The 57,671-nt window shown below is 41.8% G+C and carries 45 protein-coding genes and 1 tRNA gene (2 of these 46 running past the window's edge); 27 read left to right on the top strand and 19 right to left on the bottom strand.

Going from position 1 to position 57,671, the window contains the following annotated elements; all coding sequences use genetic code 11:
- Positions 1-1,264: the 3' portion of a tetratricopeptide repeat-containing sensor histidine kinase gene (locus ACEN82_RS07250; RefSeq protein ID WP_413322822.1), read on the top strand. It extends 509 nt beyond the left edge of the window; 1,264 of the gene's 1,773 nt are visible here — the last part of the coding sequence; the start codon falls outside the window, past its left edge; its stop codon occupies positions 1,262-1,264.
- Here ACEN82_RS07250 and ACEN82_RS07245 read toward each other — a convergent pair.
- On the bottom strand, positions 1,259-1,900 hold the full coding sequence (locus ACEN82_RS07245; RefSeq protein ID WP_413322821.1) for a response regulator: 642 nt from the start codon (positions 1,898-1,900) through the stop codon (positions 1,259-1,261). The genes ACEN82_RS07250 and ACEN82_RS07245 overlap by 6 nt on opposite strands.
- 208 nt (positions 1,901-2,108) lie before the next feature.
- Between ACEN82_RS07245 and ACEN82_RS07240 the strand changes: the two genes are divergently transcribed.
- The 4 genes from ACEN82_RS07240 to ACEN82_RS07225 all read left to right on the top strand — a co-directional run bounded on the left by ACEN82_RS07240 (position 2,109) and on the right by ACEN82_RS07225 (position 8,892).
- Positions 2,109-2,474, top strand: coding sequence for a hypothetical protein (locus ACEN82_RS07240; RefSeq protein WP_413322820.1), 366 nt, complete (start codon positions 2,109-2,111; stop codon positions 2,472-2,474).
- A gap of 789 nt (positions 2,475-3,263) precedes the next feature.
- Positions 3,264-6,503: a SusC/RagA family TonB-linked outer membrane protein gene (locus ACEN82_RS07235; RefSeq protein ID WP_413322675.1), complete on the top strand. Its 3,240-nt coding sequence runs from the start codon at positions 3,264-3,266 to the stop codon at positions 6,501-6,503.
- Positions 6,504-6,532: 29 nt separating this feature from the next.
- A complete protein-coding gene (locus ACEN82_RS07230) occupies positions 6,533-7,975 on the top strand; it encodes a SusD/RagB family nutrient-binding outer membrane lipoprotein (protein ID WP_413322676.1) in 1,443 nt (480 codons plus the stop codon).
- A 23-nt stretch (positions 7,976-7,998) separates the two neighbouring features.
- Positions 7,999-8,892, top strand: coding sequence for a BT_3987 domain-containing protein (locus ACEN82_RS07225; protein ID WP_413322677.1), 894 nt, complete (start codon positions 7,999-8,001; stop codon positions 8,890-8,892).
- A gap of 323 nt (positions 8,893-9,215) precedes the next feature.
- On the opposite strand, the gene ACEN82_RS07220 is transcribed toward ACEN82_RS07225, so the two are convergent.
- Complete coding sequence (locus tag ACEN82_RS07220; RefSeq protein ID WP_413322678.1) at positions 9,216-9,542, bottom strand: hypothetical protein; 327 nt, start codon at positions 9,540-9,542, stop codon at positions 9,216-9,218.
- A 126-nt stretch (positions 9,543-9,668) separates the two neighbouring features.
- Complete coding sequence (locus ACEN82_RS07215) at positions 9,669-10,439, bottom strand: CehA/McbA family metallohydrolase (RefSeq protein WP_413322679.1); 771 nt, start codon at positions 10,437-10,439, stop codon at positions 9,669-9,671.
- Positions 10,440-10,660: 221 nt separating this feature from the next.
- Here ACEN82_RS07215 and ACEN82_RS07210 point away from each other — a divergent pair, with 221 nt between their 5' ends.
- The 3 genes from ACEN82_RS07210 to ACEN82_RS07200 all read left to right on the top strand — a co-directional run bounded on the left by ACEN82_RS07210 (position 10,661) and on the right by ACEN82_RS07200 (position 13,001).
- Complete coding sequence (locus ACEN82_RS07210; protein WP_413322680.1) at positions 10,661-11,596, top strand: DUF5996 family protein; 936 nt, start codon at positions 10,661-10,663, stop codon at positions 11,594-11,596.
- A gap of 169 nt (positions 11,597-11,765) precedes the next feature.
- Positions 11,766-12,500, top strand: a complete 735-nt coding sequence (locus ACEN82_RS07205) for a hypothetical protein (RefSeq protein ID WP_188832681.1) — start codon at positions 11,766-11,768, stop codon at positions 12,498-12,500.
- A 252-nt stretch (positions 12,501-12,752) separates the two neighbouring features.
- Positions 12,753-13,001 carry a hypothetical protein gene (locus tag ACEN82_RS07200; protein ID WP_354483939.1) on the top strand — a complete coding sequence of 83 codons (249 nt, stop codon included), beginning with the start codon at positions 12,753-12,755 and terminating at the stop codon, positions 12,999-13,001.
- Here the strand turns inward: ACEN82_RS07200 and ACEN82_RS07195 are convergent, their stop codons facing one another.
- From ACEN82_RS07195 to ACEN82_RS07180, 4 genes are all read right to left on the bottom strand, one after another.
- Positions 13,002-13,556 carry a hypothetical protein gene (locus ACEN82_RS07195; protein ID WP_413322681.1) on the bottom strand — a complete coding sequence of 185 codons (555 nt, stop codon included), beginning with the start codon at positions 13,554-13,556 and terminating at the stop codon, positions 13,002-13,004.
- Positions 13,557-13,887: 331 nt separating this feature from the next.
- A complete protein-coding gene (locus ACEN82_RS07190) occupies positions 13,888-14,250 on the bottom strand; it encodes a VOC family protein (RefSeq protein WP_413322682.1) in 363 nt (120 codons plus the stop codon).
- Between the two features lie 122 nt (positions 14,251-14,372).
- The gene (locus tag ACEN82_RS07185) at positions 14,373-16,937 is read right to left on the bottom strand and encodes a DUF7133 domain-containing protein (RefSeq protein WP_413322683.1); all 2,565 of its coding nucleotides are present in this window, start codon (positions 16,935-16,937) and stop codon (positions 14,373-14,375) included.
- 162 nt (positions 16,938-17,099) lie between these two features.
- Positions 17,100-17,957 (bottom strand): 3-keto-disaccharide hydrolase, encoded by an 858-nt coding sequence (locus ACEN82_RS07180; RefSeq protein ID WP_413322684.1) that lies wholly within the window; start codon positions 17,955-17,957, stop codon positions 17,100-17,102.
- Positions 17,958-18,304: 347 nt separating this feature from the next.
- On the opposite strand from ACEN82_RS07180, the gene ACEN82_RS07175 reads away from it, so the two are divergent.
- From ACEN82_RS07175 to ACEN82_RS07155, 5 genes are all read left to right on the top strand, one after another.
- Positions 18,305-22,390, top strand: a complete 4,086-nt coding sequence (locus tag ACEN82_RS07175; protein ID WP_413322685.1) for a two-component regulator propeller domain-containing protein — start codon at positions 18,305-18,307, stop codon at positions 22,388-22,390.
- 169 nt (positions 22,391-22,559) lie between these two features.
- Positions 22,560-23,393 carry a glycoside hydrolase family 16 protein gene (locus ACEN82_RS07170; protein WP_413322686.1) on the top strand — a complete coding sequence of 278 codons (834 nt, stop codon included), beginning with the start codon at positions 22,560-22,562 and terminating at the stop codon, positions 23,391-23,393.
- 576 nt (positions 23,394-23,969) lie between these two features.
- A complete protein-coding gene (locus tag ACEN82_RS07165; protein WP_413322687.1) occupies positions 23,970-27,137 on the top strand; it encodes a SusC/RagA family TonB-linked outer membrane protein in 3,168 nt (1,055 codons plus the stop codon).
- Between the two features lie 17 nt (positions 27,138-27,154).
- The gene (locus tag ACEN82_RS07160; protein ID WP_413322688.1) at positions 27,155-28,843 is read left to right on the top strand and encodes a RagB/SusD family nutrient uptake outer membrane protein; all 1,689 of its coding nucleotides are present in this window, start codon (positions 27,155-27,157) and stop codon (positions 28,841-28,843) included.
- 150 nt (positions 28,844-28,993) lie between these two features.
- Positions 28,994-30,607 (top strand): FG-GAP repeat domain-containing protein, encoded by a 1,614-nt coding sequence (locus tag ACEN82_RS07155; protein ID WP_413322689.1) that lies wholly within the window; start codon positions 28,994-28,996, stop codon positions 30,605-30,607.
- Between the two features lie 50 nt (positions 30,608-30,657).
- Here ACEN82_RS07155 and ACEN82_RS07150 read toward each other — a convergent pair whose 3' ends face one another.
- The 5 genes from ACEN82_RS07150 to ACEN82_RS07130 all read right to left on the bottom strand — a co-directional run bounded on the left by ACEN82_RS07150 (position 30,658) and on the right by ACEN82_RS07130 (position 35,246).
- Positions 30,658-31,086 (bottom strand): GNAT family N-acetyltransferase, encoded by a 429-nt coding sequence (locus ACEN82_RS07150; protein ID WP_413322690.1) that lies wholly within the window; start codon positions 31,084-31,086, stop codon positions 30,658-30,660.
- Between the two features lie 421 nt (positions 31,087-31,507).
- Positions 31,508-32,491 (bottom strand): ISAon1 family transposase, encoded by a 984-nt coding sequence (locus ACEN82_RS07145; protein WP_495644010.1) that lies wholly within the window; start codon positions 32,489-32,491, stop codon positions 31,508-31,510.
- On the bottom strand, positions 32,484-32,840 hold the full coding sequence (locus ACEN82_RS07140) for an ISAon1 family transposase N-terminal region protein (protein WP_090533812.1): 357 nt from the start codon (positions 32,838-32,840) through the stop codon (positions 32,484-32,486). Before ACEN82_RS07140 ends, ACEN82_RS07145 begins: the two co-directional genes overlap by 8 nt.
- 164 nt (positions 32,841-33,004) lie before the next feature.
- Positions 33,005-33,091, bottom strand: a tRNA-Ser gene (locus tag ACEN82_RS07135).
- An 85-nt stretch (positions 33,092-33,176) separates the two neighbouring features.
- On the bottom strand, positions 33,177-35,246 hold the full coding sequence (locus ACEN82_RS07130; protein ID WP_413322211.1) for an HD family phosphohydrolase: 2,070 nt from the start codon (positions 35,244-35,246) through the stop codon (positions 33,177-33,179).
- A 114-nt stretch (positions 35,247-35,360) separates the two neighbouring features.
- Between ACEN82_RS07130 and ACEN82_RS07125 the strand changes: the two genes are divergently transcribed.
- The 11 genes from ACEN82_RS07125 to ACEN82_RS07075 all read left to right on the top strand — a co-directional run bounded on the left by ACEN82_RS07125 (position 35,361) and on the right by ACEN82_RS07075 (position 46,301).
- On the top strand, positions 35,361-36,218 hold the full coding sequence (locus ACEN82_RS07125) for an SPFH domain-containing protein (protein ID WP_090526686.1): 858 nt from the start codon (positions 35,361-35,363) through the stop codon (positions 36,216-36,218).
- Positions 36,219-36,222: 4 nt separating this feature from the next.
- Entirely contained in the window at positions 36,223-36,750 is a 528-nt protein-coding gene (locus tag ACEN82_RS07120) for a hypothetical protein (protein ID WP_413322210.1), read from the top strand.
- 1 nt (position 36,751) lies between these two features.
- Complete coding sequence (locus ACEN82_RS07115; RefSeq protein ID WP_091162415.1) at positions 36,752-36,922, top strand: type II toxin-antitoxin system antitoxin; 171 nt, start codon at positions 36,752-36,754, stop codon at positions 36,920-36,922.
- Between the two features lie 222 nt (positions 36,923-37,144).
- On the top strand, positions 37,145-38,323 hold the full coding sequence (locus tag ACEN82_RS07110; protein WP_413322209.1) for an acetyl-CoA C-acyltransferase: 1,179 nt from the start codon (positions 37,145-37,147) through the stop codon (positions 38,321-38,323).
- Between the two features lie 307 nt (positions 38,324-38,630).
- Positions 38,631-39,554 carry a hypothetical protein gene (locus ACEN82_RS07105; RefSeq protein ID WP_413322208.1) on the top strand — a complete coding sequence of 308 codons (924 nt, stop codon included), beginning with the start codon at positions 38,631-38,633 and terminating at the stop codon, positions 39,552-39,554.
- Between the two features lie 121 nt (positions 39,555-39,675).
- The gene (locus ACEN82_RS07100) at positions 39,676-41,154 is read left to right on the top strand and encodes a POT-type proton-dependent oligopeptide transporter (protein WP_413322207.1); all 1,479 of its coding nucleotides are present in this window, start codon (positions 39,676-39,678) and stop codon (positions 41,152-41,154) included.
- Positions 41,155-41,270: 116 nt separating this feature from the next.
- Positions 41,271-42,002: a polyprenol monophosphomannose synthase gene (locus ACEN82_RS07095; RefSeq protein ID WP_090526674.1), complete on the top strand. Its 732-nt coding sequence runs from the start codon at positions 41,271-41,273 to the stop codon at positions 42,000-42,002.
- Positions 42,003-42,156: 154 nt separating this feature from the next.
- A complete protein-coding gene (gene ruvB / locus ACEN82_RS07090) occupies positions 42,157-43,179 on the top strand; it encodes a Holliday junction branch migration DNA helicase RuvB (RefSeq protein ID WP_090526672.1) in 1,023 nt (340 codons plus the stop codon).
- Positions 43,180-43,205: 26 nt separating this feature from the next.
- Entirely contained in the window at positions 43,206-44,402 is a 1,197-nt protein-coding gene (locus tag ACEN82_RS07085; RefSeq protein ID WP_413322206.1) for a Gfo/Idh/MocA family protein, read from the top strand.
- A 17-nt stretch (positions 44,403-44,419) separates the two neighbouring features.
- On the top strand, positions 44,420-45,298 hold the full coding sequence (locus tag ACEN82_RS07080) for a hypothetical protein (protein WP_413322205.1): 879 nt from the start codon (positions 44,420-44,422) through the stop codon (positions 45,296-45,298).
- Between the two features lie 115 nt (positions 45,299-45,413).
- A complete protein-coding gene (locus tag ACEN82_RS07075; RefSeq protein ID WP_413322204.1) occupies positions 45,414-46,301 on the top strand; it encodes a polysaccharide deacetylase family protein in 888 nt (295 codons plus the stop codon).
- A gap of 161 nt (positions 46,302-46,462) precedes the next feature.
- Here the strand turns inward: ACEN82_RS07075 and ACEN82_RS07070 are convergent, their stop codons facing one another.
- Both ACEN82_RS07070 and ACEN82_RS07065 read right to left on the bottom strand, forming a co-directional pair.
- Positions 46,463-46,651 carry a hypothetical protein gene (locus ACEN82_RS07070; protein ID WP_090526666.1) on the bottom strand — a complete coding sequence of 63 codons (189 nt, stop codon included), beginning with the start codon at positions 46,649-46,651 and terminating at the stop codon, positions 46,463-46,465.
- A gap of 8 nt (positions 46,652-46,659) precedes the next feature.
- Positions 46,660-47,028, bottom strand: a complete 369-nt coding sequence (locus ACEN82_RS07065) for a SpoIIAA family protein (RefSeq protein WP_090526664.1) — start codon at positions 47,026-47,028, stop codon at positions 46,660-46,662.
- 169 nt (positions 47,029-47,197) lie between these two features.
- Here ACEN82_RS07065 and queG point away from each other — a divergent pair, with 169 nt between their 5' ends.
- Positions 47,198-48,136 carry a tRNA epoxyqueuosine(34) reductase QueG gene (queG, locus tag ACEN82_RS07060; RefSeq protein WP_413322203.1) on the top strand — a complete coding sequence of 313 codons (939 nt, stop codon included), beginning with the start codon at positions 47,198-47,200 and terminating at the stop codon, positions 48,134-48,136.
- Positions 48,137-48,314: 178 nt separating this feature from the next.
- On the opposite strand, the gene ACEN82_RS07055 is transcribed toward queG, so the two are convergent.
- Positions 48,315-49,340 (bottom strand): 3'-5' exonuclease, encoded by a 1,026-nt coding sequence (locus ACEN82_RS07055; RefSeq protein WP_176627595.1) that lies wholly within the window; start codon positions 49,338-49,340, stop codon positions 48,315-48,317.
- A gap of 125 nt (positions 49,341-49,465) precedes the next feature.
- Here ACEN82_RS07055 and ACEN82_RS07050 point away from each other — a divergent pair, with 125 nt between their 5' ends.
- Together ACEN82_RS07050 and ACEN82_RS07045 are read left to right on the top strand one after the other, a co-directional pair.
- Positions 49,466-51,439: a DUF3858 domain-containing protein gene (locus tag ACEN82_RS07050; protein ID WP_413322202.1), complete on the top strand. Its 1,974-nt coding sequence runs from the start codon at positions 49,466-49,468 to the stop codon at positions 51,437-51,439.
- Complete coding sequence (locus ACEN82_RS07045) at positions 51,439-53,349, top strand: DUF3858 domain-containing protein (RefSeq protein WP_413322201.1); 1,911 nt, start codon at positions 51,439-51,441, stop codon at positions 53,347-53,349. Before ACEN82_RS07050 ends, ACEN82_RS07045 begins: the two co-directional genes overlap by 1 nt.
- Here ACEN82_RS07045 and ACEN82_RS07040 read toward each other — a convergent pair.
- From ACEN82_RS07040 to ACEN82_RS07025, 4 genes are all read right to left on the bottom strand, one after another.
- Complete coding sequence (locus tag ACEN82_RS07040) at positions 53,336-53,464, bottom strand: hypothetical protein (protein WP_255485375.1); 129 nt, start codon at positions 53,462-53,464, stop codon at positions 53,336-53,338. The two genes, ACEN82_RS07045 and ACEN82_RS07040, sit on opposite strands and share 14 nt — an antisense overlap.
- A 121-nt stretch (positions 53,465-53,585) precedes the next feature.
- Positions 53,586-54,152 (bottom strand): C40 family peptidase, encoded by a 567-nt coding sequence (locus tag ACEN82_RS07035; RefSeq protein ID WP_413322200.1) that lies wholly within the window; start codon positions 54,150-54,152, stop codon positions 53,586-53,588.
- A gap of 188 nt (positions 54,153-54,340) precedes the next feature.
- Complete coding sequence (gene mutS, locus ACEN82_RS07030; RefSeq protein ID WP_413322199.1) at positions 54,341-56,950, bottom strand: DNA mismatch repair protein MutS; 2,610 nt, start codon at positions 56,948-56,950, stop codon at positions 54,341-54,343.
- A 333-nt stretch (positions 56,951-57,283) separates the two neighbouring features.
- A protein-coding gene (locus ACEN82_RS07025) for an LTA synthase family protein (RefSeq protein ID WP_413322198.1) crosses the window boundary here: on the bottom strand, positions 57,284-57,671 show its 3' end. 1,547 nt of this gene lie beyond the right edge of the window; 388 of the gene's 1,935 nt are visible here — the last part of the coding sequence; its start codon lies off the right edge, out of view — the gene reads right to left on this strand; the stop codon is at positions 57,284-57,286.

Below are 57,671 nucleotides of genomic sequence, written 5' to 3'. Positions count from 1 at the left end.
AAACAATTACCGGGAGGCCTTAAATTACTCCAGGCAGGCTTTCGACATAAACGACTCTTTAAACCTTGCCCGGCAAACAAATGAAAACACCTCTGAAGCCTACAGCCATAAATTTATGGGGGATGTTATGGGAAGTATTAAACCAAACGACTCAGAACAGGAAATTTTAAAAACCATCGATGTCAAAAAATCATTAAATGATACCCTTGCGCTTTCAATTAACTATTTTAACCTTGGCGTATTGTATAAAAACAAACGGTTATATCTACAATCTCTCGATGCATTAAAAAACAGCCTTCAGTTTGCCACACAAATAAATTATGCAGATATGCAAAGAAGCGCCACAAATGAAATAGCTGATTTGTATGAGCAATTGGGTGACTATAAGCAATCGCTGATTTACTTAAAAAGGCATGCAGCAATTAAAACCTCAGGCAACAGCACCATTGATGAACTACAGGCAAAATACGAAATAAAACAACGTGAAGATCAGGTACTGCAACAGCAATTTGAAATAACAAAGCGTAATTACTGGATGGCGGGTATCTGTGTTTTTATACTTTTAATGTTCTTTACAGGCTTTTTTTATTATAAACAAAACAAGCTAAAACAGCGCAATATGGCAATGCAGGCTATAATTGCGGCTGAGGAAAGTGAAAGACAAAGAATTGCCAGGGATTTACATGATAGTGTGAGCCAAATAATATCGGCGGCAAAAATAAACCTGTCAGTTATAGGCAGTGAATTACCTTTCATAAATGAAGAGCAAAGAACCCGTTTTGAAAAAGCAATTAACCTTGTTGATTATGGATTTAAAGAGGTAAGAACGATATCACACAATATGATGCCCTGGGCACTTCATAAAACAGGGTTAGCACAAGTAATTAAACAATTTATTGAGAATATCAAGAACAATAATATTGCAATAAACTTTTTTTGCCAGGGGTTTGATTCGCCGTTTGACGATACCATCGAGATCATTTTATACCGGGTATTACAGGAAAGTCTAAACAATGTAATGAAGCACGCTCATGCCGACAGGGTTGACATTTCACTTATAAGAAGCGATGAAAACATCAGCCTTACTATTGAAGATAATGGCATAGGCTTTGACGCAACCAATCCTGATATTTTTAAAGGCATGGGGTTAAACAATCTAATGTCGCGGATAAATTTTTTAAAAGGCAGGGTTGAATTTGATTCGCATCCTAACAGGGGCACACTTGTTTCTATTTATATCCCACTCACCAATAAACCTTTATAAGTTATATTGCATTATAAACCGGTTAAGCTCAACCGGATTTTTCAGATTAAGCTTTTGCATAATATTTTTACGATGTGTTTCAACAGTATAAATACTTAAGTGAAGATGATCGGCCATTTGCTGGTTGGTAAAATTCTGTTTTATAAATTGTAAAAGTTCAGTTTCCCGCTTAGTAAGCTGGAACTGCTTTAAAAAAGGATCTGGTTCATTAGGCATGGAATTAACAACCGGCTGTTTGCAGGGAAAACACAGATGCCCTTGCGCTACGGAGCGCATTACCTGTAATAGTTCAGCCTTCCCGACGTTTTTGAATAAGTAGCCGCTGGCACCTTCAGCCTTTGCTTTTTCAATCAGGTGCTCCTCGTTATATGTAGAAAGCATGATTACCTTAATTTTAGGATAGTAATCCTTGATACGCTTAAGTACGTCGAACCCGTTCATACCCGGCATATTGATATCAAGCAATATGAGGTTGGGTGTTTGGGTGTGTAACAAATGCAATAATTCCTTACCGTTTGCTGCAACGCTCATTACCTCTATATCTGGCTCTCCCTGCAACAACATGTATAAGCCGTTTATAAATAAAGTATGGTCATCTGCTATTATTACTGATAGTTTTTCCACGGTGCTTTCCATATAATAAATTCACTGTAAATCTATATTTTATCTTTATTTCATAAAATACCAACTGATTTGTATTGTGCATCCCAGCCTCTGTTCATAAAATTGTTCTACCGAAACAAACTTAAATAAATGAAAAGCCATCGCACATCTTATTTATATGAATTACGCTTACCCGGTTACTGTACCCAATATATACCGAAATCTATTAACAGAAAAAGTGATGGAATACTTTATTAGCACATTTATAATAATGCTGATTTGTATAATCGCATTATTACAGGATAAATCTTATGACAACGGGATAGTTTTACCAAGGCCTCAGAGCAAACTTCCAGACCGAAGAGATTACCGGCTACTTAAATATAACAAAGCCCCTCACTTTGTTTCGGGGATATCCCCTCAATTACCTGTTAGTGAATATGAACCTCAAACAGATGCATTAGCGACATCATCAACAGCCAGGCTCGTCTATTCTTCAAATTTTAACAGGACAACAGTATTACAACCAAAGCCTAACCCAACTATGCAATCAAATACTGAAAAAGATACAAATGTCGCAAACGCTTTTGCTCACAATGCAATTTAAGCTTCTTTGCTCCTGCCCGCAACTATTACAAACAATCCTTTAAGGTTGCATAACCGGCAGATGACAACTTCATGGCAACGGATATTTGCTACCTGACAATTAATGAAGTAATTAAGCTGCATTGAAGTGCTAAGTGCCGCCCCCATTTTTAGTAAACCACAAAAATTCGATTAATTGGGGTACAATCAAAATACCTTGCTATCACAGTTTGACAATTAAACTCCTTTTAAAACATTTTATTTAAAAACAGAATCCGACAAAAAATAATAATATATACAGAATACAAAATCACTAAAAACCTAACAGTCAATTAATTAAATATTCACAAAGGCAATTCGGGTATTACAAGCAAAAAGCTTTCACCAATTATTTTTTTAATATTCAGCCATTTGTCACTTTCTTTTTACAAAAAATATTATTATTTTTAAAAAGTAAACTAAAACATTTTTCTCAAATGTATATTTAGTTTTTAAATTAAAAAAAAGAGCACGCTTTTTCAATTATTACTTACATATCTCATTAATATTGACTTTATAAGTAATATTTCACGTCATTTTCCATAAACATCGTGGCAACCGCCTCAAAAATTAAAATTCATATAGATTTTATATGAATTTCATATGAAGAATTCAAAAAAAACCACATTTCACTTATTTTGCATTAACGTTTTATCATTTTTTTTATAAATATTTTAATATATGCAAAAAACTTTAAAATTTTTTTAACTTTTTTTTCATTTTATTACAAAAATTGTAGTTTTGGATATTAACTAAAACTGATTTTTTAACAATGAAAAAACTCCTACTCGCAAGCTGGTGTTTGTTCATGCTATTTATTAGTGTGGTACATGCACAAAACAAAACGGTTACCGGCCGGGTAACTTCAAAAGACGATGGACTACCGCTGCCAGGCGTGTCCATAAGAGTTACAGGTACAACCATCGGTACCCAAACCAACGCAAATGGCCAGTTTGTGTTGAATGTTCCTTCTTCGGCAAAAACATTAGGCTTTAGTTTTATTGGTTACGCATCTAAAAGCGTTGAAATTGGAAACGGCCCCTTAACTGTAGTCCTCGAAAGCACGGCCAACAAACTATCTGAAGTGGTTATCTCGGGGGCTTACGGAACCAAGCAAACGTCACGGTCAGCTTCCTATGCTGCCCAGGTTGTTAAGTCTGACGAGTTGAACACTATCCGCCAGCCAAACATTAACAATGCCTTAGCCGGTAAAGTTGCTGGTATCCAGGTGCGTAGCCAATCGGCAGCGGCCTTGGGTCGCGGTACAAATATCAGGCTGCGCGGTGCTGTAGGCTTTGGTAGCGGCAACAACCCGCTTTACGTTGTTGACGGCACTATTTTGCCAAACTCAGACGATCTTAACCCTGACGATATGGAATCTGTATCGGTATTGGAAGGCCCGGCTGCTTCGGCACAATTTGGTTCGCAAGGTGCATTTGGTGCAATTGTTATGACTACCAAAAAAGGTAAAAAAGGCCGCGGTACAGGTATTGAGCTTAATGTTGGTGCCAACTTTGATCGTGCTTATATCCTGCCTAACTATCAAAACACTTATGGAGGTGGTGCATCTGCCGATTTTATACAGTATCATTGGAAACAAGGTGACCCTGAGGGTTGGAAAGCGCTCGATGGTAAATACTATCCTGATTATACCGACGACAGCAGCTGGGGTCCGCGTATGGTTGGCCAGGAGTATATTCCATGGTATGCATGGGCGGCAGGGACAAAATATTCATTCAAAACCGCTAAATGGACTCCTCAGCCAGATAATGCAAAAGACTTTTTCCAAACAGGTGTCGCGCTTAACAATGGTATCGCTTTTACAAAAGCCGGCGATGATTACAACGTAAGGATGAGCTACAACAACCAAAATACCCGTGGTATTGTTCCTGAAACGAAGTTGAATAAAAACATCTTTAACTTAAACGTTAACCTTGATTTAAACAAACACTTCAGCGCCGGTGCCAACATCAATTTTGTCGGTACACAGCTTAACGGTCAAATCAGCGACGCTTATGCAAGCGCTACCAGCGGCTCATTCAACTCATGGTTTCACCGCGATCTTGATATGGGTATCATGAAGGAGTTACAGGATTTGAAATCCCCAGATGGTACTTATGTAAGCTGGAACCACCAAAATCCAAACTCTTATGATCCTGCACATCCTGATCAATTTTACGCAGGTAACTACTGGTATAACCCTTACTTGTGGCAAAAACAATGGAGAAACCTTAACCAGAGAGACCGCTTGTATGGTTCGGTTTACTTCCAGTACAATATCAATAAGGATTTAAACTTTAAAGTAACTTATCGCCGTAATCAAACCAACACCTGGAACGAAGGTAAAATCTCGTCTGAAATTCAGGCCAGTGGTACACAAACCGGTCAGAAAGCTGCTTACGGTACTTCAAACAGCTACTCGAACCGCGAGAACTACGAAACCTTGTTAAGCTATAACAAGCAAATTAAAGATTTTCACGTAAATGCTAACGTTGGCACTGATATTTACAACTGGAGTTACAAAGATAACTCTGCAAGTACTGTAAACGGCTTAAGCGTACCAAACCTCTATTCTTTATCAAACTCGGTAGACCCTATATCCTTTGGCAATGGCCGTACACAGGAGCAATACCGCGCCGTGTTTGGCAAGGCTTCTATTGGTTACAAATCGATAGTTTATGTTGATGGTACGCTACGTAATGATTGGTACTCAACATTACCAAAAGCAAATGGGGCTAACTCGGTACTATCAAAGTCATTTGGTGGATCATTCATCTTCAGCGAACTGCTTCCAGGCTTCAGAGACTGGCTGAGCTTTGGTAAAGTAAGGGCTTCATGGGGTCAAATCCCGCGCGCTTTGAGTACCGGTACCGAAACTTTTGGTGCCTACGTAAACAACGTGGTATACGGCGTTGCGGCAAACAAATTTAACGGCTACTTGCTACAAGGCGGTCCGAACAACTTTGTTGATCCTAACCTGCATGGCAGTACTACCGAAACTGTAGAGCTTGGCTTTAATCTTGGTTTCCTTAATGACCGGGCTACCTTCGGCGCAACTTATTACTCGGCAAAAGATAAAGATTTCCCACAATCGTTAAGCGTTAACCGCGCAAGTGGGGTATCATTTATCCAAACCAACGTAGGTGCCATTAAAAGAAAAGGCTTAGAGTTAATGGCAGGCGGTACTCCAATTAAACTTCCAAACTTTAGCTGGACCATTAACGCAAACTTTTCTCAGTTAATTGACAATACTGTAACCGAAATCAGCGACAAATACGGTGTTGACCGTGTGCAGGTAGCAGGTGTTTGGGGTACAGATATGCCATACCTCATTAACCAAAAAGGCAAATGGTGGGGGCAGATTTACGGTAACGGTATAAAACGGAACGCTAATGGCGTGCCAATTCTTACCTCATCGGGTATGTATCAAAACGATCCAAACGTTTATTTTGGCAGCGCGTTACCTAGATACACCGGTGGTTTACAAAACTCGTTTACTGTTTTCAAAGACTTTATCCTGAATGTAAACGTAGACTACCAATTTGGCGGCAAATTCGTATCGTTATCAAACAGATGGGGCCAGTTTAGCGGTTTAACAGCCAATACTGCCGCACTTAACGATAAAGGTTTATCGGTACGTGACCCTGTTGCTGATGGCGGTGGTGTTAAAGTTACTGGTGTTGATGCCAATAACAATGCAGTTACTTATTATGTGGATGCAAAAGCATACTACCAGGGCTTAACCAATAACAAAACTTACGATCCTTATATCTACGATCTTACCTTTATCAAACTACGTGAGGTGGCTTTGGGTTATAACCTGCCAATTAAAAAATGGGGCTTAGGTAAAACTTTGCAGTCGGCAAGGTTTGAACTTACGGGCCGCAACTTATTGTTAATCTATGCGAAATCAAAAGATTTCGATCCTTCGGAAATTACTGCAACAGAAGGTGAAACTGCACAATATCCTGGCACAAGGGGTATAGGCTTTAACCTGCGAGTAACATTCTAACGATTTAGGGATACCAGAAAGATAAAAAAATGAAAAAGATATATTTATACACCATAGCAAGCGCACTCACACTGTTCGGTGCAGGCTGTAATAAAGTTAAAGACTTCGGTGATGTTAACAACAATCCCGGAGCAACCGTAACGCCAATTCCGTCGGCGTTACTTTCAAACGTTGAAGCGGGTTTGGGCGGTTACGCTTCTACCGGCACCGAGGCTATAAGCGGCGGCCAGTATGCTCAGTATTTTACAGAAACACAGTATTCAGGAACATCTTTATATAACCTGCCTCAAAATTCATTTGCAGGCAACTACGGTGGCAACCTGAATAACCTGCAAATTATCATCAGGTTAAATCCAAACAAAAATATGGTTAATGTTGCCAAAATCCTGCAACAGTACATTTTTTGGATCATGACCGATTCATGGGGTGATATTCCATACAGCGAGGCGCTGCAAGGTTCATCAAACATTTTGCCTAAATATGATGCACAGCAGGATATTTATAAAGGCATGCTGAGCACACTTACCACCACTATCAACTCGTTCGACTCATCGCCAATAAGCGGCGACCTCATTTATGGTGGCGACGTTGCTTCGTGGAAAAGAATGGCAAACTCGTTAAAATTGCTTATAGCCGTGCAAATGTCGAAAGTGGCAAGCGTTTCGGCGTTAGGTTCAACATCTGTTAAAGAAGCAATTGCATCAGGTGTTATCGAAAATAACGACCAAAACTTTACCCTGAAATATCCGGGCGGCCCATACAAAAGCCCATGGTGGAACCTATACAATGGTCGTAAAGATTTTGCCGAGGCGAAAACCCTTACCGACTATACTGCTTCAACAAGCGATCCGCGCCAGGTATATTTTGGCGGAGAAAGCGAGCAAGCCGGCAATCTTAACACTTCAAACATTGGTGTACCTTATGGTTTAGCCCGCCTTGCTGTTACTGCATTTACTGATGCCAATCCGAAATGGGCCCGTGTACTACGTGGGGATAAAAGACTTGAAAACGGCTCTGTGACACTAATTACCGCTGCAGAAATATGGCTTGCCAGAACAGAAGCTGTACAATTAGGCTGGGCTCCTGTTGGCGAAACGGGGGGGGCTGATTTTACGAAAGGCACAGGCTGGTCATTTGATCAGTGGGGGTTAACCTATGCTGCCGGTGTTGCTTTTGCAAAAGGCTTAAATGGCGGCAGCGATACTGTTACGCCAGGCATCGAATTGATCTCAACCCAGCGTTGGGTTGCCAGCTACCCTGATGGCCACATGGCGTGGGATATCTGGAGAAAATCGGGCTTCCCTCATCTAACCCCCGCTCCGGATCACACCAACTCTTCCGGTCAGATTGTACGCCGCTTTGTATATGTACCTGATGAGTACAGCACTAACGGCAAAAATGTAACTGCTGCAGCGGCACGTATGGGCGGCGACAGTCAGGATACCAAAGTATGGTGGGATGGTGGTAATTGATCATTATTAAAACAGACAGAAACATGAAAAAGAATATATCATTTAAATACTTACTTATTGCCGGTATTTGTTCTGCCGTTGCCTTTACTGGCTGCCGGAAAGAAACCGAAGCTGATAAAATAACTACAGAAGCGCTCAATAACGGTATTTCGTTTATAGGCTTTCCCGACGGTATGGAACAACCCCATTTCTTTGATCCCTTTACCAATATCAAAACTGTAGATGTGTTTGCATTAAAACGCGACGCCAAAAGCGCTGCCGATTTACAAAAAGATCAAACCATCACTTTAAAGTCATTGCCGGCCGCCATTGATAAGTACAACGACGATAACGATACCCAATACGAGTTGTTGCCAACAAGTCTTTACACCATCAGCAGTACTAAAGTTACTGCCGACGGTTCTGGTAACCTCACTGCTAAATTTGCTCCGGGCGATTTTCAAAACTACTTCACAATTAAGCTTAATGGCAGCAAGTTTGACCTGAGCAAAAAATACGCCCTTGCTTACATAATTACCAATGCAGGCGGCCTAACCATACATGCGGCAAGCAAAGACACTTTATTTACCTTCTTTGCTATCAAAAACAAGTATGATGGTGAATACCACTCAACTGGAACTTTCCACCACCCTACAGCGGGTGATCGCGCTATTGACAGAGATAAGACCCTTACCACAGCGGGCGCTATTTCCGTGAGTACAGAGATTGGTGATATTGGTGGATCAATGACCCTGACTGTAAATGAAGCTACGAACGAGGTAACTGTTTCTGGGAATGTTAGTGCAACTCAACCTTTACTTCCGGTTCCGGGCCTTACAAGTACTTATGATCCTGCCACCAAAAGTTTCATATTAAACTACCGGTACTTAGGTGGCGGTGGTTACCGCGTGGTTGAAGAAACAATCAAGCACAAATAATCGGTTAATGATCAAGGAGAGGCTATATTGTTCTCTCCTTGATTTTATCAGCGAAACCAATTATTAGGGTTTCCGGGCACAGGCGGTTCTTGCAGTAATCAGCTAAAGCCTGTAATCAGGTCCGTTAATGCATGCCATGCAGCACCACAGGGATCACAATGCTTTATTATTTTGTTTTTCCTCTAAGGTGTAATATGCCAATTCAGAACCTACACCATTAAACTACATAATTAACACTGCAGCTTCGTTCTTTTAGTTAATAGTTACAACAAGAAACCGTACACAGTAAGCTCGTGTACGGTTTTCCCTATTATATTCGGTTGTCAGAAATTCGGATCAAAATTAAAACAGATCGGGTTTGACAATCCTACCATATTACCGCTCAGTGCTGCTGATTGCGGCACCTGAGGGTAAGGCGTAGACGGCCCTTCAACCGTAACCCGGTAATAAGTACGGCCGGCTATTGCCGGTGTATCGGTAAATTCAATCATGGGCATTTTTCCTTCCATTTTAAAAGCACCAAACGGGTTGCCGTTTTTTACCACATTGATAGTGTAGGTAGTATCCTTTATACTGTTCCCGGTTAACTGAACTTTAAATTTAACCGGCTTACCTGTTGCCTTCACATTATCACCCATCATCATATCCATTTTATCGTCGCCATTTAAATCAGCATAAAACTCAACACGGGGAGCATATGGGTTTGAGCTTATGGATACCCGTCCGTTGGTTAAGGCGTCAATAACAGCTTGCTTAGTACGTGCAGTTGCAAATACCTAGGTAGTGGCCGTTCCTGCATAATTGGCTTTAGCCTGGTAAGTATTAGGGCCTGATTTTTCATCCCCTACAGGCACGCCGTGATGTGCATCGCTCCCTCCCCTGCCGGTTAGCTTTCGGCCCGATGACAGCATATCATCCCAGATCATGATCGCATTGGCATTTTTTGACCAGATGGCCGAATTCCATACTTCGATAGAATTAACCATATCATACGAATACCCAAAATGATCTTTACCGCTGGGATGGTTTGCCGACAGGTGAATACCAAGTTTATTTTTTATGCGCCCCACCACAGTATCGCGCTGATCGCGCACGTCAAATAACTGTTGATGATCATAAGGCCTGGCCGAAAAGGCGTTGCCATGGCCTCGGGTAGTTGTCCATTCGGCAGCGTAAAGCAGCAATACCGAGTCTGATTTAAACTCCGGATCAGCCCAGGTATTGTGGGCTACGTCGCCTTCTACATGATTATCGTGATCGGTAATAGCCAGGAAATCGATCCCTACTAACCTGCAAAAAGTGATGATCTTGCTGATTGAATTATTTGACGACTCCCTGCTATGCCTGGAGTGCATATGCAGCTCGCCTTTAAGCCAGACACCCTGACTGAGACTGGCCGGCGGCGGCAGTGTGCCCAGCGGTTTGGGAGCCCAGGGGTTTACATGGGCCGATTGCCCCAATGCCGAACCGCTGATGCAGCCCGCAACCATAATTGTTAAACCGGTTTTAATTAAAAGTCCAATGTTCCTGTTAGTGCTTAGTACCATAAGTAATTTTGTCGATCTTTTTATTTTGTAATACTTTCGGCAGCCAACTTAGCCCACTCGTGTTAGCTCACCGTTAACAGGAACAAATGATATAAAAATGTGACAGTGAAGCAAAAATTGAGGTGTCCGCTTTAATTTTTATTTGACTGAAAATTAAATCTAACATCCCGCAAAACATTTGTAATTTAGGATTAAGCGATTTAACTCAACAAATTATACCCATGAGCAACACGACAACAACACGCTGGCCCAGGCTCGATTACCATGATCTTAAAGATACCCTTGCAAGTGTTCATATGTGGACTCAAATCATTGGTAAGGTAAGACTAAAACAAATGCCCTGGATCAATCATTCATGGCAGGTAACCCTTTATGTAAGTTCAACCGGTCTAACTACCGGAAGTATGCCATTTGAGGGCGGCGTTTTCCAGATAGATCTTGATTTTATCAGTCATACCCTGAATATATCCACCAGTACCGGAGAAAAACGATCGTTTGAGCTCGGTACCGGAAGTGTGTCCGCCTTTTACAGTTCTCTGATGGACAGCATTGCTTCAGTTAATGCAAGTGTAGAAATATATGCGGTGCCGAATGAAGTGGAGCCGGCTATTCCTTTTGCCCAAAATCATACGCCGTGTAATTATAACGCTTCCATTATGCATGATTACTGGCAGGCACTGGCAAGGATCCATAATGTTTTCACAGAGTTCAGGGCCGGGTTTCAAGGAAAAAATAGTCCGGTACATTTCTTTTGGGGAGGATTTGACCTGGCGGTCACCCGCTTTTCGGGCAGGCCCGCACCAAAACATCAGGGCAGCGTTCCCAATATGCCCGCGATAGTAATGCAGGAAGCCTATTCGCAGGAGGTGAGCTCATGCGGCTTTTGGCCGGGTTCGGATGCTTTCCCTCATCCCGTTTTTTACGCATATTGCTACCCGACTCCGGAAGATTTTGCCACACAGCAGGTATCGCCTCCCGAAGCATTTTACAGCGGAGAAATGGGTGAGTTTTTATTGACCTACGAAGTTGTTTCCCGATCGGCCGACCCGGAAAGGACTTTGCTTCAATTTTTACAATCCACCTATGACGCCGCGGCTAAAACGGGAAATTGGGATAAAGATCTGCAATGCGATTTGTCGGCGTTAAAGAACGCGTGAGATAAAATATTGAGAGGCCAGAAAATCCTAAAACAACAGAATTTATCGATACCGCTGTTTAACATTTTAGCAGTTATCGTTTATTACAATTTAATAATTCAATAATAATATAATATTTTTTTTTGCAACTCGATATATAATAATACCTTTGGAAAAAAACCTATTCCAAATGAAAAAAAACCTATGTATTGCATTCATTCTTTTAATTTGCGGATGCTCTAAAAACCCATCTAATCATCCAATCGCGAACGACGCGAAAAAAACACAAAATCCTTTCGGAATAACCTCTTCAGGCACCAATGAAAGTGGGGCGGACAGTTTATCTAATACTAACAAAACTGAAATAACTAAGCGCGTTTCAGTTAATAGTATTTCATGCGCCTTATCACAAGTAGGAAGCACTACTCATTTTTCACCAAGTTACTATACAGTAATTGGCACGTTCCCTTCTTCGTCTTCATTTCCATCAGTTGTTGTTCCTAAAGGTACATGGCAAGCAGGAATTTATGCCTTTAACAACCAAGGCGACGGTAACCTTGTAGTTTATGTCCATTCAACAGGAAAAGTATTATGGGCCAGCAACACAAGTAATAAACAAACCAGATTAGATCTACAAAATGATTTAAATCTCGTTTTGTATCAAGTTAATGGGCCTCCTGTTTTTGAATCACAGACATATTATTTCAAATGTGGATCTCAAAATCCTCAAAATACTCAATTGGTGCTTACCGTTGACGGAGATCTTGCCATAATTGCTGATGGCGTAAATGGAAATGGTTCTCTTTCTACTGTAAATTTAGCGGATACACGTACCTTTGGCGGAGCTACAAGTCCAAATTCGGGCAGCTTCTTTAAACTTTATACTACATCTCCCGGACCGGGAACATATCCTTTCAAATACTGAAACATACAAATTTTATTGTAAGATTGGAAGGCCAAAGGCTTATGGATATAAAACTCCATAGGCCTTTAGCTTTTATTAAAAAATATTTAATTGTCATTCCTTATTGCCCATCGAATTAGAGACAATAAATAATCCAAAGAAATAAAATCTTTAAAACAATATACTCGTTTCTCACTGCATCAATTAATCACATTTTCCATTTGTTTTTATCTAGGCAATAATTTAACTTTATTTAGCAATAATTATTTGATTATGAGCCAATTTCCAGATCCTGACGAAACCCCAACCCCTGAAGAAGACAGTGGAAATATCCCTGATATTTGGGATATCAAAACATCAGGCAAGGGCCGCGTGGGCAGATCAGACATTAACCTGGATGAGGCCATGCCTTGTGCCGAAGACAGCGAGCCTTATTTGGAAGGGGATATAGGTACACCCGGTTTATGGGATGATAACGACCTGTCATCGTCTGATCAGGCGGATTATCTGGGATCGGAATAGTCAGGAAGCTATAGTTGCAATAGCAAAAGCTATCCCCATAACTATGGGCGAAAAAAATATTGCCCGTAAACAAAGTACGTAAATATTCCATCTATAATCGTTTTTCTTTGTGTTTTGCTCAATCCGTTCCTGGTAATTGATGATCTCAACTTTGTAAAACCTCAGGATCCTTTCATCATCAGCAATATCCTTATGGAAAAATGCCTTATCAAAGTATATTTTGGGGCTTGTACCTGGCAAAAGATATTCGCTTGGGGTTAAACCTTGCAGTACAAACATTAAACCTACTATCAAAAAATAAAAGATCCCTACAATTGCTGTAAATAACAAACTATCCAGGTGAGGTATATCCTTCCATTTTCCGATAGCATAAGCCACAAGACCAATTAAAACACCTGAAACCAGGGTTAATAATCCGTTTGATCGTTCATAAATACCCTTTGCCGTTTCTATGGTGTAGTTATATGATTTTTCGGCCTGTTCAAATATGAACTTTGCATCTTCCAGGGTCAATTTATTGAGCCATTCCTTTTTTTCCTGCCAGAAGTTTTCCATATGGATACTTTTAACCTAATTTAAACTAAATCTGGCGTAATTCATACAAAATCAAGCAAATAGATATTAAAACATCCACTTAAAGCTTATTAAGTGCCGGCAGAGTAATGATCAAGCTACGAGATTAATTAAGCAGGTTTAAGAGGCAAAGGATATTTTTATCCTTTGCAAAAGGTATACAGGTACTGAGCGGACTTTCATTGATGTTTAAGCGTTACGCGCCGTTTTCGGCCTTGATATTATTCCCGATCAGCCGGAAGTTCACCATGAAATCGGTTGGGAAATAAAAAGGCATTAATGCCTGCAATGGAGCTATAAGAACTAAAGTTTATTAAAAAAATTCGCCGAAATGCCAGAGGATTCCGGAAGGGTCATGTAAAAAACATTCCCTACCCCATTGCTCTACACGGATTGGGGTTAATCTTACTCCGGCATATTTTGCAGGCAGATCAAGAGCCAGCAACTCGTTCCAGTAGCGGGCAACATCATCAACTTCCAGAAACAACATGGTGTTATCAACCCAATCTTTAACGTAAGCGTTTTGAAGGTAAAATGCCAGTTGACCTAACTTGAACACCGACATATTAGGATCTAACACAACTTCCTCAAAACCCAGGTCACGATAAAAACTGCGAGAGGTTTCAAAATCTTTTGCACCGATGAACGGCCTGAGCGATATAGCTTTGTGTTGCATATTTGTGGCTTTAGATTTCAACCTGCAATCTACGTAAACATAACGCAGATTGCAGGTTAATTAGATACCAAGATACTTCATGGCCGTTGATTTTCAAATAACTAATTAATTCGCTTTTAATGTCAATTTTTTTGCTGAGATAGAAAAGTAACCAGTGAGGCAAATTCATCATATGATAATGCATTGGCAAGCCCTACAGGCATCATAGACGTTTTCAGTTCCTTCCTGGTAATCACATCGCCGGATTTAATGGTAAATACATCTCCGGTAATGTTTCTCATCACTATTTTTTGGGCAGACTCATCTGTAATAAATCCCATATAATTTTTATTTCCTTTAGCTGTGATCATCACCGTGGCAAATCCCTGCGAAATAGAAGCGCTGGGTTTTAGGATGGATTCGGCAATTTGCTGGCGGTTCATGATAGATCCTATCTGTCCCATAAACGGGCCTTTTAATTTTTCGCCACGGGTAAGGCTATGGCAGGCTACACAACCTTGCTGCGTAAACAGTGCCTTTCCTTTCTTTGGATCTCCTTTAACTTTGGCTAACATCAACATCACATCTTCAATAGATGAATTACCGATCTGCCCTTTTTTGTTCAGGATCTTTGACAAATCTACTTTAACCTCTTTTGTTGCAACACTTTTTTCCTCACCGCCAAAAGCTGTAATTCCCATTTGGTGGCGCTCATTCAGGTCGGCATAAAATTGCTTGCCGGCAGCGCCTGCTTTGCTTCGTTCAAGCGTCAGGAACTTCTCGATACGAGCCGAGCCTTCCCAGGTTATACCTTTGTAAATTGGGCCATGTGAATCGGGCCGGGTTCCCCACCACCAGGATGCATCATAGAGAGCTTCCTGCTTATAAAGGCGTGCCAGGGTTACCGATATTTGTTTCTTTGTTTTTACATCTTTGATTTTGGGATAAGCAGCAATCAAACCATTTACCGCTTTAGTATCGTACATATACCGCAATGCCCATAATGCTAATGTCGAATTGGTAGTTCCAATTGCACCAACGCATGCATCAACCGCATTCATGCTTACAAGTGCCCTCACAGCCAGGTGGGGCAGTATTATGGCCGAATTTGGCGTGGCGTGCGGTCCTTCGGTATTTTTAGCAGGCGCTGCAAAACTTGCAGGAACTTGTGTTTTAAGTAATTCAGAAGCTGCTTCTAAACGGCCAAGACGACCCAAACCTATAATTGCCGCAGCCTTCACGCGCGGAGACGGATCTTTCAGCCCGTTCAAAAAGGGAGCTATTGGCACTTGTGCTATTCCTTCTTTCCTGTCTGTTAAGGCTCGTAATGCAAATTCCCTCAGAGCATTATCCTCCGTAAGTTGTACAAGGTTAGCTATTCCGCTCTCCCGGGCAATTTGTCCGTAAGTAAAAAGAGCAGCCACCCGTGCATATAAAGCAACACTTGCATCTGATGCTATGGTAAAAGCTGCCTTGCTGCTTTCGTCAGCCGGTCTTGTAATAAGTTCCTGCGAAGCATTTAATCTCGCCACTGCGCTTTCTGATTTTAACATATTGGCCAAATCAGCTACGGCCAGCGCTTTAACATCAGGAAATGCTTTATAGCTCCATCCATTAGGTATGGCCCTAATAACATAACCCTTTGAGGCACTGCCCGAATATCCCGCGCCATCCCAGGCCGAAAGATAGAGCCGCCCCGCACCATCAACATCCAGATCGGTAATCTGGGGTAATTCAATAAATGGTTCTTCAGTTTGTTTAAAACTGGCACCATCTGGTTTTACCCTATTTATATAAAGTTCGCTCCGTCCCCAGTCGGCCGTCATAGGTACATGGTTATATTTTTCGGGCCAAGTAGGTTCATCCATAAACAGCGAACCTGTGCCTGAACCGCCGCCCAAATCAACCAGGGCGGGCAGAATCTCATCTGTAAAATGCTGAAATAATAAGGGGTAACCATATTCGCCCGATTGAATATGATGCGAAAAACGGATGTTCCATCCGCCGCCATCATTGGTATTGTCTCGGGTAAATACATTCATGTACGGATCTATGGCAACATCATAAATATTGCGGGTACCATGAGTATAAACCTCCATTTCTTTGCCATTAGGCCTTACCCTTATGATGCCGCCGCCAAGCATGGTCAGTTTTTTACCATCGCGGTCGGTAGCATCATGAAAGCCGAAATCGCCAACAGCTATGTAGATCCATCCATCAATCCCCATACGGATGCCATTAGTAGCATGGTCTGTTCCGCGTTCAACCAGCATGTGAGCATTACTCAGGTGCTCGACGAGTGGTTTTGGCGGCCCGTCGGCTATCCCATCATGATCTTTATCTTCAAAAACTTCAAGGATCATACCGGTTGCCTTAAGAGTTTCTTTTGAAAAAACTGTATGGAGCACAAAAACCTGGTCGCCCATGATGAGTATACCGCGCGGATCATCAACATCAGCAAAATCTGTATGTTTATCTAACTTACCATCATTATCGCTATCGATAAGTTTAATTATCCGCCCTTTCCCGGGGTCTTTACCCAGCGAACCAATCATATCAACGCCAACAAACACCTCGCCTGTGGCAGCCACAGCTAAACAAGCCGGACTTGGTGTAAGCTCAGGTCCGGCAAACCTGGTGATTGTAAAGCCGGCTGGCCAATGGAGCGAATCGCTCTTAGAATGACTTTGTCCTCGTATTGAAGCCAAAGTATTTGGTTTAGTGGGTCCCGCTTCGTTACTGCGGGTATTTGCAAAATATTTGAACGTCAAAAAGAAAGATAAACAGAGGAATAGGGTTAAGGAAAACTTTAACATTGTTATTTTTAATTATACAGGTAAAAGGCAGTCAAATTAGTCTTTTTATTTTATTTATTGTTTAGGAATCCGTTTCTCAGCGGTCAACTGCTTAATTACGTCGGCTAATTTCTGAGGATCATGCGCGTATTTTTCAAGATTAACAATTTCAACTTTCCTAAACTCAACTGGATGGCTTTCGCTTTGCAGGGAAATTGTACCGCTTTTTAACAACGCACCTTCCTCTGCGCTGCCAACGGGATCTAATTGCGGACGCTGATAACGTAACACTTCTTCTCCGTTTACATAATGTACCACCAGCGAATCGCCCAAAACAAGGGCCTCCACCCTAACCCACTGATCGCCATGAAAGGTTTCCGATTTTGAATCCAGGCAATGACTTTTAACTACCGAGTTATTTAAAACGTACTGTGTACCAGGGGTGCACACGTTCGCCGTCGGCCGTTTATCTTTACCATTACCGCCCAATAACTGAACCTCAATGGATATTGGAAAGTCCTGGTCTACCTTCATTGTTTTAGGATCCTGCCCGTGTATCATAATTCCGCTGTTGCGGAACGCCCATCCGGGGCCGCCTTTTACCTGGTTACCTGTGAAACGATACTCTACCCCTATCAGGTAATAAGAAAAAGGCTTTTTGTAAAACAAGTGCCCAAACTGGTCATCAAATTTTTCATATTGATCATAATTTACCTGGATCTTATGATCAACAACCCTGAAGGTGTTACCAAAATTTTCATTTAATTGATGTTTCCTGATTTTAACAGTCCAATCCGTTAAATCCTTTCCGTTAAAAAGCTGTTCCCACTTAACTTTCAATTTTGGGTCTGGGCGTTTAAACGCCAGTAATATGGACAGGCTTATTAAAAATAAAACACTCGGTGTTGAAAGAATGAGTCCACGCTTTATCATGACATATTTTTTTATTATCTAACTATTAGTTTATTGCCCGAAAAATAAAAAAGCAGATTGCTACATAGGTTTAACTGGCTGCTGATCAAAAATGCAATAATAGAATTAGAAAAAAAGGGGGTAAAGCCCTAAATTTAAGGGGGTAAAATAAATTGCCTGTAAAAATCAAGATACAGAAAACTATCTGGTAGTATAGAAGCAATTAACTATAGACATATACTCAAAACAGCACCATGAACACTACCCCTGCCCTTGCTTTGTAACATTATCACTTGGATTAAAAAACAAGACACTTTTGTAAATCAATTTGATATTTTTACTTACCAGTTATTAACTAATAATTTATAATGCATAGTAGGATAAATAACATCTTAAATCCGAAAATATACTTTAGTTTCCCGTTCCTTTTCGTTTACCTAAATGTTTTTGGTTTCACAGCCGGGCAGCCCGTGCGGTATCTTGGTATCGAAAACGGACTATCTAATAATGCGGTTACATCCCTCTACCAGGATCAATATGGTTTTATGTGGATGGGTACTTATGATGGCTTAAACCGGTATGACAGTGATGAATTTAAAGTCTACAGAAACGAGTGGAACAACAACAAATCCCTCCCATACAATCATATAAGTGCCTTAAATGGTGTTGGTAACAAAATATTGATAGGCACACAACGCGGGCTTGTTTTTTATAATTACCCCAACTCTTATTTCTATCCGGAATATTTCCGGGAGCACAACAGCGGGCACCGGTTAAAAATAGCTTCAAATATCAATGTTATTGTAACCGGTAAGGACAGTAGCATATATATAGGATCCGATGAGCTGGGATTATTGAGATATGATAAAACCAGGAAACTTTACCTGCAAACGGACCTTACCAACCAATATAATTATAGTGTAAAAGCATTATGCCTCACCCGGGCAGGAGTTTGGGTATTTGTAAAAAACCGCGGGCTGGGTTTATACGATCCAAAATCTGATCGTATAAATATCATCAATACTCAACTTTACAGTGCCAGTTGCCTGCTTTCAGATAAAGCGGGTAACCTTTGGATAGGCACCGAAAACGGCTTGTTTATATTTAACAGTAAAACACGAGCTATCAAGAGGTTTCACCAGGCTATTGATAAACTTACAAGCGATAACATATCCAATTTAACTCTCGACGAAAAAGGTAATATCTGGATAGCTACCGACGGTGGCGGCATCAATATTTTAAATACAGATAGTGGCAAACTCACTTTTATTACCAATGGTAACAAAGCAGGTTCATTGCGCAGCGGGGCTGTTACCGCGGTTTATCATGACAGGGAATCAAGAAAGTGGATAGCAACCCTACGCGGCGGGGTTAGCGTGGTGGACAATTTTAAAAAGCCATTTGCACTTTTTAACAATGATCCCTTCAACAAAAACAGTGTAATCAATAGTTTTATTCTTTCCTTTTGCGAAGATGAAAAGCATAACCTATGGATAGGCACAGATGGCGGCGGGCTTTCTTACTGGGACATTAAAAATAATTTATACACCGGCTATACTCATGCATCAACCGGCGGGGGCTTAAGTACCGATTTTATCGTGAGCATACTTAAAACCTTCGATAATAAAATATGGGTGGCTTCTTTCAACGGTGGTATTGACCAGTTTAGCAAAGCTACCGGCAAATTCAAGCATTACAACTGCTATAATACATTAACTCAAACGACCGATAGAAACCTATGGAAACTTTTTGAAGATTCCAGGCACCATTTATGGGCAGGTACTACCAGGGGCGGCCCATTGTATCTTTATAACCGAAAAAATGACCGCTTTGAACTATTTGATGAAAACCTCGTCAACATACATGCTATATTTGAAGACAGTAATGGAAACTTGTGGGCAGGCAATTACACCCGGCTCATTAAAATAGATACCGTTAAGAAGGCTCATCATTTTTTTAATGTGGGTTATGGCATCAGAACCATCGCGGCTGATAATTCGAATCATTTATGGGTTGGAACTGAGGGTGGTGGATTGCTAAAATTCAACCTTCCTGATATGGTCCGTGTGAGGTATACCAAGGCCAATGGTTTGCCGGGTAATTCCATCCTTAATATCCTTATCGACAACAAAGAAAACCTATGGTGCAGTACTTACAATGGTTTAAGCAGGTTTTCCCCGGCAAAAAATAAGTTTACAAATTATATTGTTTCTGACGGTTTGCAAAGCCTCCAATTTAATTACAACGCGGCTATCCGGCTTCAATCGGGCAATATGGCCTTTGGAGGGATTAATGGATTTAACATTTTTAATCCCGACAGCATACAGGTAGCAGACCATAGGCCCGATCTTCGCATTACCGGCTTGAAAATTGACAATTCAGAAACCGATGGCTCCAGCGAATTGCTCAAAAATCAATCTGTAGCGGATCTTAAAACAATCCGGCTTAATTATGAACAGGCTGCGCTTACCGTTCATTACACGGCGCTCGAATATTCGTTTCCGGATAAAATTGAATACGCTTATTATCTTGAGGGATGGGACCATGGGTGGAACTATGTGGGCAAGACCAAATCTGCATATTACACTCATTTAAATGAAGGCAATTACAGGCTAAAGATCAAAGCTACAGACACCCGGGGAAACTGGATGCCGAAACAGATCAGTGTTAAAGTTATTGTGTTTCCGCCATGGTACAGAACGTTGTGGGCCTACGGGGTATACCTGGTTATTATCTTTGGGATAATATACCTTTATTTCTTATATCGGGTAAAGCAGGCAAAGCTTAAATTTGAAATTAACCTGGCTAACTTAAAGGTTGAAAAGGAAAAAGAACTGAATGAAAAGAAGCTCGCTTTTTTTACCAATGTTTCGCACGAGTTCAGAACGCCGCTTACGCTGATCATTAATCCTATCAAAGATCTGCTGGACAAAAATAAAAGCCATTCGGACGAGCTAAATACGGTATATAGGAATGCCCGCCGCTTATTAGGATTAGTAGATCACCTCCTGTTGTTTCGCAAAACTGAAAGCGAAAACGCGCAATTAAATATAAGTGAGGTAAATTTTGTACGGGTATGCGAAGAGGTATTTTCGTGCTTTGCACATCAGGCTAAAATCAAAAACCTGAATTTTACTATTGAAACAACCAGCAGGGATATTGCGGTATTTGCCGATGTCGAAAAAATAGAGATCTCATTGTTTAACCTTATTTCGAACGCAGTTAAGTTCACACCTGATCATGGCACCATCAAGATTTTTGTAGATGAAGATGACACACATGTTTACTTTAAAATAACAGATAATGGCATTGGTATCAATACCGACACCGGCGATAAACTGTTTGATAAATTCTACCAGGTAAAGGATAATAATTACTTTAAAAAGGGCTTTGGTATCGGTTTGTACCTGGTTAAAGTATTTATTAATTACCATAAGGGCACAATAAATTATTTAAATAATAAAAATGGCGGAACAACCTTCACCTTAAAGCTATCAAAAGGAATAAAACACTTCTCGGCAGAGGAGATAAATATTGTAACAGCTCCTGACTATAATTTTGTAAATGACCTTATAGATCATGACAGTAAAGACCTGATTGAAGAAAATAGTGAATTGCAGAAGCTTGAACTGTTTAGCCAGGAAAAGCATACCCTCGTTGTTATTGACGATAATGAACAGATAAGGACATATATAAAAAAAATATTTTTTGCCGACTATTTAGTTCTTGAAGCAAAAGATGGAGCAACCGGTCTTGAGCTGATTAAAAAATACATACCAGATCTGATCATCAGCGATATTGTAATGGACGGAATAAACGGGTTGGATTTATGTAAAATGATTATGGAAGATGCGGCGATAAAGCATATCCCGGTTATTTTGCTCACCGGCGATACCACACCCGATATTATGGTTAAAAGCCTTGAACAAGGCGCAATAGACTTTTTGCGAAAACCATTTGATAAAGAATTGCTCACAGCAAGGGTCAAAAGTGTATTGAGGAATAAAACCAAACTTCAGCAATATTTTTATAAGGAGGTTACGAAGGAAAACATAGCCATTAATATTTCGCGGGAAAATAAAGACCTGCTCAACAACTGTATTGCTGTTATTGAGCAAAATTTCAACAGCGACAATTTTGATGTTTATGCCCTGGCCGATGCAGTCGGCATTAGCTACCCAACATTATTTAAAAGGATCAAAAGCACTACCGGCCAGTCTATCAACAACTTTATCAGGTTTGTTCGCCTGCGTAAAGCCGCCGAACTTCTGATCCAAACCAATTGTAATATCAATGAGGCGGCAATACAGGTAGGCATCAGCGATATCAAATATTTCAGGGAGCAATTTCACAAACAATTCGGCGTCAATCCATCAGAGTTTATCAGAAAACACCGGGCAAATTTCCAGGTCTCCTATCGCTTAAACGAGTTTGAAAAACCTCAGGTAAATTAAGAGTAAAAGAAACATCAGGCTGTCTTAAAAACAACAAAACAGCCTTGAACACAATTTTATCCCCCCTTTAATTTATAGTTTTGTCCCTCCTTTATACTTTAAACTATGCCTTACTTTGTTTCTGACGGAATCAATAAGATCATTTAAGATTTATAATTATTTCATTATCATGATTACTAAAATAATTACTGCCACACTGCTTATAGCTCTTCCCGTTGTCGGTAAATGTCAGCAGGATACGGTGGGCGGCTATAAATTGGTTTGGGCAGACGAGTTTGACGAGTACGGCTCTCCAAATCCGGATAATTGGGCATTTGAATCCGGTTTTGTACGGAATAATGAAGATCAATGGTATCAGGAACAAAACGCAATTTGCCGTGATGGTAAACTGATCATTGAGGCGCAGCGGGTACATCTGCCTAATCCGGGATATGCGCCTAACAGTACCAACTGGAAACAGAAAAGACAATTTATAAATTATACATCGTCAAGCATCAATACAAGGGGCAAGCACAGCTTCCAATACGGCCGCTTTATTATGCGCGGCCGTATAAGTACCGATGCCGGCCTATGGCCCGCTTTTTGGACCTTAGGTATAGAAAAGCCCTGGCCGTCTAACGGAGAAATTGATATTATGGAATATTACCAGAATAAGCTTTTGGCTAATATTGCCTGCGGTACAGAGGTTCCTTATAAAGCTAAATGGTATAGCAATCGCAAAGCACTTGATACCTTTAAAGCCAACTGGAACAAAAAGTTCCATACCTGGCGTATGGACTGGGATCAAAACGCTATAAACTTATATGTAGATGATCTTTTACTTAACCATGTGGACCTGAAAGATCTGGTTAACCAGGACGGCACTCAATTTAATCCCTTTATGCAGCCTCATTATATATTGCTTAACCTTGCAATAGGTGGTGATAACGGTGGCGCCCCATCTGCCACAAAATTCCCTAAACGGTTTGAAGTTGATTACGTTCGGGTGTATCAAAAAAATTAAACCGCCGGATCAATACATTTTGTTTGCTGCCTTTTAAATTGTCATATATACATTATTCCTCACCAAAAACAGGGACATAAGACCGTTTTATTTTAAAAACGTTGCATATAATGGATTTTATCCCCTTTTTTTTACAGCTTTACCCCCTTTTTTTTCAAAAAAATAGCGCTTAATTGTGATAGCCAATTAACATAGACTGGTTGTTATAACCCCTGCAAATATTACAACGGCCTATTTGTACAGATTTTTTATTTATCAAAAGTTGCTTGCTGCCGCTGTGAAATAATATAGCCTTTTAAGTTTCAAGAAACACAAGGCTATGGTTATTAACGTCGGCTTAAAACGGGAAGCTGCCATTGTTCTTTGAGATTGCTGCTTGAATTTCGCCCTAAATTTAAACTGTTATTTTAACAATTATTACCTATTAACTCATTAAATAACTTAAACAAAAAAAGAATGGCAAGACAGAAAAACTAAAAAGAAAAACGGACCAGGATCCACACGCATTAACTAATGCCAAGTTTTAATTTTTAATCACTCCCAATTATGCAATATTTTTTACCTGATAAAATATCTTTGAGAAGAAAACCCGGGTCAGTAGTTTTATCACTGATCATGCTGATAGTTTTGCAAACAAGCAGCTATGCGGCAACTGCCTTTAACTCCTTCAGCGGAATAAAACTTAACCGATATACAGCTGCTGTACCTATTAAAGGTAAAGTAATTGACAAAACCACCGGCGAAACCATCATCGGCGCATCTGTAAAAATCAAAGGAACCAGCACAGGTGCCGTTACAGACGTAAATGGTAGCTTCACGCTTAATGCCGACCCTAACGCAGTTCTGGTGATTTCCTATATCGGTTATGAACAGGCTGAGTTCCCGTTGAACGGACAAACCTCGGTAACCATCAGGTTACAGGTAAATGCCAAAAACCTGAATGAGGTAATCGTGGTAGGTTACGGTACCCAAAAGAAAACATCTTCAACTGCAGCCGTATCAACCATTCAAACTACCGAAATTGCGAAAAAACCGGTAGTTAACTTAACTAACAGTTTGGTTGGCCGTGCCTCTGGCTTAATCATAACCCAGGGTAGCGGTGAACCGGGCTATGACGGTTCAAACATATTGATCAGGGGCATTGGATCAACCGGCGGTAGTTCTCCGCTGCTTATTGTTGATGGTGTACCTCGTGATTTCAGTCGTCTTGACCCAAATACAGTCGAAAACATTTCAGTATTAAAAGACGCGGCTGCTGTTGCCCCTTATGGCGTAGCAGGCGCTAACGGCGTAATACTGGTTACTACCAAAAAAGGTAAATCTGGCAAACCAAGTTTAACCTACAACGGCTACTATGGTATCCAAAACCCAACCAAAGTACCAACCTTTGTAGGCTCTTATGAATATGCATTGCTCAGGAATGAAGCGAACGCTAATGATGGCCAGCCCGCAGCATACACCGCCGACGATATCCAGAAATTTAAAGATCATTCTGATCCTGATGGTCACCCGGATGGCCACCCCTTGCAGCAAATTATTCAGAGAAACCGTCCTATCACCTATCATAACGTTACCCTATCTGGAGGTACCGATGATATCAAGTATTTCGCTTCGTTAGGGTACACCCACCAGGCTGGTATGTGGAGCACAACTTATCTTGATAAGTACAATGGCTCGTTAAACTTAACAGCAAACGCTACCAAAAGCACTATTGTATCGTTATCTGTCAACAGTTATGTGGAAGATCAGCACTTCCCGTCCCAAAGTGCGGGTACTATTATAGGCCAGGCGCAACGCCAGGCACCAACCACACCTATTTACTACAGCAACGGCTTATGGTCTGGTTATATCGGTCAATCACTCATCGGCGAAATTTACCATAGCGGTTATCAATTCAATGAAAACACAGCCGTTCTTTCCCAGTTTACGATTGATCAGAAGCTTCCGATCAAAGGTTTAAGCCTGAAAGGAGTCATTAGCTATGATAACGGGCCGGATCCTTTATTTACAGGCAATCAAACCTCATTCCAGCGTATTTATACAACCCCTATACCTTTCTACAATGTTGATGTAACTACCACTCCTTACACTTACAAACAAGGGATCCAGGGAAATTCAAAGGCAACCTTCACCGAAAATTACAGCCAAAATCATACGCTAACCATTCAGGGCTTGTTATCCTATTCCGGCTCTTTTGGTAAAAGCGATATCACCGCTTTGGGTGTATTTGAAAGCCGCCGCGTAAAATATCAAACGTTTGGAGCAACAAAATTCAACTATAATCTTGACATTGACGAACTAAACTACGGTGGCCCGGCGGCGGCCGACGCAACTAACTTTGGCTATTCAAACGGGCAAAAGCAAATTGGCTACGTTTACAGGGTAGGTTATTCTTACGACAAAAAATACCTCTTTGAGGCAACTGGCCGTTATGACGGAAGTTATTTATTTGCGCCCGGTCACCGTTATGGCTTCTTCCCTGCGTTTTCCGCAGGCTGGCGTTTATCTGAAGAAAAATTCATTAAAGATAATTTCCTTTGGATTGATAACTTAAAGCTACGGGCATCATGGGGCCAATCGGGAGCTTATCCAAGATCAGGTAATTCAATTCTTACTTACCAATACCTAAGCCCATATAACCCATATGCAAACTCTGCAGTAATAAATGGTAGTGCAACACAAGGTATCAGTGAAGCATTACAGGGCAATCCAAACATTACATGGGAAAAGGCTAACAAAACTGACATAGGTTTTGAAGCCACTTTATGGAAAGGTTTGTTGAGCATTGAAGCTGATTACTTTTATGAAAAACGTTCGAACATGCTCGTTGGTATTGGAAATACCCTACCAGGAGAGTACGGTATTGGCACCGGCCTTGTAAACGGTGGGATCATGAGCAACCATGGTGTGGAACTTACATTGCAAAGTTCTCATAGTTTCTCAAAAGATTTGCGGTTAGATGTTACAGGTACCTTTACTTTCGCCAGGAACAAGCTATTGCAAGTTTATGAAACCAGTGCAACAGCTAACAATCCTAACAGGAGGCAAACTGGCAGGCCGATAAATACAATATTCGGATATCAGGCTTTAGGGTATTTTACAGCCAATGATTTTAATACCGATGGATCATTGAAAGCAAGTTTACCTGTTCCGTCTTTCGGGCCGGTTAAAGCAGGCGACATTCAATATGCTGACTTAAGCGGACCAGATGGAAAACCAGATGGCAAAATAGATGCTAATGACCAAACAGTTATCGGTCATCCTAACACTCCGGAAATTATATATGGCCTGGAACCAAGGCTGACATTTAAAAACTTTGACCTTGACGTGTTGTTCCAGGGATCCGGTAACAGCAATATTGTTATCAGTAACTATTTCGCTTTTCCATTCAATGCATCCGGTTCAGCCTCCCAACTGGTTTATGATGATCACTGGACACCATCTACCCCAAATGCCTTATATCCAAGGGTTACCGGCACACCAACATCAAACAATACACAAACTTCATCCTGGTTTGTCAGAAATGACTCTTATATCAGGCTAAAAAGCTTTGAGCTTGGTTACACATTGTCAAACAAACTATTGAAAAACAAAATCCAGTCAATAAGGATTTATCTTGCCGGGCAAAACGTCATTAATTATTTGCCTCACGTAAAAGAAATTATTGACCCTGAAAATAGTGGCAATAACACCAACTACTATCAGCAGCGTGTATTTTCATTAGGTTTAAATGCCACATTCTAACTAAAAATAAGAAAGCGATGAAACAGATTTTTATAAAATACAGAGAACTTTTTTTACTTGCTTTACTTGTTGTGAGTATTAGTGGATGTAAAAAAGATGATTCTCTAAATGTAACGCCCAAGGGGTTTCTGACTGACGAGGCCACCTTTAATTCACAAAGCAATGCCGACCTTTTTGTGAATGACATTTATAATCAGTTACCCGATGTTAATAACGATTACCAGCTAACAGAGCAATATGCAGATAACAGTTTTTGCGGTGCGGCATGGGAAAACGGACAAGCTACGGTAAGGGCAGGATCAATTGGCCCAAGTAATGTACCAACAGGCCCCGGTGGGATGTGGAATTGGGAAGGTAATTACGGAAAAATAAGGAAGTGCAATATCTTCCTGCAGCAGGCTGCAGCAAATAAAGCCAAGTATACCGACGATTGGTACAAGCAACGCGTTGCAGAAGTTACCTTTATGAGGGCGTACTTTTATTCGTTGCTGTTTACAGCTTACGGAGGTGTCCCAATTATTACCACACCGCTTAATAACCAGAATGGAAGTGATATTTTTACAGCCCGCGCTACGATTGATGAAACAGTTGCCTTTATCGAAGCTGATTGTGATGCAGCGGCCGCTGTTTTACCCACAAAAGCAGCACAAACCGGGAGAGCCACAAAAGGCGCCGCATTAACACTTAAGGGCTGGGTAGAGCTTTTTGCAGCCAGTCCGCTGGCAAACACGGCCAATGACGCAGGAAAATGGAGTAAAGCAGCAGCTACCAACAAATCGGTGATGGATATGGGTACTTATAGCCTGTTCAACACTTCGGCTACTTCTTATGCCGACCAGTTTCTATCGGCAAACAACTGGAATGTTGAAACGATATTTGCCCGTGGTTATGCTACAGGGCCTGCAAAGGGTAGTCACCGGGAAGGTTACCTGGGCCCGGTTTATGTAAACGGTGTTCAGCAGTCGTGGGGAAACCTGGCTCCAACACAGGGCCTGATTGATGATTACTCGATGGATAATGGCTTGCCTATTACAGATGCGGCTTCAGGATATAACCCCCAAGCCCCTTACACCCATCGTGAACAACGTTTTTATCAATCTATATTATACGATGGTGCAACGTGGCAGGGAGATATAATAAAAACGCGCATAGGCGGCAGTAACCAAATAGATCTTGGCTCGTCAAGCGATATCACCAATACCGGTTATTACGCCCGTAAAACGCTGGATGAAAGCATCACCGGGCAAACCAGTATCAACCTGGCGCCAAGCTTTGCCAATTACATTATTTTCCGTTACGCGGAAGTGCTGTTAAGCTATGCCGAAGCGCAAAATGAAGCGGTTGGACCGGATGCATCGGTTTATGACGCGGTTAATAAAGTGCGGGCGAGATCTGCCTTGCCTGCTGTAAAAGCCGGCTTAACCAAGGATCAAATGCGTGTATATATTCGTCGCGAACGCCGCATTGAGCTCGCATTTGAGGATAAGCGATGGTTTGATATCCGCCGATGGCTGATAACGACAGGTCCGAACGGTGTGCTTACCACGCCGGAATTTGGCATGAAGATCGAAGCCGGTGGGTCAGGGCTAACGTATACCCCGGTTAAGATATTTACCAATACCTTCTTCGAGCGGCAAAACTGGATGCCAATTCCGCAAGGGGAAATTGACAAGAATAAAAAGCTGGTACAAAACCCAGGATACTAAAAGATTAATACCTTGATTTTACATAACCCCGGGGCAAATGTCCAGGGGTTATGTATTTAAAGACAACTCTCACCGCTTAATATTTTTTAGCTTTAAGCTTTGTGCATTCTGCTTTTAGCTTTTGTATATTAACCGCCTTCTAAAATATTCATGAATAATAAACCTGATAGTCACCGTCCTGCAAAAAATCGCAAAGTTATAATTGCTGGTTCGATTGTTTTGGTCATAACCGTTTTGGCAGTTTATACAATATGGCATATTTCTGAAAACAAACAGGATAACGCCGGTACTGATCTACGAACCGACTACCCGATGGCAACCCTTCAAAGCATTGCCAGGGGAAAGATCTTATCACAACAATACTGCCGCTCGTGCCATATGCTGCCCGAACCGGCCCTGCTTAACAGGTTTAAATGGAAAAATGTATTTCCGCAAATGGGTTTACGCATGGGCATTAAAGCTCACAGAGATGAATCATACGTAGGGACAATTAAGGGCGACGATTTGATTGTGCCCGACAAGCCCGCATTAAATGAGGAACAATGGCAGGATATTATCGATTATTACATGAACACCGCCCCTATTGCCTTACCTACACAAAACAGGCCTATGGCTATTAAACGGGAGCTTCCCTTTTTTAACATCCAAAAACCACAGCAATCATTTAACGGCAAACAGGTGTTGGGCTGCTATGTAAGAATTGACAACAGCGTTAAGCCCGCCCGTGTTTATATTGCCAACGGGCAAACAAAAAAGCTTTATCTTTTATCGACCCAACTAAAAGTTATCGATTCGGTATCAACAACCGGCCCTGTGGTTGATATGCTTTTCGACCATGGCAATACCATGGTCTGCACCATAGGCAATGAATTAGGTGCCAACAGTGATAAACTGGGGACTATAACCCCATTAACCATTTCCGCCGAAGGCAAAATGCAATTAGCATCTCAGCCTGTATTCAATAAGCTTGGTCGCCCGGTTCAAATACTGGCGGCCGATTTGAATAACGACAACAAAACCGACTATGTTATTTGTGAATTTGGGAGTATAACGGGCGGGCTTTGTTGGATGGAAAATTTGGGTACCGGCACTTTCACCAAACATGTAATAAGTAATTTACCCGGAGCCATAAAAGCATATATTGATTATAAGGATAAAAAATTACCCGGCCTATACGTGCTTTTTGCACAGGGAGAAGAAGGCGTTTTTCATTTCGATAATAAAGGAGGCGGTAAGTTCGAAGCAAAGGAAATTTTAAGGTTTCCGCCGATTTATGGGTCTTCCTACTTTGAAATGGTTGACATGAACCATGACGGGTATAAAGACATAGTTTACACCTGCGGCGATAACGGGAATGCAACGCTGGTATTAAAACCATACCATGGTGTCTACATTTTTTTAAACGATAGAAAAGACGATTACAAACAGCGATATTTCTACCCTATAAACGGCTGCTATAAAGCTATCGCTAAAGATTTTGATGGTGACGGGAATATTGATCTTGCAACAATCAGCCTTTTTACCGACGCAAAGCAACCCGAAGAAGGTTTTGTATATCTAAAGAACACCGGCAACTTAAACTTTGTACCGTATGCTTTTCCGGCCGATACAAAGTTTGAACGCGCGGTAACTCTTGACGCCGGTGATATAAACGGTGATGGAAAACCCGACCTGTTGATCGGGAATGCTTTTTTTGATTTTGGCCCTTTCAGCTATAATATCAAAGAGCCGCTTTTCTACGTTTTGAAAAACGCTTCTAAGTGAAAGAACAACTGAATTTTCAATTCAAATAGAATAGGTTTATTTGAATTGTACTATAGTTGTTTTTCAAACACCATGTATATACTATTGCTGCCTACATAAGTAAAGCCTAACCTTTTACAAATATTTATAGCTTTTATGTTGTTTGTATTTACTTCGGTGCGGCATTTTTTAAATCCCTTCATTGTTAAATCTTTTAATGCAAATTCAACAAGCCTTCGGCCATACCCCATCCGTTTTGTAGAAGGATCAATGATCAGCATAGAAATAAACCCAACTTTATTTTCATAGTCGTTGGCATAATAGGCCAAAAAACCCTGTAAAGCATCCTGTGCCATAATAGTTATGATACAGGCTTTTTCAATAAGCTTATCAATGTAACCATCCAAATCGCCTACTTCAAACAACCCGCTTTCATCGTTAATCATCAGGTTCATTAAATCATAAATTTTCGATTTTAGGTAAGTTCCCTGTTCAATCATGATTGGTATAAAATTTATTTTACTTAATTAAAATCGGTTATATCAGCCAGGTTGGCGACAAGTAACAGAGCAGATTAATACATATTAATACATATTAACCCTTTATCGAAAATCAAATAATGCCGATATAAAAGTGACTGATATTTAGATTACAGAACCAATTTATAGGTATGTTTTTAAAGAAACAACAAGAGTAAAATAATGGTATTAAATTGTATATGACTGCACATAAGGTTTACACCATTTGTAAATCGTTTTTTTAGAGTTCTATCGACAGTGAATAAGCTACAACATATTGCTCCCTGTTGGCCAATTTGGTCTTGACCATTTTAATTATCAAAATCAAATAGTTAAGAATGTAAATGAAATTGGTGAAGAGGGATGATTAAGGGTCATGAGGAAAAGTTGTGGGATTAAAAGGTTAAGCATAGATTTTAGCTAATCTGAATAAGAAGAAAGTAGTATCCCTAACACCTCTTGAAGTAGCTCTGAAAGCTTTTATTTTCGCATTAAAAGATTCGGCAGAGGCATTTGTGCTCCTGTTATCAAAGAAATTCAGGATAGATTCATAATGTTGATGAACAGATCTTGCGACGGTCTTAAATGCATCAATTGCGGCATCCTCCACATGATTATACCATAGCGCTAATCTTTTAAAGGCGATTTGCTTGCTTTTGCAGATGGTGAATATATTACCCAATCCTATAGCCAGTTTATAAGCTTTGAGCAGTTCCGGGTATCGTGGAAAAAGCAGATCGGCTCTTTCTTTTTGTGCGGCAGTCCACCTGGACTGATGCTTAAACAACAGGTAGCGGCTTCTGGCAAGCAATTGTTTTAGTGTATCGCCATTGCTGAATAGCTCAGGCTGATAAGATTGCTTGTTTTGCCTGGCTTGTTCAATTGCCCTGCTTTCTGCATCCAGCGCTTCCCACCGATATTTTATACGAGCTTCCTGTAGTGCATCATATGCTAATTTTTGCACATGGAACCTGTCGATCACACGGCTCGCATTGCTAAAACACCTGCGGATAGCTTTGATCATGTTTGCCGCCATATCCATCGTCACTTCTTTTACCTTATTCCTTTTACGCAGCGGTATGCGTTCGATAACTTTTATGATCTGCTCCGTTTGTGTGCCCCTTAGCATAGCTACAATTGCCTTCTTGCCACCTTTAGCTTCCTTATTGGTGATAATGGTATAGAGTTCACCATTGCTCAATGCTGTTTCGTCTATGCTTAGCGATGGCCCTATGTTTTGTTCAAACAGCATCCATTCATCTGCATGTTCTTTTTGATCCCAGCTATGAAAATCGCTCAGAAAGTCTTTGTATTGCTGCTGTAGCTGTTTGCCATCAACTGTATAAAGCCGCCCTAACAAATGACAGCTGATCGGGTTATTATCCAAATATACCTTTTAAAAAAGTGCCGAATTCCGTTGTCATTCGCGCTCCTTTTCTAACTAAGTTCCAGTCCCTTGTGATGATCTCACCACTTGCTTTAACTTCCCATCTGCGCCTTTTAATGCAAAGAGCTACTTTGTGGCCCCGGATAGGAAAATCCTGAATAGCCGTCTCCGGTAAGAAGCCTTTTGACTCAAGTTGTTGCTTGCCATAACCTGCTGGCGGAAGATTCTTTTCCTCAAGGTAAATGTTCAATTGGCCGTTCTCTGAGGAAAGGACATCAGTAAGTTCAAAGTATTCCAAAAGCCCTTCGGGCAAGATAAGACGGACAAGGGTTTCGTATGCAGCTGACAAGTGTGGACGTTTTTATTTCTGCCTGCAAAGCAAACACTTTTTTTATTCCCCCACAATTTTTCTGCTTGATCCATGATCAAAATGATTTTGAGTATTTGACATAAAAACAAAAGCCTGCAATCATTTGATTTGCAGGCTTTTGAATAATTAGATATCAAAATCAGCGGAGAGAGAGGGATTCGAACCCTCGGTACCGTTTCCAGTACGACAGTTTAGCAAACTGTTCCTTTCGGCCTCTCAGGCATCTCTCCGTTTTGTTTTTTTTAATTATATCCCTTTTTTCAGGGACTGCAAATATAGTAATTCAAGTATCCCCGCAAAAAAAAATTACATTTTTTAATAATCTATCCTAACATGATAAATACTCATCAGCATGCGCTTAAAAATAGCCTTGATTGTTTCTATGTCTTTCAAAGTTATATTACTGTCTTTCAACTGGTTTTGATCAAGCTTGTATTTCACAATACGGTCTACCAGTACACTGATGGATTCTTCATCGGGCTCTTTTAATGAGCGCGATGCGGCTTCAACCGAGTCGGCAAGCATTAAAACGGCACCTTCTTTGGTAAAAGGAATGGGGCCGGGATAGCGAAAAATGTTCTCGTTAATGAATTTTTCCGGAAAATTTTTCAATGACGACTGATAAAAATAATCCACGCGGGTATTACCATGATGGGTACGGATAAAATCAATCACCACCTCGGGCAGGTTGGACTTGCGTGCCATTTCAATACCCCTGCTCACGTGACGGATAATGATCTGGGCACTTTCTTCATAAGGCAGTTTATCATGCGGGTTAAAGCCCGAACTTTGGTTTTCGATAAAAAACAAAGGGTTTTCCATTTTGCCAATATCATGATAAAGCGCCCCTGCCCTAACCAGTAAGGCGTTGCCGCCAACTGCATAAATAGCGTTTTCGGCCAGGTTAGCTACCTGCAGCGAATGCTGAAAGGTGCCCGGAGCGTTAAAAGCCAGTTCGCGCAGCAATGGCGCATTGGTATTGGTTAATTCGATGAGCGTAATTTCGGAAGTGATGGCAAAAACCTTCTCGAACAAATAAATAAGCGGGTAAGCCAGTAGGGTAAGCAGTACGCTAACTACAAAAGGCAAAAAGTCCATCCAGTCGATGTTCAGGAAATCCCCCTCGCGAATAAAGGTAATTCCCAAAAATGCCACGAAGTAGGTAAAGATAATGATCACTGCCGAGATCAGAAACTGTTCGCGGCGTACAAGGTTCTTAATACTGTAGATGGATACCATACCCGCCGTAATCTCATAATAAGCAAACTCAAAACTGTTAGGTACAAAAAAGCCGGCTATCAGCACCACCAGCAAATGGATATTAAGCGCCAAACGGGTATCAAACAATATCCGAATAATAATAGGTACTATACAATAAGGAATATAGTACAAATTAGTCGGGAACTGGAGTTTTATAGCCAGCGATAAAGTGGCTAGCATGGTAGTAATTACCAGTAATATTAAACTTACCAACCTGTTATCTGCGTAAATATCCTTACGGAAAAGATACAGGAAAATCATGAGCAGCGAGATAGCTATAGCCACCAGGAAAAATTGTCCCAAGAGCACTAAGTTTCTGTTACCGTTAACACGGGCGTTATCCTCAAAGGCTTTTTTAAATGATTCAAGTTTTTGATAAACATCGTCATTAACTACCGAGCCTTTGTAAACTATCACCTCCCCTTTTTGCACCATTCCGCGTGTTACCGAAAGGCCATCTACAACTTCCTTCTCCAGCCTTGAAGTAAGGTTATTATCATAGGCAAGATTATTTTGGAGGCGGTTGCTGATCAGATCGAGCAGGAAGGCTTTATCTAAATCAGTATGCCTGCTCAACACCTTATCACAATAAGTCTGCGCTTTTTCTTTGGTAAACAGCTCGCTGGTGTTTTTATCAGTGGCCACATTCTTATCCAGAATCCGTATGGGGTAATTTTCGGAGCTTTGCTGATATTTGGCATTGGGTTTAAAAACCCCTGTCTGGTAAATTTCGGTCAATAAATCGGTACCGACAGCAATGTACTTCGACTTGAGTTTGTCATTGATACCGGCATTATGCCATTTAATTTCCAGGTCGGCTTTAAAACCTTCAATCTGCTGGTTTTGCATCCCTGCGTCCAGCTGGTAAATTGGCGTTATGCTTTCCAGCGCCGATTTTTGATCGGCCATGATTTCCTGCGGTGTTTTTAGTATTGCGAAATTATAGGGCGATACCAGGTCTTTCTGGTTCCAGATCCTCCCCTTTTCGTGCTCGTAGCTAAATTTTGCCTGTTTCGGTAAAAAGTAAACAATAAGCACGATACTAATCAGCATCATCAAAAACTTAACATTACGGGCGTATTTGCGCAGTAAAGCCTTTTGGCGCGAAGTGGATAGTTTTGCCATTTAAATGATTAACCTGCCAAAAATAATATAAGTTTCTGTTATATGCAGTTTTTCTTGCTTTTGTAAAAATAAATTTGATATCTTTATGATATCATTTTAAAATCAAACTAAATCATGAATCCTGAAAAAACCATCAACCCGCCATCCGGCTTTGCTGTGCTTATTGTATTCCTTGCATTACTGGTAATAGCTGCCCTTTGCTTTTGGGCGGGTGAAGAACCTATTGGCGCTATGTTAGCTATCATCGGCTTCGTTTTTCTGCTCCCGGGACTTGTTGTCGTTAATCCTAACGAATCAAAAGTGCTTACCCTTTTCGGCAAGTACCTGGGTACTGTAAAAAAAGATGGCTTTTTTTGGGTGAACCCTTTCACCGTAAAAAGAAAAGTATCATTAAGAGCCTTTAACCTTAACGGGCAACAACTGAAAGTGAACGATAGCATTGGTAACCCTATTGAAATCGCAGCGGTTATAGTATGGCAGATAAAAGATACCGCCGCTGCCGTATTTGCGGTTGAAAATTACATTCAATATGTAAATATCCAGAGCGAAGCTGCAGTAAGGCACCTGGCCAACTCTTTCCCTTATGATAACCTGGAGGATGAAACTGCAGCCATTACCCTACGCGGTGGCGCCGAACAGGTAAGCTCAATGTTGGAGAAGGAGTTGAACGAAAGGCTTGACCGCGCCGGCATTGAGGTATTAGAAGCCCGCATCTCCCATTTGGCCTACGCTCCTGAAATTGCCCATTCCATGCTGCAGGTACAGCAGGCATCGGCCATAATAGCTGCCCGTAAGCTGATAGTTGAAGGTGCCGTTGGCATGGTTGAAATGGCACTGAACAAGCTATCCGAAAAAAACATTGTTGAACTTGATGAAGAACGCAAAGCAGCCATGGTAAGCAATCTGCTGGTTGTACTTTGCGGTGATAAAGCTGTTAACCCTGTTGTTAATACCGGTACTTTATACCATTAATATCATGGATCAATTCAGAAGCTTTGATCAGTTGCGCGTGTCGGAATTACCAGTACTGAGGCATGGTTTTGGGCGACCATGGTATGAGCTTACCGACGGGCAGTTTAGCTATGGGAAGCTCACCTATACAGGAGCTTTAAAACGCGCTTGCTTACTCGAAACAGCGAATGGAAACTGGATAGTAAAACGTAAGAACTGGATAGGCCGAAAACTTGTTATTGAGCAGCCCGATGGCATGGAAACAGGTTTGGTGACACCAGAGATCTGGAGCCGTAAGATAACGCTCAATTTAAACAATGGGCTCATGGCTACTTTTTATAATAAAAAGATCCTTTCACGCACCTGCACCTGGGTAAACGAGCAATTGGGCGATATCCTGAATGTAGAAACCAAAATATGGAGCCGGAAAAATCCTTTTATTGTAAAAATGGACCTCGATATGATCAAAAAAGTACCAGAACTGCCGCTATTGGCGTTACTGGGCATAAATTTAGTTTTGTTAAAACAGGCCCAGGCAGCGGCCGCAAGTTGATATGGCCGAAAAAAAAGCATTTGTATTACGCATTAACCCCGACATGCTGAAGGAGATTGAGAGCTGGGCTGCCGAAGAATTCAGGAGCACCAACGGCCAGATCGAATACCTCATGCAACAAGCCCTGCATGCTCGTAAAAAAGGAGTTAAAAAGAAAAAAGAAGAAGAGTGATCAGAGGTTGGAGATTAGAGACTAGTTGAATACCCATTATATAAATGGACAAAATGCCAGATTCTTAAGTCTTTTAATTCTGGTTCGGATAAGCGAAAACCCTAATCTCTAATCTCTAACCTCCAACCTCTAATCTCTTGCCCAATTAATTTTATTATGCATGCATAGCATTTTCTTTCATCCAAATCACTAAATTTGCCCACCAATTTTAATGAGGGACACATGAAAGAAGTAGTAATAGTAACGGCTACACGCACACCTATAGGTAGTTTTGGAGGCAGCCTGGCTGCTATCGGCGCCACACAGTTGGGGGCGGCAGTCATCAAATCGGCAGTTGAAAAAGCGGGTTTACGGCCCGATCAGGTTCAGGAAATTTATATGGGCAATGTAATGTCGGCCAATGTTGGGCAGGCGCCGGCAACACAGGCAGCTATTTTTGCCGGGCTCCCCTATTTGCCCGCAACAACCGTTAATAAAGTTTGTGCATCGGGTATGAAAGCCATTATGTTAGCCGCCCAAAGCATAGCCATAGGGCAAAACGATATTGTTGTTGCCGGCGGCATGGAAAGCATGAGCAACGTACCCTATTACCTGGATAAGGCCCGCAACGGGTACCGTTTAGGTAACGGGCAAATCATTGACGGTTTGGTAAAAGACGGTCTTTGGGATGTTTACAACGACTATCATATGGGCTCAGCAGCCGAACTTTGCGCTACCGACTGCAACATCAGTCGGGAGGAACAGGACGCATATGCTATACTATCATACCAGCGTGCCCAAAAAGCACAGGCAGACGGAAAATTTAAAGATGAAATAACTCCTGTTGGCCTTAAAGACAAAAAAGGCGATATCACGATGTTCGCCGAAGATGAGGAACCCCAAACAGTTAAGTTTGACAAGATCCCCTCATTAAAACCCGTATTTAAAAAAGATGGTACGGTTACGGCCGCCAACGCCTCGACCCTTAATGACGGTGCCGCAGCTGTAGTGCTTATGAGCCGCGAAAAAGCGGATGAACTCGGTATAACCCCATTGGCTAAGGTGGTTTCCTACGCCGATGCACAGCAGGCACCCGAATGGTTTACTACCGCACCGTCAAAAGCCATTCCGCTGGCACTGCACAGGGCGGGCCTGCAAAACTCCGATATCGACTTCTTTGAGATCAATGAAGCCTTCTCTGTAGTATCAATAGCCAACAACCAGCTTTTGAACCTCGACCCGGAAAAAGTAAACGTTAACGGCGGTGCTGTTTCATTAGGCCACCCGCTCGGCGCTTCGGGTGCACGAATCATTGTTACCCTTTTACACGTATTAAAGCAAAACAACGGCAAATACGGCGCTGCCGGTATCTGTAACGGTGGTGGCGGTGCCAGCGCAATGGTTATCGAAAATTTACGTTAGTATTTTATATATAACGTCATTATAAGCAAAATATACTTTAATGATGTTGCGCGTGGGACGCGTTAGGGATTGCAGTGAAAAGCCCACAGCGCGGGTTGGGTCGCGGGCATGCAACGCGAGGACTTATAACGGAAAGCCCGGGCCGCAGGCAACGCCCGTATTTATAAAATAGATTATATACAATACTAACCAACGGCTTACTATTACGTCATTATAAGAAACGAAACAATCTCATTCTATATAAAGAAACTTGCAAAGCCATCTCGCAAAGACATAAAAAATAAGCTCAACTAATTAAATTAAAATAGTGACAAAAAAAACCCTTCTTACTATCTTCTCCATACTGCTTTGCATGCAAACTTTTGCGCAATACCATGACGAAGGTACAAGGCTCAAAAAACTTAACGAATACCAGGATAGTCTCACTCGCCTTGGCAAAAAAATTATCAATGATGAGAACGACATGGAGCGTAAAAATGCCAATTATCAGTTCATTAAAACACTGGTACAAGCGCTGAAGGTCAATAACTCATTCCTGTTCCCTTTTGATTCGGTTAAAAGCATCAGCATTGTAAACTCACCCGATAACCGTTTTCGCATCCTGAGCTGGCATGTTACAAACCTCGATGGCAGTTATCGCTTTTATGGAACTGTTCAAATAAATACCGGAGGGCCGCTCAAAATGTATCCGCTCGAAGACTATTCGCCATTATTGAAAAACCCAGAGGATTCGGTAACCGATAGCCATAAATGGTATGGTGCCCAATACTATAAGATAATGCCGGTGTACGGCCCCAAACCATATTATGTATTATTAGGGTGGAAAGGTAATACAGTTAAATCCACAAAAAAAGTGATCGATGCAATTTCATTTAATAATGGCGTGCCGCAGTTTGGCATGCACGTGTTTAACGGCAATGGCAAAACCCGCAGCCGTGTTATATTTGAGTACGCCCGGCAGGTATCGATGCTGTTAAGATTTGTGCCCGAGAAAAATATTATTGTTTTTGACCATCTTTCGGCGCCAGATGGCCGGAGTAAAGACAAACCTGAAACCTTTGGCCCCGACCTGAGTTACGATGGCTACCAATTAAAAGATGGCCGCTGGACTTATATAGAAAACCTTGACATGCGCAACATTGCCGACGGCAATTCGGCCACCGATAACGAATATATTGATCCCAAAAAGCAAGCCGCAAAAGACCGCGCCCTTTTACCGGTAAAACATTAAGAAATTAAACAACAGCAATAGCCCCAAAATCAACACTTTTATTGTTTAAATTGTAACACTTTCGGTATTAAATTTCGGATTGGAAGATTTATATTACCTTTAGCAAATTTTAAGTTAACTGATGCAAGAAAAAACTGCTCCACTAAAATCAAAATTCCCCAAGAGCGTCCCTTACATTATTGGCAATGAAGCCGCTGAACGTTTTAGCTTTTATGGCATGCGTTCCATACTTACCCTTTTTTTGGTAAAACAATTCTTTAACCCTCAAGCCATTCCCGCGTTGGCCCAACAGGCTGATGCCCATGCCAATAAGCTGAATCATTTATTTGTTATGGTGGCCTACGCTTTGCCATTTGTTGGCGGCATGGTGGCCGATTGGTTTACCGGCAAATACAAGCTCATACTTTATATTTCCATCGTATATTGCTTTGGGCACCTGTTACTGGCCATGTTTGATACAAGCCTTAGTGGTTTTGAGATAGGTATGCTTGTAGTAGCTATTGGTGCGGGAGGTATCAAATCGTGCGTTTCGGCTAACGTAGGCGACCAGTTTGATGCCAGTAACCAGGATTTGCTTTCGAAAGTTTACGGTTGGTTTTACTTTAGCATCAATGCGGGCTCAATGCTATCAACAGTGGCTATCCCTGTTATTTACAAATATTACGGTCCTAAATGGGCTTTTGGTGTTCCAGGGCTTTTGATGGGTTTGGCAACCATTATATTTTTTATGGGCCGCAAAAAATATGTAAAAGTGCCTCCGCAGGGCGTAAACCGAAATAACCTGGTGTTTATTACATGGTATGCACTTACCCATTTAAGTAAAAAGAAACCAGGCCAATCATTACTTGATATTGCCAAAGAAAGCTATGATCCGGAACGGGTTGAAGGAGTTAAAGCAGTATACCGTGTGATTTCCGTATTCTTTTTTGCATTGGCATTTTGGGCTGTTTGGGACCAGTGCCTTTCAGAATGGACGCTGTATGCTGCAAAAATGGATCGAAACATCAATCTTGGTTTTACCTCATTCCAGATAGAACCGGGTTCAATGTCTACATTTAATACCATTTTCCTCCTGTTATTCATCCCGCTTTTTAACTATGTGATTTATCCAAATTTAGATAAGATCGGGTTGAAAACAACACCTTTGCGCAGGCTCGGAGCGGGCTTGATTTTGACGGCGTTATCGTTTGTAGTTATCGGTTTTACACATGTAAGTATTGATCATGGTGGCTCTCCGTCAATGTGGTGGCAAGTGCTGGCCTTTTTAATATTATCAGCTGCGGAAGTATTGGTGTCAATTACCGGTTTGGAATATGCTTATACCCATTCTCCAAAATCAATGAAAAGTACTATGTCAGGAATTTGGTTCCTGGTTGTTTCGTTTGGAAACCTGATCACCGCCCTTGTAAATGGTCTTATTGAAGACGGGGGCTGGTGGGCTGAAAATCTTAAGGGTGCCAATTACGAATGGTTTTTTGTGGCTTTCATCAGTGTATTCATCATCATATTCCTGATCGTTTCTCCACGCCTTAAAGAAAGAAATTACATTACCGACCCTTACGTGGAAAACCAGGTTATTGCCGACACTCATAACCTGTAAAATATTACCCAAAATTGCAGGATTGCGCAAGCTTTCCTGTTTTTTTGTTTTGATGCTCTGTAAATTGATTATTTTCGCACCTTAAACGTTTACATCATTTTTCAAAATACGATTCAGTGCCCGATAGCATAGTAATTATACCCACGTATAACGAGAAGGAAAACATCGAGCGGATGATCCGCAAGGTATTCTCTTTGCCTCATGATTTTCATATCCTGATCATTGACGACGGATCACCCGACGGTACGCCGCAGATAGTAAAAAGTTTGCAAGCTGAATATGACGGTCGCCTTTTTATGGAAGAACGAGCTGGTAAACAGGGATTGGGCACTGCCTATATACATGGTTTTAAATGGTGTATAGCCCGCCATTACGACTATATTTTTGAGATGGATGCTGACTTTTCGCACAATCCGGATGACCTGTTGAAACTAAGGCAAGCCTGTATTGATGGTGCCGACGCGGCAATAGGTTCGCGCTATGTAACCGGCGTAAACGTGGTAAACTGGCCCATGAGCCGGGTGTTGATGAGCTATTTTGCATCAGTATATGTACGTTTTATAACCGGCATGAAAGTGCAGGACGCCACCGCGGGCTTTATGTGCTACAAACGCAGGGTGCTTGAAACCGTTAAGCTGGATAAAATCAAGTTTGTTGGTTACGCCTTCCAGATCGAGATGAAATATACTACCATTAAACATGGCTTTAAGCTGGTAGAAGTCCCTATTATATTTACCGACCGCACTGCCGGTACCTCCAAAATGTCGACGCGTATTTTCCGGGAAGCATTTTTAGGCGTGATCCAGATGAAGATCAACAGCATTTTCAGGAAGTACCCGGAGGGATGATTTGATTTCGAATTTCGGAATTGTGATTTTGGATTTATTTTTGATTATTTCAGAATAAATCCGCAATCAATTTTTTTGTAAAGATTTTAAAATAAACATCCGAAATCGAACATCCGAAATCCGAAATCAAAAATAAATACTAATTTCGTTGGCAATGAATGAGCATCTTGACCCTGAACGCGAACGTCTCAGTCCGGCCGAACGTGATATTGAAAAAGTATTGCGGCCGCAGCAATTTGAAGACTTTACCGGTCAGCATAAAATATTAGCCAATTTAAAGATCTTTGTACAAGCTGCCCGTCAGCGCGGAGAAGCGCTTGATCATGTGCTGCTCCACGGTCCACCAGGTTTAGGTAAAACCACCCTATCCCACATCATCGCCAATGAAATGGGTGTAGGCATTAAGATCACCTCAGGCCCTGTTTTAGATAAACCCGGGGATTTGGCGGGTTTGCTTACCAATCTTGAAACCGGGGATATTCTTTTTATTGATGAAATTCACCGTTTAAGTCCGCTGGTTGAAGAATACCTTTACTCGGCCATGGAGGATTTTAAGATCGATATTATGCTGGAGAGCGGCCCCAATGCCCGTTCGGTACAAATTTCGCTTAATCCGTTTACCTTGGTAGGCGCAACTACCCGTTCCGGCTTGCTTACTGCGCCTCTAAGGGCCAGGTTTGGTATCAACTCGCGCCTGGAATATTACGATGCCAAACTGCTTACCACCATTGTACTACGTTCGGCGTCGATACTAAAAACACCTATTACTGATGAAGGTGCTTATGAAATCGCCCGCCGCAGCCGTGGTACCCCCCGTATTGCCAATGCATTACTTCGCCGCACACGTGATTTCGCCCAAATCAAAGGAAATGGCAAGATTGATACGGAGATTGCCCAGTATGCATTGAACGCTTTAAATGTAGATAGTCACGGACTGGACGAAATGGACAACAAGATCCTGCTTACCATTATTGATAAGTTTAAAGGCGGTCCTGTAGGTTTAAAAACTGTTGCAACAGCAGTTGGTGAAGACGAGGGCACAATTGAAGAAGTTTACGAACCGTTTTTAATACAGGAAGGCTTTTTAATGCGTACGGCCCGCGGCCGTGAAGCTACTGAAGCTGCCTACAAACATTTAGGAAAGATAAAGCTGGGAGGAAATCCATCTTTATTTTGAGATAAACGTATACATCGCCACCAATCATGAAAACCAAATTAAAACTACTGCTCACTACAACTACGCTCTTTTTAAGCTGCATAACTATCGCATCGGCACAAACAACACCACCGCCACCGGGTACAGCACCAGCCCCTTCGGTTACGGCACCTACCGATTCAGTTAACAAGGCAAAAAAAGACACCATACCGGTGATACACAAGCCCGTACCGACACTAAAAGTAGGTATTATGGGCTTAAACCATGACCATATCCACCTCATATTAAGTGAGTACCGAAAAGGAAACGTAAATATTGTAGGCATTGCCGAACCTGATAAAAAGCTTTGGGAAAAATTTGGCAAAGCATATAACCTGCCCGATTCCCTGTTTTTTGATGACCTAAGGAAAATGTGCACCACCCGTAAGCCTGCTATTGTGTTGGGTTACAACGCTGTTGGCAAACATGTGGATATTGTGGAGACCTGCGCACCCTTAGGTATTTCTGTAATGGTTGAAAAACCGTTGGCCGCCACCCTTGAGCAGGCCAAACGTATGGAGTTTCTGGCCCTTAAATACTACGTCAAAGTATTAACCAATTATGAAACTACCTGGTACCCATCGTTCCAGGATGCTTATAACACCGTTAAGCAGGACAGCATAGGTTTGATCCGTAAAATGGTGGTACATGACGGGCACCAGGGGCCACGCGAAATTGGCTGCAGCGAAGACTTTTTGAGCTGGTTAACAGATCCCGTATTAAATGGTGCAGGCGCCCTGAATGATTTTGGTTGCTATGGCGCTGATTTGATGACCTGGCTGATGAAGGGCCAGCGCCCGATAGCAGTAACCGCTATCGCAAGGCATTATAAACCAACCGTATATCCGAAGGTTGAGGATGATGCCACCATATTGGTTGAATACGCCAATGCCACGGGGCAGATTGAAGCCTCCTGGAACTGGCCTTTCAGTATCAAGGACATGGAGATTTTCGGTGCTAAGGGTTATATCCACGCCTTCGATAAGGATAGTGTTGAAATAAAAGTTAATAACCGTGTAAGAGGTTATAAAGCTGCCCCACTGGTAGCACCAGCTGATGCGCCGGTAGCCTATTTTACTTCGGCCCTCGCAAATCCGCTCAGGCACCCGGATGACCGTTCATCATTAAAATACAATATGATTGTTATGCAAATCCTGGATGCCGCCAAGCGGTCAATAAAAGAAGGAAAGCGTATAGTTTTATAACAAACACAACAGGGCCGATGAAATACATAACTTTATTACTGTTATTTTCCTCGGCCTTGTTAAGCTGCGGAACCAAAAAAGACAAAGCACCCGCTGAGGTTTACCCAACGGTTAGCTACTTAAAGATCAAACTTGATGCTGCCGGGCACCTGCCTGCCAATCCCTACATCTTAAGGTTTAAAAACGACAAAAAGGAGATTGTTTTTTGTGGCGTTAACCATCTGCCGGATAACAATGATACCGAAAACCCGATGTTTAAAAGGATCGAAAAGGCATTTTTTGAATTCAGACCTGATGTATGTGTTAACGAAGGAGGAGATGTTTCAAAAAAGGTTTTCGCCTCAAAAAAAGAAGCCATTCAAAAAGATGGTGAAATAGGGCTTACCAAAATCCTTGCCGACAGTCTTAAAATAAAAACTGTTAACGGCGACATGACCGATAGCCTGGAATTTAAAGAGTTATTGAAAAGATACACCACTGCTGAGTTTTTAGCTTATATCGTGACCGAACGTTGTATGTGGGGCCAACGGCCTCCTGTTACCGATAGCGCGGCATTTAAAGCAAACTACGCTAAATTTATACAAGGCTATATCATGAAAACAGGTGGAGTAAAGCTTTCACCGGCTGAGCAAACCCTGGATTATTTTGAAACCGCCTATCAAAAACTGCTTAACCGCCCTTTTAAGCTCGAGGAGCTGGAACCTACCAATCCGTTTGACCCCAAAGGAAAATTTCAGGAAATTGGCAGAGCCTCCAAAGAGATCAGGGATCAAAGCCTGCTTCGCACCATTGACAATCTGCTTAAAACCCATAACAAAGTGTTTGTAGTTTTTGGCGGATGGCACCTGCTTACCTGCGAGCCGGGCCTGAAGCAGATCATCAATAAAAGCGAATAATTATCCGGTTATCATACTTAAAGTCTTAATTAATTTTGTTTACATCGCAAGGCTTGCGTGTTATATAATTATTAATTTAGCTGCCGTTAATTAAGGAATAAAACCAACCTATAATATGATAAAACAAACGTTAGCCATACTGGCCCTTTGTGCTTTCGGCGCTGTTTCATGCCAGTCGAAGCCATCAGATAAATCAACTACTGCTGCCCCTGTTGCCGAAGTTCCGGCTGCCAATGCCACATCACAAGGTGATGCGGCCGCCATTTTAGCCCGCAAGCAGGTACCTATTCTCTGCTACCACCAAATTCGCGACTGGAAACCGACAGATTCAAAAAACGCTAAAGATTACATTGTTCAGGTTGCCGCATTTAAAGAGCACATCAAAATGCTGGCCGACAGTGGTTATCATACCATACTGCCCGATCAGCTTTATGCATACCTTACCAAGGGCGCGCCGCTGCCTAAAAAACCTATCATGCTTACGTTTGATGATACCGACCTTGATCAGTTCACCATTGCCAATCCTACCCTTAAAAAGTATGGTTTTAAAGCGGTTTATTTTGTGATGACCGTATCGTTAGGCCGTCCGCATTACATGACCAAAGAGCAGGTAAAACAACTATCTGACGAAGGTAACGTTATTGCCAGCCATACCTGGGACCACCACCGTGTTGACCGTTACTCACACACTTCTACCCTCAAAATCATTGGTAAAAACGGTAAAATAACCAATCGCCCGGTGGATGACTGGGTTACCCAAATCGAAAAACCAACCAAAACGTTGGAAGAGATCACCGGCAAAAAAATGGATTACTTTGCTTATCCGTTTGGCATCTGGAACAAAGCCGCTTTACCTGAGCTTAGGAAACGTGGTTTTAAAATGGCTTTCCAATTAGCTGATAAACGTGATCAAACTGATCCGTTGATGACCGTGCGCCGTATTTTAGATAGCGGATACTGGAGCACCAAAACGTTAAGCAACAGTATCAGGAACAGCTTTTAGCCCCCGACCCCCTAAAGGGGGAGATATGGAGGATATTTAAATAAGAAATGCCAACTCTTTGAGCCGGCATTTCTTATTTTCTGCCATCTATTTAGGCATAGCTATCAACTTAAGGAATAAAAAGCTGGGAACTTGCGATTCCCCTTTTGGGGGCGGACGCCTCACAAATCCTCACCCGCCGGGCCTTGTCCTTTGTTTGACGACGGCATTTTGCTAATATCCTTTTCGTCGGGTTTTAAATGAACTATCTCGGCTATTATGGTATCATCACCGGTATTTTCACCTAACTCATCATTGTGCAGATCTGAATCATCATTATTCATAGCTGCTCTTTCATCTATAGTTTCCATAATGATATTTATTTATTTCCTGTTATCCATTTTACGGCTTCGTCTAATTCTTCCAGCCTATAGCCTGCAAACTTGCCCGGTAAAATATATTTAAACAAATGACTGAACTCCCGAACACCGTCCTGATCGGTTACAACAGCAACTTTGTTCCATCGGGTAAAATATTTAAGGCCCAGCCTGATATTACCGCACCAGGCACCTGCTGTAAAATTTTTAATATTAGTTTCCAGCACCAGTAAAAAGTTTATCCGCCCGGTTTGTTTTACCTGTTGCTCAAGCAATGGTCGTAAAGCCCTTTCATAATCGCCAATAGTAACGTGGCCTGCTGCATGCATCCCTAACACATGCGCAGGCAAATATTTAATATGCTCAAGCATGCTATAAATTCTTATTTTTTAATCAGATACAAAAACTGAACCAATAGTAAACTTATAGCAAAACGGAGTAAAGTATAATAACGAATAATGTGCTTATGCAAGTATACAAACCTGATTGGGGGGCGTCTCTGTACACGCACCAATTTCAATTTATACTATCTTTGCACAAATGCAGCAAAACAAAGCCACATATAGTCAACTCATTAAAAGCGAGGCGCAAAAGCTCGGTTTTTTGTTTTGTGGCATTGCCAAAGCAGATTTTTTGGAAGACGAAGCTCCACGCCTTGAAGCCTGGCTTAATAAAAACATGCATGGCGAAATGGCGTACATGGAGAACCATTTTGATAAGCGCCTTGACCCTCGTTTGTTGGTTGATGGGGCAAAATCTGTCATCTCGCTTGGTATAAATTACTATACCGATCAGCAACAGGATGATCCGTTATCGCCTAAAATCTCTAAATACGCTTATGGAATTGACTACCACACGGTGATTAAAGATAAGCTGAGGCTATTACTGCAAATCATTAATGATAAAATTGGTGAAGTAGGCGGCCGTGCGTTTGTTGATTCGGCCCCGGTACTTGATAAGGCATGGGCACGTAAAGCAGGAATGGGCTGGATTGGCAAAAACAGCAACCTGCTCAACAAAAAAGCCGGCTCGTTCTTTTTCCTGGCCGAACTGATCATTGACATTGAACTGGAATACGATATAGCCCCCACAGCCGATCATTGCGGTACCTGCACTAATTGTATCGACGCCTGCCCTACCGATGCCATAGTTGGCCCATATGTGGTAGATGGCAGCCGCTGCATCTCCTATTTAACCATTGAGCTTAAAAATGAAATTCCGCAGGAGTTTAAGGGCAAAATGGATAACTGGATGTTTGGCTGTGACGTTTGCCAGGATGTTTGTCCCTGGAACCGTTTCTCGGTGCTTAATACCGAGCCGGCCTTTACTCCGCACCCCGATTTGCTACACTTGAAAACCACCGACTGGCAGGACATTACCCAGGATATTTTTCAAAAAGTATTCAAAAACTCGGCTGTTAAACGCACGAAATTTAGCGGGCTAAAAAGGAATATTGATTTTTTAAAGGCTAAAGGCTAAAGGCTAAAGGCTAAAGGCTAAAGGCTAAAGGCTAAAGGCTAAAGGCTAAAGTTGAACGAATCCATGAAGCTTAGGTTTCAGAATATTATCAACAAAAAGCCCCTGCACAAATACCTGCAAGGGCTTCATAAAAAATCCTGAAAATCCTTTAATCCTAAAAATCAGGGTTCAGACAAATTTACCCCTTTTTAAACTTCAAAGCTAACTGAGCCAGCATATCATCGTTAACCGGCTGGGCAGGCTCATCCTTCTTTTTGAAAGGTTTGTTTTGATAATGTTGATTTTTAGTATGATCGGGCTTTGTGTATTCTTTTTTCTGATACTCAGGTTTGGGGGCAGCAGGTTGTTGATCGGCCGGTTTTGGCTGGGCTGCTTTGTTTGCCTGACGCTCGGCAACTTTTTTGGCGTTCCAGCGGGTATAAATTTCTTCGAGCTTGCGCTTGGTATAAAGCGGAAAATCACCCTGCATCATCCACGAATAATAACTTGGCTCAGCGTTTAATACGTCTTCAACACGTTTGCCTTTATGTTTGCCAAAGTTTATCAACTCCTCGCCCTGTTCATTATAAACCATACGACCAGCAAAATCAACCGGTTTACTCAGGTTAGTAAATGCGTGCAGCGCTTCAACATCGCCCACAACGGGGATTATTTTATTACCTTTTTTATCTTCCCACTCTACATTTTCATAACGCTCAATCTGCGCCAGCAAAACTTCCATGGTAGCGCGGGTATCTGCTTCGGCCGAATGGGCGTTTTCAATTACTTTATTGCAATAAAACTGGTAGGCCGCCTTTAACGTGCGTTGCTCCATCTGGTGGAATATGTTCTGTACATCAACAAAATGGCGGGCATCCAGGTTGAAATCCACTCCGGAACGTAAAAATTCCTCCATAATCATGGGGATATCAAACTTATTTGAATTGTATCCAGCCAAATCACTATCACCAATAAAATCGGCTATTTCCTGTCCAAGCTCTTTAAATTGCTTTTCGTTTTGTATATGCTCATCATAAATGCCGTGCACCAGCGATGACTCGAGTGGGATAGGAATGCCCGGGTGAACACGCCACGTTTTCACTTCTTCGCTGCCATCAGGGTTAAGCTTGATAACAGATATTTCAACTATACGGTCGGCACCGATATTGGTACCTGTTGTTTCAAGATCAAAGAAAGCCAGGGGCCGTTTTAAATTTAATTTCATTTGTAAGTGTTCAGAGATGCAAAGGTCGCAAATGTCCTAAAATTAATCAGCAGAATAAATTTTTTAATTTATTTAATATACCAATTTATTATTTAATTTGATTATCCCTAATTATCACAATTTGTATGAACAGATTTCTTCTTATTCTTTTGATTTTCATTACCTTATCACACCTCGCGTCGGCGCAGGACTTTGAAACCGGTATAGAAGGACCGGAAATTGATATGGTTAAATATGATAAAGATCCGCAGGCCAACGCCGTTTTTTTAAACGAGTTTGGCAGTGTTCGTATAGATGAATACATGGACCATATCAGGCTCATTCACACCTATCATGCCAAAATTAAAATTTTCACCAAGGAAGGATTAACTCACGGTACTATAGCTATACCTATCCACAATGGCGATAACTCCGCAGAAGAAGTTAACAATGTTACCGGGTTTACTTATTATAAAGATGATAACGGTATTATTCAAAAGGCGGAACTTGATTCAAAAAAGGTATTTACATCTAAAGATTATAAATATGGCAGCACTGTAAAGTTTGCCTTGCCTGCATTACGGCCCGGCTGCGTTATTGAATTTAAATACGAACTTATCTCACCATACTGGGACAATTTCCGGGAATGGGCATTTCAAGACGATATCCCTAAAGTAAATTCACAATATGAAGTGCATATCCCGGGCTTTTGGACATTCAACGCTTCGTTACGCGGGGCGCTGAAATTAACGAAAAGCAATTCGGAAGTTGAGCGTGAATGCTTCTCATCGGGAGGTGCAAAAGCCGATTGCTCACATATTACTTACAACATGAAGGACATTCCTGCATTTGTTGATGAAGATTATATGACCGCCCGTAAAAACTTTTTATCGGCTATATTTTTTGAGCTTGTTGAATATACGAACCCTTATAACAACGTCAAAACCGTTATGACAAAAGAATGGGGCGACGTTGACCATCAATTAAAGATATCCGATGAATTTGGCGTTCAAATGAAAAGGACCAGCTTACTTAAAGAACGCATTGGGCCGGTAATTGCAGGTAAGGCAAATGACCTTGACAAGGCAAAAGCTATTTATGCATGGATCAAAAGCCAAATAAAGTGGAATGATTATATAGGTATCTACAGCACCGATGGCGTAAAAAAATCATTGGATACACACGCCGGCAGTATCGCCGATATTAATCTGACACTTATTACCGCGCTAAGCGCCGCTGGCCTTAACGCCGATGCCGTATTGCTTTCAACCCGCGACCATGGAATGGTGAATAACCTTTACCCGGTACTTAGCGACTTTAACTACGTTATAGCCAGGTTAACTATTGGCGATCAAACCTATCTGCTTGACGCTACCGATCCGCTGCTCTCGTTTGGCTTGCTTCCCCTTAAATGTATCAATGATAAGGGCAGGGTGATTAGCCTTAATAAACCATCATACTGGATAGAGTTAAGCACTCAGCAAAAAGCGGCCACCACACGGATGTTCGATCTTACACTGCTTGATAATGGAAAGCTAAAAGGTACAATAACCAATTATTACAAAGGTTATGATGCTTATGAAAAACGCAAAGCCATTAAAAAGTTTAATACAGTTGATGAATACGTTGAAGATTTTGATGAGAAACAACCTAAATTAAAAGTACTTAAGTCAGACATAGCAAATCTGGACAGCCTTGACAATCCGCTACGTGAAACCTTTGAAGTTGAGATAGATGCATTTGATAATACCAATCATGACAAGCTTGCATTTAACCCTTATTTTTGGGAAAAACGTACTACCAATCCCTTCAAACTTACCGAACGTGATTATCCGGTAGACTGGGCCTTTGCCTCAGACAAGAGGCTGGTTTTGGTAATGCACCTGCCTGCGCAATATATCATTGAAACCCCGCCCCAGATAGTGGCGTTTTCATTACCAAACAAAGGCGGCATGTTTGCAACCACGTTTGAGAGCCAGGACAATAACAGTTTTACCTTTTCAAACATTACCCAGTTTAACAAGTCGGTTTATGATTCGGCCGAATACCCTTATCTTAAGGAACTGTTTAATAAGATCATTCTAACGGAAAAAGGGGATATGATCTTCAAGAAAAAATAATGAAAGCATTTTTAACTACCCTTTTTATCTTTTTGGCGGTAACCTGTGTAAAATCACAGGAAAACTACGACGTATCGCTCATTTCAAAAGATCTTTTGCCTTATGCCAGCTCGGTAGTGCGCAATGAGGAGGTTACTGTTGAGGTTAAAGACTTAGATAACACACTTTGTCACGTAAAACAAGTAATAACCGTACTCAATAAAAATGGTGACGATGACGTTGATATAGCGATATGGCATGACAAAAGTCGTTATATTAAGGATATAAAAGGAATGATTTACAACCAATGGGGCAAGCCCACAGGTAAATTTTCAGAAAGTGACTTTGAAGATGACAGCAACCACGATGGCTTTTCGCTTTTTACCGACCTGAAGATAAAACACTATCAACCCAGGGTAGCAGAGTATCCTTACACGGTAAGTTATGAGTATGATGTAAAGTCAAAACAATCACTTGACCTTGAGAGTTGGCACCCGATACCTTCGGATGGTATAGCAGTTGAAAAAAGCTCATATACGTTAATTTGCAAACCCGATTTTAAGATCAAATACAAACAAACCAATTTATCTGTTAAACCAACAATTGGTACCAATAAACAGGGTATGCAAACATACACCTGGCAAACTAATAACCTTAAAGCTTTAAAGCATGAGCCATATAGCCCTGTTTACCGATCAATAATGCCCCGCCTGGAAATAGTGCCCGAAAAATTTATTTACCGTGGTGTCAGCGGCACATTTACCAACTGGAAAGAACTTGGGCAATGGCAATATGATAAGCTTAATGCAGGCCGCCAGCAGCTTTCGCCTCAAACTGTGGCAAACATGAAGGAGCTTACCGCATCAATAACCGATCCTAAAGCCAAAGCGCGTAAGGTTTATGAATATATGCAGAGCAAAACGCATTACATCAGCATCCAGGTAGGGATAGGCGGCTTACAACCCTTCCTGGCTTCGGATGTTGACGCTCAAAATTATGGTGATTGCAAAGCCCTCGTTAACTACACACAGGCGTTATTAAAGGCTGTCGACATCGATTCATATTACTGCGTGGTGTATGCGGGATCATCGAAGGTAAATTTCCAGCCCGACTTTGCAAGCATTGACCAGGGCAATCATGTTATTTTATGCCTGCCTTTTAAAAATGATACCACCTTTTTAGAATGTACCAGTCAGAACATACCTTTTGGCTTTTTAGGTGATTTCACCGATGATCGGATCGTGCTGGCCTGTACCCCACAGGGCGGCAAATTAATGCATACGCCAAAATACACGGCCCAGGCTAATCTCGAACAGCGCAAAGCCAATTTTACATTAAGTGCCAATGGTAACCTGTCGGGTACAATGGTTACCAATTTCAAGGGAACAAATTATGAAGATCGCGACCATGTGATCTATGAATCGAAAACAGAACAGATCAAAGATCTGAAGAAGATTTATCCCATTAATAACCTTGATATTGAAAGTGCAGATCTGAAGCAGTTTAAAGTTGAACAACCATACACCACCGAAACGTTAAAAATTTCGGCTACAGACTATGGCTCGGTATCTGATGGAAAAATAATTTTTCTGGCCAACCCGGCCAACCGTGTAAGTTCGCCGTTACGTGAGGTCCGTAACCGACATAACGATGTTTACATTAACCGTGGATATACCGACGAGGATGAGATCACTTATACCCTACCCGCAGGATACAAGGTTGATATGCGCCCTAAAAAAGTAAGTATCGAAAAACCTTTCGGAAAGTTTGAATCAAGTGCAACTGTAAATGGGGATAAGCTGGTATACAGTCGCAAGCTACAGATCATAGATGGTACATATAGTAAAGACACCTATCAGGACCTTGTTGATTTTTACCAGTCAATTGCGGATGTAGATAATGATAACGTTACCTTAGTTAAAGGTAACTAAATATCACGATACCGAGGATAATACCAAGCACCATGATCACATAAAGCATGATCTCGGTGCCTGCGAACCGCTTGTACTTAGTCCAGAATGAGTAATCTTGTTTTTTGTCGGCCATAACAGCGCAAAATTATTGAAAATAAACACACCAATTGGGTCAAATTTAAACGATTTACACGAATGCGATTTAAGCTTAATATTGGTGTGATTCGCAAAAATCCTTCTAAAATTTGTGTTACTTAATTCATGCTGGTGGACACATTTTCGATTGAGCCAGCCCTTGAAAAGTATTTGTATAACGAGGGATCGCGTAGTTTTACAATGATAACCCCGCGACGTGAACTGGCATGCACAACATAGCCATTCTGCAAATAAACCCCAACATGGCTAAACTGCTTTCCGTCGAAATCAAAAAACACCAGGTCGCCTTCCTTTAGCTCATCTTCATATTTTCGTTTGATGACGGAGATCTGCTTGCTGGTCATGCGGGGAATGGTGACGCCATAAACCTGCTGTTCCAGCAGAAATGCCAGGCCGGAGCAATCAATACCATCTTTATCAAGTCCGCCAAATTTGTAAGGCGTACCCATCCATTGATCAATAAAAGCGTAAAGGCGACCATTTTGGATATCGCCCCTATCAACCCCCATAATTTCGGAATATTTTGAAGCGATATCAGGCGAGGGATTAACCACCTCACCCGGCTGGCCGCGCATAGCGGCCTTGCGCGAGTAACATGAACTTAATATAAATGGGGAAAGGAAAAGTATAAACAAATAAAAACTACGACGCAGGTATATGCTCATAAAGTAAAATTAACTTTAATGTTTATTGAGAGGATGCGGATGTTTTTAACATATTAACATGGGTAGAAGAAGTCTGCAAGTCCGATGTCCGAAAGTCCGGAAGTTAATTTCTTTAAATTAAAACCTTTACAAACTTCGACCTTTCTGACTCGCCGACTTTCGGACATCGGACTTTCGGACTTCGAAAATCAACTCTTCACCACCCTTTGAATTTCATCCAGTTTCATGAGTGCTTCAACCGGGGTTAGGGTATTTACATCAAGGTTGTTCAGCGTATCGCGTATCTTCACCAATACGGGGTCATCTATTGAAAACATCTGCATTTGTACAGCTTGTTTCTGAACCTTGCGGATACTTTCTTTGATATGCTCGCCGCCGGTACGTTCGTTTTCCAATTTCTTTAGGATCTCATTGGCGCGGCTTAACACTTTTGAGGGCATCCCAGCCAGTTTAGCTACGTGGATCCCGAAGCTGTGTTCGCTGCCACCCGGTACCAGCTTGCGTAAAAATATGATCTGCTGGCCCACTTCTTTTACAGATACGTTAAAGTTTTTAACCCGGTTAAATGAGTTGCTTAATTCATTAAGCTCATGATAATGTGTAGCAAATAAGGTTTTAGCCCTCGCTGTTGGATGGTTATGCAGGTATTCGGCAATCGACCAGGCAATGGAAATCCCATCATAGGTTGATGTACCACGACCGATCTCATCCAGCAGGATCAGGCTCCTGTCGCTCAGGTTATTGAGGATGCTTGCCGTTTCATTCATCTCTACCATAAAGGTTGATTCGCCAGATGAAAGGTTATCCGACGCTCCCACCCTTGTAAAGATCTTATCAACCAGGCCTATTGACGCCGCTTTGGCCGGCACAAAACAACCCATTTGGGCCATCAATACAATTAAGCCTGTTTGCCTTAACAAAGCCGACTTACCAGCCATATTGGGGCCGGTAATAATGATGATCTGCTGGGTTTCCGAATCGAGGTAAACGCTGTTGGTGATGTACTCCTCGCCTATTGGCAGGTTCTTTTCAATAACAGGGTGGCGACCGCCCTTAATGTCAAGTACCTTACTTTCATTAATTTCGGGCTTAACGTAGTAGTTTTTAATGGAGATGGTTGCAAAGTTGAGCAGCACATCCAAACGGGCTATCAGTTGGGCATTCAACTGGATTGGCTTGATATATTCGGCCAGTGAATACAGCAGGTCATTATATAATTGTGTTTCAAGCGCCAGGATCTTTTCTTCGGCACCTAAAATCTGTTCTTCATATTCTTTAAGCTCGGGCGTAATATAACGCTCGGCATTAACCAGCGTTTGCTTGCGGATCCACTCGGTTGGTACTTTATCCCTGTGGGCATGGGTAACCTCCAGGTAGTAACCAAATACGTTATTGAACGATACTTTAAGCGACGGGATGCCGGTTAACTCAGCCTCACGCTTCTGGATCTCCAACAGGTAACCTTTACCGCCGAAGGCGATCTTACGCAGCCTGTCAAGCTCTTCATTAATCCCCTCGTTCATTACAGAGCCTTTTACCAGCATCACCGGCGGCTCGGGGTTCAATTCCCGTTCTATCTTTTCACAGATCAACGCGCAGGGGTTAAGCTGCTCGCCAATGGCGCGTAACGGGGCACTTTGTGATGATTCTGCAATACGTTTAATTTGGGCTATGGCGGTTAAAGCCTTCTTTAACTGGCAAACCTCGCGCGGGTTGGCTTTTTGTAAACCTATTTTTGAGATGAGCCTTTCCAAATCACCTATCTGGCGCAGGTATTGGAGCAACTCTTCCCTCAGCTCTTCGTTTTCTATCAGGTATTCAACCACACCAAGGCGGTCGTTAATTGCTTTGATCTGCTTCAACGGCATTACAATCCAGCGGCGCAATAAACGCGCGCCCATGGGCGAACAAGTATGATCAAGTACATCAACCAGCGTCATGGCGTTTTCGTTAGCCGAGCCAACCAGCTCCAGGTTGCGGATGCTGAACCTGTCGAGCCAAAGGTACCTATCTTCCTCTATCCTGCTGATGGCCGAAATGTGGCCCAGGTTGCGGTGTTCGGTTTCATTCAAATAATGAATAGCCACGCCGGCAGCGATGATGCCTAAATTCAGTTTATCAATACCAAAGCCTTTGAGCGATTTTACACCAAAGTGCTTAAGCAACGTTTCAGTGGCGTAATCGCCGCTGTATGGCCATTCGTCAAGCGCATAGGTGTAAAAGCGGTCGCCATAAGTATCTTTAAAATCGCGTGTACGGCTTTTGGGATAGATCACTTCGCTGGGCGAAAAGCTTTGCAGCAGTTTATCAATATAATCGCTGTTACCCTGGGCGGTCATGAACTCGCCGGTTGAGATGTCAATCAGGGCAATACCTATCGTATTTTTTTCAAAGTGCAGCGAGGCCAGGTAATTATTGCTTTTTTGCTGCAGGATGTTATCGTTAGTGGCTACGCCTGGGGTAACCAGTTCTGTTACACCGCGTTTAACGATGGTTTTTGTAGTTTTGGGATCTTCCAGTTGATCGCAAATGGCCACACGCTGCCCTGCGCGTACCAGCTTAGGCAGGTAAGTATCCAGCGAATGGTGCGGAAAACCGGCAAGTTCAATATGTGTAGCGGCGCCGTTTGCCCGGCGGGTTAGTACGATGCCTAAAATACCGGCAGCCTTAACGGCGTCTTCGCCAAATGTTTCATAAAAATCGCCCACCCTAAACAGCAATAAAGCACCTGGATACTTTACTTTAATAGCATTATATTGCTGCATTAAGGGGGTTTCTTTGGTAGTATCTTTAGCCAAGCGGTTACTCCTTCTGTTAGTCGGGTAAAGTTAATGCATTGGCAGGTGTTTTAGGGCATTGTTGAAAAGTTGGGAGAGTGTGGATATGTAAGAAAGCCCGGGCAATTCGCTAAATTAGGCTAAAGCCGTCATCTCGTTTCATTTAAACCGTTGGTTAAAACCAACGGCAATGATTTAACAATAAAGTTTAACTCAATTTCCCTCTTAAATGGAACGAAAAACACTGCTTTCAATTTCATTGCCGTCGGTTTCAACCGACGGACAACGATATCATTTACATACGGCTTCAGCCAAAATCAATATGCAATACCACCTGGCTGAACATGCTATATGCTACTTCACCACCAGCTTCCCGTTCACAATCCTGTCTGTATAATCCTGTATCAGGGCTTTACAATCCTGCATGCCTTTTTGCATTTCGGCGTTGGGTTGCGCAGTCATCAGATTTTTCTCCAGCCCCTTATCAGCCACAGCGAAAATGCCGGTGAAGTTTTTGCCATCAAACAGGTAGGTATAATTACCCTGCATAAACTGGTAGATGTTACCTGTTGAGTTGATAACCCTTGGCTGCTCGTCGGGTAGGTTACTTATCAAACTCCTGCCCCATGACCTGAAGGGTTTGTTATAACCGACTAAATCGACCAATGTTGGATAAATATCCATTTGTGATGCCAGATCGGTACGCACACCTCTTAAGTTATAAGCATTGTTGGCGCTGTAA

It is taken from the genome of Mucilaginibacter sp. Mucisp73 (assembly GCF_059491465.1).
Note: the sequence above shows the minus strand (reverse complement) of the source record. Positions and strands in the feature narration are given on the sequence as shown.

What these genes read in the sequence shown, in the direction of transcription:
- ACEN82_RS07155 (WP_413322689.1), top strand. Translation starts at nt 28,994, where the DNA reads ATGAATAATAAACCTGATAGTCACCGTCCTGCAAAAAATCGCAAAGTT.
- ACEN82_RS07210 (WP_413322680.1), top strand. Translation starts at nt 10,661, where the DNA reads ATGAGCAACACGACAACAACACGCTGGCCCAGGCTCGATTACCATGAT.
- ACEN82_RS07150 (WP_413322690.1), bottom strand. Translation starts at nt 31,086, where the DNA reads ATGATTGAACAGGGAACTTACCTAAAATCGAAAATTTATGATTTAATG.
- ACEN82_RS07110 (WP_413322209.1), top strand. Translation starts at nt 37,145, where the DNA reads ATGAAAGAAGTAGTAATAGTAACGGCTACACGCACACCTATAGGTAGT.
- queG (WP_413322203.1), top strand. Translation starts at nt 47,198, where the DNA reads ATGCAGCAAAACAAAGCCACATATAGTCAACTCATTAAAAGCGAGGCG.
- ACEN82_RS07225 (WP_413322677.1), top strand. Translation starts at nt 7,999, where the DNA reads ATGAAAAAGAATATATCATTTAAATACTTACTTATTGCCGGTATTTGT.
- ACEN82_RS07100 (WP_413322207.1), top strand. Translation starts at nt 39,676, where the DNA reads ATGCAAGAAAAAACTGCTCCACTAAAATCAAAATTCCCCAAGAGCGTC.
- ACEN82_RS07085 (WP_413322206.1), top strand. Translation starts at nt 43,206, where the DNA reads ATGAAAACCAAATTAAAACTACTGCTCACTACAACTACGCTCTTTTTA.
- ACEN82_RS07175 (WP_413322685.1), top strand. Translation starts at nt 18,305, where the DNA reads ATGCATAGTAGGATAAATAACATCTTAAATCCGAAAATATACTTTAGT.
- ACEN82_RS07120 (WP_413322210.1), top strand. Translation starts at nt 36,223, where the DNA reads ATGGATCAATTCAGAAGCTTTGATCAGTTGCGCGTGTCGGAATTACCA.
- ACEN82_RS07050 (WP_413322202.1), top strand. Translation starts at nt 49,466, where the DNA reads ATGAACAGATTTCTTCTTATTCTTTTGATTTTCATTACCTTATCACAC.
- ACEN82_RS07180 (WP_413322684.1), bottom strand. Translation starts at nt 17,957, where the DNA reads ATGATAAAGCGTGGACTCATTCTTTCAACACCGAGTGTTTTATTTTTA.
- ACEN82_RS07195 (WP_413322681.1), bottom strand. Translation starts at nt 13,556, where the DNA reads ATGGAAAACTTCTGGCAGGAAAAAAAGGAATGGCTCAATAAATTGACC.
- ACEN82_RS07035 (WP_413322200.1), bottom strand. Translation starts at nt 54,152, where the DNA reads ATGAGCATATACCTGCGTCGTAGTTTTTATTTGTTTATACTTTTCCTT.
- ACEN82_RS07215 (WP_413322679.1), bottom strand. Translation starts at nt 10,439, where the DNA reads ATGGTACTAAGCACTAACAGGAACATTGGACTTTTAATTAAAACCGGT.
- ACEN82_RS07055 (WP_176627595.1), bottom strand. Translation starts at nt 49,340, where the DNA reads ATGAAATTAAATTTAAAACGGCCCCTGGCTTTCTTTGATCTTGAAACA.
- ACEN82_RS07160 (WP_413322688.1), top strand. Translation starts at nt 27,155, where the DNA reads ATGAAACAGATTTTTATAAAATACAGAGAACTTTTTTTACTTGCTTTA.
- ACEN82_RS07190 (WP_413322682.1), bottom strand. Translation starts at nt 14,250, where the DNA reads ATGCAACACAAAGCTATATCGCTCAGGCCGTTCATCGGTGCAAAAGAT.
- ACEN82_RS07220 (WP_413322678.1), bottom strand. Translation starts at nt 9,542, where the DNA reads ATGGATATGATGATGGGTGATAATGTGAAGGCAACAGGTAAGCCGGTT.
- ruvB (WP_090526672.1), top strand. Translation starts at nt 42,157, where the DNA reads ATGAATGAGCATCTTGACCCTGAACGCGAACGTCTCAGTCCGGCCGAA.
- ACEN82_RS07045 (WP_413322201.1), top strand. Translation starts at nt 51,439, where the DNA reads ATGAAAGCATTTTTAACTACCCTTTTTATCTTTTTGGCGGTAACCTGT.
- ACEN82_RS07070 (WP_090526666.1), bottom strand. Translation starts at nt 46,651, where the DNA reads ATGGAAACTATAGATGAAAGAGCAGCTATGAATAATGATGATTCAGAT.
- ACEN82_RS07040 (WP_255485375.1), bottom strand. Translation starts at nt 53,464, where the DNA reads ATGGCCGACAAAAAACAAGATTACTCATTCTGGACTAAGTACAAGCGG.
- ACEN82_RS07130 (WP_413322211.1), bottom strand. Translation starts at nt 35,246, where the DNA reads ATGGCAAAACTATCCACTTCGCGCCAAAAGGCTTTACTGCGCAAATAC.
- ACEN82_RS07230 (WP_413322676.1), top strand. Translation starts at nt 6,533, where the DNA reads ATGAAAAAGATATATTTATACACCATAGCAAGCGCACTCACACTGTTC.
- ACEN82_RS07170 (WP_413322686.1), top strand. Translation starts at nt 22,560, where the DNA reads ATGATTACTAAAATAATTACTGCCACACTGCTTATAGCTCTTCCCGTT.
- ACEN82_RS07200 (WP_354483939.1), top strand. Translation starts at nt 12,753, where the DNA reads ATGAGCCAATTTCCAGATCCTGACGAAACCCCAACCCCTGAAGAAGAC.
- ACEN82_RS07115 (WP_091162415.1), top strand. Translation starts at nt 36,752, where the DNA reads ATGGCCGAAAAAAAAGCATTTGTATTACGCATTAACCCCGACATGCTG.
- ACEN82_RS07245 (WP_413322821.1), bottom strand. Translation starts at nt 1,900, where the DNA reads ATGGAAAGCACCGTGGAAAAACTATCAGTAATAATAGCAGATGACCAT.
- ACEN82_RS07125 (WP_090526686.1), top strand. Translation starts at nt 35,361, where the DNA reads ATGAATCCTGAAAAAACCATCAACCCGCCATCCGGCTTTGCTGTGCTT.
- ACEN82_RS07065 (WP_090526664.1), bottom strand. Translation starts at nt 47,028, where the DNA reads ATGCTTGAGCATATTAAATATTTGCCTGCGCATGTGTTAGGGATGCAT.
- ACEN82_RS07075 (WP_413322204.1), top strand. Translation starts at nt 45,414, where the DNA reads ATGATAAAACAAACGTTAGCCATACTGGCCCTTTGTGCTTTCGGCGCT.
- ACEN82_RS07080 (WP_413322205.1), top strand. Translation starts at nt 44,420, where the DNA reads ATGAAATACATAACTTTATTACTGTTATTTTCCTCGGCCTTGTTAAGC.
- ACEN82_RS07205 (WP_188832681.1), top strand. Translation starts at nt 11,766, where the DNA reads ATGAAAAAAAACCTATGTATTGCATTCATTCTTTTAATTTGCGGATGC.
- ACEN82_RS07235 (WP_413322675.1), top strand. Translation starts at nt 3,264, where the DNA reads ATGAAAAAACTCCTACTCGCAAGCTGGTGTTTGTTCATGCTATTTATT.
- ACEN82_RS07240 (WP_413322820.1), top strand. Translation starts at nt 2,109, where the DNA reads ATGGAATACTTTATTAGCACATTTATAATAATGCTGATTTGTATAATC.